General features: G+C 61.4%; 37 protein-coding genes and 2 riboswitches (2 of these 39 running past the window's edge). Of the genes, 27 read left to right on the top strand and 10 right to left on the bottom strand.

Translation table 11 applies throughout. The annotated features are described in order from the left end of the window. Window positions 1–6,210 carry the 3' portion of an NEL-type E3 ubiquitin ligase domain-containing protein gene (locus CRN80_RS25570; protein ID WP_098951804.1) on the top strand. It extends 963 nt beyond the left edge of the window, so only the last 6,210 of its 7,173 coding nucleotides appear in the window; the start codon falls outside the window, past its left edge; its stop codon occupies window positions 6,208–6,210. Window positions 6,211–6,332: 122 nt separating this feature from the next. Here CRN80_RS25570 and metH read toward each other — a convergent pair whose 3' ends face one another. Beyond that, window positions 6,333–10,043, bottom strand: a complete 3,711-nt coding sequence (gene metH / locus CRN80_RS25565) for a methionine synthase (protein WP_098951803.1) — start codon at window positions 10,041–10,043, stop codon at window positions 6,333–6,335. A 166-nt stretch (window positions 10,044–10,209) separates the two neighbouring features. On the opposite strand from metH, the gene CRN80_RS25560 reads away from it, so the two are divergent. Then, the gene (locus CRN80_RS25560) at window positions 10,210–12,501 is read left to right on the top strand and encodes a fatty acid cis/trans isomerase (protein ID WP_098951801.1); all 2,292 of its coding nucleotides are present in this window, start codon (window positions 10,210–10,212) and stop codon (window positions 12,499–12,501) included. Window positions 12,502–12,583: 82 nt separating this feature from the next. Beyond that, window positions 12,584–13,606, top strand: coding sequence for an acyltransferase (locus tag CRN80_RS25555; RefSeq protein ID WP_098952693.1), 1,023 nt, complete (start codon window positions 12,584–12,586; stop codon window positions 13,604–13,606). A gap of 9 nt (window positions 13,607–13,615) precedes the next feature. On the opposite strand, the gene CRN80_RS25550 is transcribed toward CRN80_RS25555, so the two are convergent. Then, window positions 13,616–17,974 (bottom strand): SET domain-containing protein-lysine N-methyltransferase, encoded by a 4,359-nt coding sequence (locus CRN80_RS25550; RefSeq protein WP_098951799.1) that lies wholly within the window; start codon window positions 17,972–17,974, stop codon window positions 13,616–13,618. Window positions 17,975–18,187: 213 nt separating this feature from the next. On the opposite strand from CRN80_RS25550, the gene nfuA reads away from it, so the two are divergent. Beyond that, complete coding sequence (nfuA, locus tag CRN80_RS25545; protein ID WP_032892187.1) at window positions 18,188–18,772, top strand: Fe-S biogenesis protein NfuA; 585 nt, start codon at window positions 18,188–18,190, stop codon at window positions 18,770–18,772. A gap of 832 nt (window positions 18,773–19,604) precedes the next feature. Here nfuA and cobM read toward each other — a convergent pair. The 4 genes from cobM to CRN80_RS25520 form a co-directional block, all read right to left on the bottom strand. Next, window positions 19,605–20,351, bottom strand: coding sequence for a precorrin-4 C(11)-methyltransferase (gene cobM, locus CRN80_RS25535; protein ID WP_069558666.1), 747 nt, complete (start codon window positions 20,349–20,351; stop codon window positions 19,605–19,607). Between the two features lie 70 nt (window positions 20,352–20,421). After that, on the bottom strand, window positions 20,422–20,814 hold the full coding sequence (locus CRN80_RS25530; RefSeq protein ID WP_003190731.1) for a cobalamin biosynthesis protein: 393 nt from the start codon (window positions 20,812–20,814) through the stop codon (window positions 20,422–20,424). Next, a complete protein-coding gene (locus CRN80_RS25525) occupies window positions 20,811–21,515 on the bottom strand; it encodes a CbtA family protein (protein ID WP_032892181.1) in 705 nt (234 codons plus the stop codon). Before CRN80_RS25525 ends, CRN80_RS25530 begins: the two co-directional genes overlap by 4 nt. 11 nt (window positions 21,516–21,526) lie before the next feature. Continuing rightward, complete coding sequence (locus CRN80_RS25520) at window positions 21,527–21,715, bottom strand: CbtB-domain containing protein (RefSeq protein ID WP_032892180.1); 189 nt, start codon at window positions 21,713–21,715, stop codon at window positions 21,527–21,529. A gap of 96 nt (window positions 21,716–21,811) precedes the next feature. Continuing rightward, window positions 21,812–22,025: riboswitch (cobalamin riboswitch) on the bottom strand. A 42-nt stretch (window positions 22,026–22,067) separates the two neighbouring features. After that, a riboswitch (cobalamin riboswitch) is annotated at window positions 22,068–22,268 on the top strand. A 92-nt stretch (window positions 22,269–22,360) separates the two neighbouring features. Here CRN80_RS25520 and cobW point away from each other — a divergent pair. The 5 genes from cobW to CRN80_RS25495 all read left to right on the top strand — a co-directional run bounded on the left by cobW (window position 22,361) and on the right by CRN80_RS25495 (window position 31,112). Continuing rightward, window positions 22,361–23,422: a cobalamin biosynthesis protein CobW gene (gene cobW, locus CRN80_RS25515; protein ID WP_047710668.1), complete on the top strand. Its 1,062-nt coding sequence runs from the start codon at window positions 22,361–22,363 to the stop codon at window positions 23,420–23,422. 2 nt (window positions 23,423–23,424) lie between these two features. Continuing rightward, the gene (cobN, locus tag CRN80_RS25510) at window positions 23,425–27,186 is read left to right on the top strand and encodes a cobaltochelatase subunit CobN (RefSeq protein ID WP_098951796.1); all 3,762 of its coding nucleotides are present in this window, start codon (window positions 23,425–23,427) and stop codon (window positions 27,184–27,186) included. Window positions 27,187–27,311: 125 nt separating this feature from the next. After that, window positions 27,312–28,316: an ATP-binding protein gene (locus CRN80_RS25505; RefSeq protein ID WP_098951795.1), complete on the top strand. Its 1,005-nt coding sequence runs from the start codon at window positions 27,312–27,314 to the stop codon at window positions 28,314–28,316. A 53-nt stretch (window positions 28,317–28,369) separates the two neighbouring features. Further along, window positions 28,370–28,972, top strand: coding sequence for a VWA domain-containing protein (locus tag CRN80_RS25500; RefSeq protein WP_098951793.1), 603 nt, complete (start codon window positions 28,370–28,372; stop codon window positions 28,970–28,972). An 838-nt stretch (window positions 28,973–29,810) separates the two neighbouring features. Then, window positions 29,811–31,112, top strand: coding sequence for an IS4 family transposase (locus CRN80_RS25495; protein ID WP_098952559.1), 1,302 nt, complete (start codon window positions 29,811–29,813; stop codon window positions 31,110–31,112). Between the two features lie 257 nt (window positions 31,113–31,369). Here CRN80_RS25495 and CRN80_RS25490 read toward each other — a convergent pair whose 3' ends face one another. Next, a complete protein-coding gene (locus tag CRN80_RS25490; RefSeq protein ID WP_098951791.1) occupies window positions 31,370–32,317 on the bottom strand; it encodes a DUF1853 family protein in 948 nt (315 codons plus the stop codon). Between the two features lie 144 nt (window positions 32,318–32,461). On the opposite strand from CRN80_RS25490, the gene CRN80_RS25485 reads away from it, so the two are divergent. Genes CRN80_RS25485 through pepN form a run of 6 tightly spaced genes read left to right on the top strand, consistent with a single transcriptional unit; the run spans window position 32,462 to window position 38,962 of the window. Continuing rightward, window positions 32,462–33,352, top strand: a complete 891-nt coding sequence (locus tag CRN80_RS25485; protein ID WP_003190745.1) for an NAD(+) kinase — start codon at window positions 32,462–32,464, stop codon at window positions 33,350–33,352. Then, complete coding sequence (locus CRN80_RS25480; protein ID WP_169918605.1) at window positions 33,349–34,323, top strand: metallophosphoesterase; 975 nt, start codon at window positions 33,349–33,351, stop codon at window positions 34,321–34,323. Before CRN80_RS25485 ends, CRN80_RS25480 begins: the two co-directional genes overlap by 4 nt. After that, window positions 34,320–35,189 (top strand): rhomboid family intramembrane serine protease, encoded by an 870-nt coding sequence (locus CRN80_RS25475; RefSeq protein ID WP_032892173.1) that lies wholly within the window; start codon window positions 34,320–34,322, stop codon window positions 35,187–35,189. Before CRN80_RS25480 ends, CRN80_RS25475 begins: the two co-directional genes overlap by 4 nt. Window positions 35,190–35,203: 14 nt before the next feature. Next, on the top strand, window positions 35,204–35,464 hold the full coding sequence (locus CRN80_RS25470) for a YeaC family protein (protein ID WP_017138108.1): 261 nt from the start codon (window positions 35,204–35,206) through the stop codon (window positions 35,462–35,464). Next, window positions 35,461–36,291: a DUF2797 domain-containing protein gene (locus CRN80_RS25465; RefSeq protein WP_078467406.1), complete on the top strand. Its 831-nt coding sequence runs from the start codon at window positions 35,461–35,463 to the stop codon at window positions 36,289–36,291. Before CRN80_RS25470 ends, CRN80_RS25465 begins: the two co-directional genes overlap by 4 nt. A gap of 13 nt (window positions 36,292–36,304) precedes the next feature. Further along, a complete protein-coding gene (pepN, locus tag CRN80_RS25460; protein WP_098951788.1) occupies window positions 36,305–38,962 on the top strand; it encodes an aminopeptidase N in 2,658 nt (885 codons plus the stop codon). A gap of 137 nt (window positions 38,963–39,099) precedes the next feature. Here the strand turns inward: pepN and CRN80_RS25455 are convergent, their stop codons facing one another. The 3 genes from CRN80_RS25455 to CRN80_RS25445 are packed head-to-tail and all read right to left on the bottom strand — an operon-like array spanning window position 39,100 to window position 42,383. Then, window positions 39,100–39,942: a metal-dependent hydrolase gene (locus tag CRN80_RS25455; RefSeq protein WP_003190755.1), complete on the bottom strand. Its 843-nt coding sequence runs from the start codon at window positions 39,940–39,942 to the stop codon at window positions 39,100–39,102. Window positions 39,943–39,957: 15 nt separating this feature from the next. Beyond that, window positions 39,958–40,848: an SDR family oxidoreductase gene (locus CRN80_RS25450; protein WP_098951786.1), complete on the bottom strand. Its 891-nt coding sequence runs from the start codon at window positions 40,846–40,848 to the stop codon at window positions 39,958–39,960. Next, window positions 40,845–42,383, bottom strand: coding sequence for an NAD(P)/FAD-dependent oxidoreductase (locus CRN80_RS25445; RefSeq protein WP_098951784.1), 1,539 nt, complete (start codon window positions 42,381–42,383; stop codon window positions 40,845–40,847). The genes CRN80_RS25450 and CRN80_RS25445 overlap by 4 nt, the downstream gene beginning before the upstream one ends. A gap of 288 nt (window positions 42,384–42,671) precedes the next feature. On the opposite strand from CRN80_RS25445, the gene CRN80_RS25440 reads away from it, so the two are divergent. From CRN80_RS25440 to CRN80_RS31015, 12 genes are all read left to right on the top strand, one after another. Then, complete coding sequence (locus tag CRN80_RS25440; RefSeq protein ID WP_098951782.1) at window positions 42,672–43,670, top strand: alpha/beta fold hydrolase; 999 nt, start codon at window positions 42,672–42,674, stop codon at window positions 43,668–43,670. A 295-nt stretch (window positions 43,671–43,965) separates the two neighbouring features. Continuing rightward, window positions 43,966–45,246, top strand: a complete 1,281-nt coding sequence (locus CRN80_RS25435; protein WP_098951781.1) for an alkane 1-monooxygenase — start codon at window positions 43,966–43,968, stop codon at window positions 45,244–45,246. A 125-nt stretch (window positions 45,247–45,371) separates the two neighbouring features. Next, on the top strand, window positions 45,372–45,866 hold the full coding sequence (gene praA, locus CRN80_RS25430; RefSeq protein ID WP_098951779.1) for an alkane oxidation protein activator PraA: 495 nt from the start codon (window positions 45,372–45,374) through the stop codon (window positions 45,864–45,866). A 134-nt stretch (window positions 45,867–46,000) separates the two neighbouring features. After that, a complete protein-coding gene (gene praB / locus CRN80_RS25425) occupies window positions 46,001–46,495 on the top strand; it encodes an alkane oxidation protein activator PraB (RefSeq protein ID WP_098951777.1) in 495 nt (164 codons plus the stop codon). 132 nt (window positions 46,496–46,627) lie between these two features. Further along, window positions 46,628–48,085, top strand: coding sequence for an outer membrane protein transport protein (locus CRN80_RS25420; protein WP_098951775.1), 1,458 nt, complete (start codon window positions 46,628–46,630; stop codon window positions 48,083–48,085). A gap of 262 nt (window positions 48,086–48,347) precedes the next feature. Continuing rightward, window positions 48,348–50,858 carry an acyl-CoA dehydrogenase gene (locus tag CRN80_RS25415; protein WP_098951774.1) on the top strand — a complete coding sequence of 837 codons (2,511 nt, stop codon included), beginning with the start codon at window positions 48,348–48,350 and terminating at the stop codon, window positions 50,856–50,858. 210 nt (window positions 50,859–51,068) lie between these two features. Next, the gene (locus tag CRN80_RS25410) at window positions 51,069–52,412 is read left to right on the top strand and encodes a 3-oxoacyl-ACP reductase (RefSeq protein ID WP_098951772.1); all 1,344 of its coding nucleotides are present in this window, start codon (window positions 51,069–51,071) and stop codon (window positions 52,410–52,412) included. A 3-nt stretch (window positions 52,413–52,415) separates the two neighbouring features. After that, window positions 52,416–53,306, top strand: a complete 891-nt coding sequence (locus tag CRN80_RS25405) for a MaoC/PaaZ C-terminal domain-containing protein (RefSeq protein WP_098951771.1) — start codon at window positions 52,416–52,418, stop codon at window positions 53,304–53,306. After that, a complete protein-coding gene (locus tag CRN80_RS25400) occupies window positions 53,303–54,601 on the top strand; it encodes an acetyl-CoA C-acetyltransferase (protein ID WP_098951769.1) in 1,299 nt (432 codons plus the stop codon). Before CRN80_RS25405 ends, CRN80_RS25400 begins: the two co-directional genes overlap by 4 nt. Before the next feature lie 31 nt (window positions 54,602–54,632). Continuing rightward, window positions 54,633–56,336 carry an AMP-binding protein gene (locus CRN80_RS25395; protein WP_098951768.1) on the top strand — a complete coding sequence of 568 codons (1,704 nt, stop codon included), beginning with the start codon at window positions 54,633–54,635 and terminating at the stop codon, window positions 56,334–56,336. 708 nt (window positions 56,337–57,044) lie between these two features. After that, window positions 57,045–57,263 carry a hypothetical protein gene (locus CRN80_RS25390; RefSeq protein ID WP_032892153.1) on the top strand — a complete coding sequence of 73 codons (219 nt, stop codon included), beginning with the start codon at window positions 57,045–57,047 and terminating at the stop codon, window positions 57,261–57,263. 229 nt (window positions 57,264–57,492) lie between these two features. After that, window positions 57,493–57,671 carry the start of a hypothetical protein gene (locus tag CRN80_RS31015; RefSeq protein WP_138183577.1) on the top strand. It continues 235 nt past the right edge of the window, so the window shows 179 of its 414 coding nt (coding positions 1–179); the start codon lies at window positions 57,493–57,495; the stop codon falls past the right edge of the window.

Below are 57,671 nucleotides of genomic sequence, written 5' to 3'. Positions count from 1 at the left end.
CGCCTGTTTACCGAGCGCGATGCCGACAAGCGCGCCGACCCTGCGCCGACGCCGTACCAGGCATTCTTCAGTCGGTTCGTGCCCTATGCAAAGCGGGCTTACTACTTCAGCCAGTTCACCCAGAAGGCCGCCGACTCCCCGACGGACATCTGGCGCTCGCCATGGAAGAAACTCCTGGACTTCACCACGCCGCAGTTCATCACGGGCATCAAGGAGTTGCCACCCCAAGCGCCTGCCAAACTGGAACCCAACAACGACCCCTATCTGGCGCCGTCTACACGCACCCGAGCCGGCAAGGGCATCTGGGCGGCGAACATCGACCCCTGGAAGTATTTCTATGAGCAACATCGTGAACAGTTGATCGCCGACGCCCGCGCCCACGCGGTACCCACCGCTGAGGTGGATGCCAAGGCGCGTGACGCCAAGCTCGCACACCTGCTGGAAATCGGCATGCTTGGGCTGAACATCGCCTCGATGTTCGTGCCGGTACTCGGCGAGGTGATGATGGGGGTGATGGCTGGGCAGTTGCTCTATGAGACGTTGGAAGGCGCGGTAGAGTGGGGCGAAGGGGACTTGCAAGCGGCCAAGGCGCACTTGGTGGACGTCGCCGAAAACCTCGCGCAGATTGCGATCATGGCCGGCGTGGGCGCTGCGGTCAGTTGGCGGGCAGCCAAGGCGGAGCCTGTGATCGAAACGCTCAATGAGGTGACGCTGCCCGATGGTCGCACCCGGCTGTGGCGAGCCAGCCTGGACCGTTATGCCAGCCCGGTGGTGCTGGAGAACACGCTGAGTCCCAATGCCCTGGGCCAGTATGTGAAAGACGGCAAGACCTATGTCCGCCTCGGCGCCCAGGCTTACGAGCAAACGTACGACACGTCGCTGCGCAAATGGCGGATCAAGCACCCCAGCGATCCCCAGGCTTACCAGCCGATCCTTGAGCATAACGGCCACGGGGCCTGGCAACACACGTTGGAGCGCCCGCTGGAATGGGACCGCCTCACGCTGTTACGGCGTATCGGGCATGCCACCGAAGGCTTCACTGACGAGGCATTGCTCAAGCTGGCGGATATCAGCGGTGTCAGCGACAACACCCTGCGCAAAGTGCACGTTGAGCGCACGGTCGCGCCGCCCGAGCTGTTGGAAGCGATGCGCTTGTTCAAGGCCGACACCGCCGCCGCTGACGTGATCGAGCAACTGGAGGGCAGCAAACCCATTGATGAGCTGTACCTGTATGCACTGCCCTTGATTGTGGAAATGCCCAGGTGGCCCCAGGGTCGCGCGCTGGAAGTCATCGACGGCCCGGCGTTGACGGCCAAACCGGTCAAATATGGCGCCGGGCGTTCGCGCATTGGCGCGACCATCAAGGTCAGCCGTGAGCATATCCTGGGCGGCGAACTGCCCGAGCGTATCCTGCAGGCCCTGGATGAGTCCGAGCGCGTGAAGCTGCTCGGCGCCGAGGCGGCGCGGGTGAGCGAGGCGCGCACGCTGGAATTCAGCAAGCAACTGGCCGACTATGCTCGCCAGCGCAAACCGGCGATTTTTGACAGTATCTACACCGGCACCGAAGCAGTAGACCCACGTGTGCGCCGGCTGCAGCGTAATTGCCCCGGGCTCAGTGAATCGGCGGCGCACGCCGTGCTCGAACACGCCCAGGCGGACGAGCTGGCAGCGTTCGACAGCGCAACGCGCGTGCCCTTGAACATGTTGGAGGAAGCACGCTGGTACGCCCGCCAAGGGCGCCTGGTACGTGCCTATGCCGGCTTGCGCCGCGAAGCCATTGCCACGGCGGACACGCGCCGGCTGGCGCTGCATACCTTGCAGACATTGCCGGGCTGGCCGTCGACGCTACGCCTGCAAGTGCGTGATGGCCGTGTCGACGGTGCGTTGCTAGACAGCATCGGGCCTGAGACTGCGAGCGAGAAAAAGTACCTGGTCAAACAGGGGCCTGCCTACCAAGCCTTCGATGAGCGCGGTGAAGCCCTCAATAGCCTGCCCAGCCATGGCGATAATTTTTTCGCCTCGCTGATGCATGCCTTGCCTGATGATGCACGCCAGAGTCTGGGCGTGCCGCAGGTGAGCCAGCACGCTGCGCTGCAGGCAAAAATCATCGAACAGGCCGATGCCTATCGCATGCAAGCCGTAGAGTGGCTGGAACCCAAGACCCGCTGGTTCAAACCCCCTGTGCGCATCAACGGCGTACTTAAGGGCTATTACGCCAGTGGGCGCGCGCCGGACCATCGTCAAGCGGTTATCCGCGAAGTCCGCAGGATCTACCCGGATTTGACCGACGCCCAAGTCGATGACTTTATCCTTGAGCTGCGGCAGGCGGGCAACGACGTTCGGGCGATTGCGGACCGACTCAGGGCGTTGTTTGAAGAAAACCGCCAGATGCAGGCAACACTGGATGACTGGATCAGTCGCGCAGCGCCCGCCGAGCGCCATTACCACCTGTTGGCCGCCCAGGCCCTCAAGCGCAGTTGGCGCCAGGCCGTGCTGGCCGGCAAGGTGGCCGGTGCCGAGGTCTTGTCGCTGAACCTGGATACGCCGCTACCGCCCCTGACCGCGAACTTTTCCCATGTGCGCGAGTTGAACGTCAGTGGTGCCGCCTTGCATGACGGCAATATCGACGAATTTCTGCGCTATTTTCCCAGTCTTGAAAGCCTGTCCATCGAAGCCACCCAAGGCTTGCGCGCTGAGCGCGTGCCACGTCCGTTGTTGACCAACGTGCCGTTCTCGCTGGTGCGCCTGGAAGGCCTCAAGCACTTGAAGCTGACCTTCAGGGCGTCGGAGCTGGCGGAGCAGTTTCCCGCCAGGCTGGCAACATTGACCGGCCTTGAGCGCTTGGAGATCGGCTACTTTGGCTATCAGAGCGCACGCCTCGACAGCCTGGACCTTACACCGCTGAACCAGCTCAAAACGTTGAAAGTCGTTGCGCCCAATGTGACGTTGCACTGGCCGGCCTATGTCCAGCAACTGGCATTGCTGGAGCGCCTGGACCTGGCGCAAACCAAAGTGCTCAAACTTCCGGACAGCCTTTACACCGGGTATGAGCGGCTGTGGCGCGGGCTGTCGCTGGACTGGTCGCAATTGAGCTATGAAGCATTCAAGCCGGCCTACGAACACGTCAAGAATTACGCCGGCACCGCTGGTCCGCACCTGGTGAATCTGGATGAAATGGTCAGAGGTTTCGCCCAGGGAGAACTGACGTTGCTGATGGGCGAAAAGACGGTCGCCGAGCGAGTGACCAACGCGCTCATGAGCACCTGGAAGACCCCGCAAACACGCATGAATGCGCTCCAGGCGCTGCGCGAAGAACACCTGGGTATCTTCAAACAGTTTTATCAGCCGTCCACGTTGCTGGGCATCAGGCACAAGTTTCGCGTAGCGCACTGGGAGGCGGGGTATAACGCGCGCATCCTGACGGCGCTTGAGAAAAGCTGGAGCTGGGCCGTGCGTAAGCGCTACGGGGTCAAGCTCGACGATGAGCTCAGCGGGCAGGTCGATACGTTTGATGGTTCGGTGTTCGAACTGCCAGCCTTTGACCTGCCTACCGCTGCCGAGTTGAGCAGCGATAAAATTGACGAGTTGCCGGTGTTGCCAGCCGGTACGTTTTCCCATGTGAAAACGCTCAAGCTGAGCTGGCTCGAGGATGTGCCCGCCGACCAGCTCAAAGGCTTTGTCCACGCGTTTGGCGGGGTAGAGCAACTGGAATTGCGCTACAGCCACCTCAGCGACGTGCCTGTCGCCGCCGACGTGCTGCCTTCCCTGACCCACCTGAACCTGTCCGATAACCATATCGTGGTGACCCCAGCGGTGCAGGCTCAATTTGATGGAATGAAGAATCTGCAGGTGTTGAACCTGCAGTACAACCGGCTGGGGCGTTTGAATGTCAGCGCGATGACGAATCTGACCGCCTTGAATCTGCGCGAAACGCTGTTACAGGCATGGCCGACCGGTGCCGAAAACCTTACGCAGTTAGCCTGCCTGGACATACGTGACAACGCGTTGACGAGTGTGGCCCCAGGCGCCCTGAGCCACGCGGATATGCTGTTGCGTACTGAACTGGCGGGTAACCCGCTGAGTACGCAAGGTGAGGCAGCATTGACGGCGGCGCGTAACCGCATCGAGCGGCAGAGGGGGCTGCCAGAAGGCGCATTGAGCCGTTTTGCCCTGGCTCAAGAGCCCTGGCCATTTCCGCCCCCGGAGACGGCTGCGTCGTTGTCCCGGTATTTATTGCCTTGGCGGGAGCTACCTGAAGACCCTGGGTACCCCCTCAGCTTCGTCGTGCGCTTGCGCCGTGTGAATGCCATGTTGAACGATGAGCAAGGAGCGGCAAGGATCGAGCAGTTGCGCCAAGCCGGTATGAGTGACGCGCAACTCGATACGCTGCTCAGTCAATGGCAGCGGACCTTTGAGGCACTCACGCGAACCTTGAATGGCTGGGTATTCAGTCGGGAAATACGGATTGCCGATGGCGACACCGTCGCGTTCACCCGTACGCGAGCGGCAGAGTCTATCCGCTTTTCCTGGCAGCAAGGCGTGACGGCGGGACGCACCGGGCAGGTGGGGGACACATTGAGCCTGAGGGCGCTGAGGACCGGCGATCTGCCCGCGCTGAACCTGGCCTTTGACCATATCCGCACGCTCGATTTAACCGGCGTCCGGCTGACGGCCCAAGGCAGTAACGAATTTCTGGGCGCCTTCACGCGGGCAAACCGCCTGATACTCAGCGGTAACCAACTGTCAGCGCTGCCTGATGCGGTTGCAGGCATGACGCAACTTGAACGGCTGGAACTGGCCACCAACCTGTTCACAGAGGCACCCGCTCTGCCCACCCAGGCGGGCGCCGAACGCTTGCGCTGGCTGGACATGAGCCACAACGACCTGGAGGCGTTCGATGCCAGCGCGTTCAGTCGCCTTGAGACGCTGGACCTGAGCTACAACAGCCTGTCGACATGGCCTGAAGGGGTCTTGGCCGCCCCGCACCTGACCCGCTTGGACCTGAGCGGCAATGTGTTAACCAGCTTACCGCCCGGCCTGCTCAGTGGCGCCCATGATGCGTTGGTGGCGGGTACCGACTTGTCGGGCAACCACACCTTGACGCTTGCTACCCGGGAGGAACTGTACCAGTACGCCAAAATGCACCAACTGACCAATTTGATGGGGTTTCACCGCGTAGAGCTTGATGCCTGGCATCAACACTTCGACGCCGGTTCCGACAGCGATTCGGACTCCGGTTCCGACCCCGATTCCGATGACTCGGACGGCGATTCCGGTGGCGATCCGGGCGCTGCCGTCGAGCCAGTGGAGGCGGTGCCCGAGCTGCAGCGCACGGTGGCCAATGCCTCGCTGGAGCCCTGGCTGGAAGGTTCCAACCCTGGGCAGATAACACAGCGCACGGCGCTGTGGGTGCTGCTGGCGCACGCCCCTGACCATGACCGGTTTTTCTGGTTGATATCGAGCCTGCGCCTGACTTCGGAGTTCAACTTCAACCGCGCCAGCCTGACGCAGCGCGTGTGGGATGTGATCGAGGCCGCCACCACAAATGCCGAGTTGCGCAGCCTGTTGTTCGTCGAGGCTGAAACCCACGGCACCTGTATTGACGGGCGTATCCTCACCTTCAGTCAGATGGAGGTGCGGGTATTCGAGTACCGAGCCCTGCACGGCATCCCGCTGCAAAGGCCTGATCTTCGAGGGCGAGCGCTGCTGGATTTATCGCGGCAGTTGTTCCGGCTCGACCGGGTCGATCAACTGGCCGAAGCGTCGGCCACAGGCCTGGACCGGGCCGAGGAGCGCTTGAGGTATCGCATCGGCTTGACCCGTGGCTGGCCCGACGGTTTGGAACTGCCGGGGCAACCGGAGTACATGGCCTATGGCCGTCCGCTCGAGGGCACACGGCGCGCGCAGATCCAGGCCAGCATCCTCGCCCAGGAAGGCTCCGATGAGTTCATCGAGTACCTGGTCGCTCAGGATCATTGGGCTCGGTACCTGCAAGAGCGCTACCCCGAACAGTTCGATGCGCTGAACAAGGAGCTTGCGCAGAAGTACGAAGCACTGGAGGACGAGCACGCCGAGCGCGCCGATGCCCAGAGCCTGCGCCGTTACGAAGAAGCGCTGAATCAGCTGGAGGTGGAGCGGGCGACCGCGCGTAACCTGAAGTTGATGCAGTTGTCGCGCATGGAGATACAACGCCTGGCCAGCATTCGCTGAGGACTAATGTGGGAGCGGGCTTGCTCGCGAATGCGGTGTTTCAGTCAACTTATCAGTGACTGACACTCTGCTTTCGCGAGCAAGCCCGCTCCCACACTTTGACCGAGTTCGGCCTCGCTCTGTCAGTTGTCGTAACCCAGGTTCGGCGCCAGCCAGCGCTCGGTCACGGCCAGGTCCTGGCCTTTGCGTGCGGTGTAGCTGGTGACCTGGTCCTTGTCGACCTTGCCCACGGCGAAGTATTGCGCCTGGGGGTGGGCGAAGTACCAGCCACTGACCGCCGCCGCCGGGAACATCGCGTAGTGCTCGGTAAGGAACACTCCGCTGCGCCCGGCCTGCATTTCGCGGGCCTCTGGGTCGAGCAACTGGAACAACTGGGCCTTCTCGGTGTGGTCCGGGCACGCCGGGTAGCCGGGGGCAGGGCGGATGCCGCTGTATTGCTCTTTGATCAGCGCCTCGTTGTCCAGTTGCTCGTCCTTGGCGTAACCCCAATGCTCTTTACGCACCTGCTGATGCAGCCATTCGGCGCAGGCTTCGGCCAGGCGGTCGGCCAGGGCCTTGACCATGATCGAGTTGTAGTCGTCGCCCGCGTCCTGGTAGGCCTTGGCGACTTCTTCGGCGCCGATGCCGGCGGTGGTGATAAAGCCACCGATGTAGTCGGTCACGCCGCTGTCTTTGGGCGCGACGAAGTCAGCCAGGGAGAAGTTCGGCTTGCCGTCGGTCTTGATGATCTGCTGGCGCAGGTGATGCAACCGGGCAATCGGCTGGCCGTCGTCGCCGTAGACTTCCAGGTCATCGTCCTGCACCTGGTTGGTCGGCCAGAAACCGAACACGGCGCGGGCGCTGATGAGTTTTTCGTCGATCAGCTTCTTGAGCATGGCCCGGGCGTCTTCGTACAGCGCGGTGGCGGCTTCACCCACCACTTCATCGGTGAGGATGCGCGGGAATTTGCCGGCCAGGTCCCAGGAGATAAAGAACGGTGTCCAGTCGATGTACTCGGCCAACACGTTGAGGTCGATATTGTCCAGCACCTTGGCGCCGGTAAAGGTCGGCTCCACCGGCGTGTAGCCGCTCCAGTCAAACTGCGGCTTCTTGGCAATGGCGGCGGCGTAGCTCAAGCGCTCGGTACGCGCGCTGCGGTTGGAGGTGCGCTCACGCACGTCGATGTATTCCAGGCGGGTTTTCTCGACGAAACCGGCCTTCAGTTCCTTGGACAGCAACTGCGTGGCCACGCCCACGGCGCGGGAGGCGTCGGTGACGTAGATCACCGCGTCATTGCTGTACTTGGGCTCGATCTTCACCGCCGTGTGCGCCTTGGAGGTGGTGGCGCCACCGATCATCAGCGGCAGGTGGAAGTCCTGGCGCTGCATCTCGCGGGCCACGTGCACCATTTCGTCCAAGGATGGCGTGATCAGGCCGGACAGGCCAATGATGTCGCATTTCTGCTCCTTGGCCACCTGCAGGATCTTCTCCGCCGGCACCATCACGCCCAGGTCGACGATGTCATAGCCGTTGCAACCGAGCACCACGCCGACGATGTTCTTGCCGATGTCGTGCACGTCGCCCTTGACCGTGGCCATGAGGATCTTGCCCTTGGCTTCTGGCTTGTCGCCTTTTTCCAGCTCGATGAACGGGATCAAGTGCGCCACCGCCTGCTTCATCACGCGGGCGGATTTCACCACCTGGGGCAGGAACATTTTACCGGCGCCAAACAGGTCGCCGACGATGTTCATGCCCGACATCAGCGGGCCTTCGATCACTTCGATCGGGCGCGCAAACGACAGGCGCGATTCTTCGGTGTCTTCGACAATGTGCGTGGTGATGCCCTTGACCAGCGCATGTTCCAGGCGCTTGTTGACCTCCCAGCCACGCCATTCCTCGGTTTCGGCTTCCTTGACGCTGCCGTCGCCCTTGTACTTGTCGGCAATCGCCAGCAGGGCGTCGGTGCCGTCCGGCGTGCGGTTGAGCACCACGTCTTCCACGGCGTCACGCAGCTCGGCCGGGATTTGGTCGTAGATCTCCAGTTGGCCGGCGTTGACGATGCCCATGGTCAGGCCCGCGCGGATCGCATGCAGCAGGAACACCGAGTGGATTGCCTCGCGCACCGGGTTGTTGCCACGGAACGAGAACGATACGTTGGACACGCCACCGGAGGTCAGCGCATACGGCAGCTCGTCACGGATATAGGCACAGGCGTTGATGAAGTCGACGGCGTAGTTGTTGTGCTCTTCGATACCGGTGGCGACCGCGAAGATGTTCGGGTCGAAGATGATGTCTTCCGGTGGGAAGCCGACTTCATTGACCAGAATGTCGTAGGAGCGTTTGCAGATTTCTTTCTTGCGCGCCTCGGTGTCGGCCTGGCCGGCTTCGTCGAAGGCCATCACCACCACCGCCGCGCCGTAGCGCTTACACAGCTTGGCGTGGTGAATGAACTGCTCCACGCCTTCCTTCATGCTGATGGAGTTGACGATGCCCTTGCCCTGGATGCACTTGAGGCCGGCTTCGATCACTTCCCACTTGGAGGAGTCGATCATGATCGGCACGCGGGAGATGTCTGGCTCGCCGGCGATCAGATTAAGGAAGGTCACCATGGCCTTCTTCGAATCCAACATGCCTTCGTCCATGTTGATGTCGATCACCTGGGCGCCGGCTTCCACCTGCTGCAGGGCAACTTCCAGGGCTTCGGTGTAGTTGTCTTCACGGATCAGGCGGGCGAACTTGGCCGAGCCGGTAATGTTGGTGCGCTCGCCGACGTTGACGAACAACGAACTGCGGTCGATGGTGAACGGCTCCAGGCCCGACAGGCGGCAGGCCTTGGGAATCTCCGGGATCGGGCGCGGTGCATAACCGGCCACGGCCTTGGCGATGGCTTCGATATGCCCAGGCGTAGTGCCGCAGCAACCGCCGACGATGTTCAGAAAGCCGCTTTGGGCGAACTCTTCGATGACCTTGGCGGTTTCTGACGGCAGTTCATCGTACTCGCCGAATTCGTTGGGCAGGCCGGCGTTCGGGTGCGCCGACACATGGGTGTTGGCCTTGTTCGACAACTCTTCCAGGTAGGGACGCAGTTCGCTGGCGCCCAGGGCGCAGTTCAAGCCCACCGAGATCGGCTTGGCGTGGGCCACTGAGTTCCAGAACGCTTCGGTGGTCTGGCCTGACAGGGTACGGCCGGAGGCGTCGGTGATGGTGCCGGAAATCATGATCGGCAGCTCGATACCGAGGGCTTCGAACACGCCTTGCACGGCGAATATCGCGGCCTTGGCGTTGAGGGTGTCGAAGATGGTTTCGATCAGGATCAGGTCGGCGCCGCCTTCGATCAGGCCCTGGGTGGCCTCGGTGTAGTTTTCCACCAGTTCATCGAAGGTCACGTTGCGGTAGCCGGGGTTGTTCACGTCTGGCGACAGCGAGCAGGTGCGGCTGGTCGGGCCCAGTACGCCGGCCACGAAGCGCGGCTTGGCCGGGTTTTCGTGGGTCTTGGCGTCGGCCACTTTGCGCGCCAGGCGTGCGCCTTCCACGTTCAGTTCATAGGCCAGTTCTTCCATGCCATAGTCGGCCATGGAGATGCGTGTGGCGTTGAAGGTGTTGGTTTCCAGAATGTCGGCGCCGGCGTCCAGGTAGGCCTTCTCGATGCCGCCAATCACGTCGGGGCGGGTGAGCACCAGCAGGTCGTTGTTGCCCTTGACGTCGCTCGGCCAATCGGCGAAGCGTTTGCCACGGTAGTCCTGCTCCTCGAGCTTATAGCTCTGGATCATCGTGCCCATGCCACCGTCCAGGATCAGGATACGTTCCTTGAGGGCGTGGTGAAGGGCTTGCAGACGAACGCTTCGGTCGGACATGGGACTACTCTGGTCAGGCATTTCGGAGGGCGTGAATCATAACAAACCTGCGGGCTTTTGGAGCATGTAGAGGTTTTGCATGAATATCGCTCATGTTGCTGGGGTGCATGGCCCGGTAGAATCACGCCACTTCAAACACCGCACGCCTTGAATCGGGACCGGATACATGTCACTTCGTTTAATCGTCAGCGCCGTCCTGGCCTTGATAGCCAGCAGCGCTCAGGCGGAAGGTCCCGCTTCGGCGATTTCCTACACCCGCGACATCCAACCGATCTTTACTGAAAAGTGCGTGGCCTGCCATGCCTGCTATGACTCCGCCTGCCAGCTCAACCTGGGCAGTGCCGAAGGCGCAGCGCGGGGCGCAAGCAAAATGCCGGTGTACGACGGCGAGCGCAGCCAAGCCACGCCCACCACCCGTTTGTTTTATGACGCTTTCGGCAAACAGGCGTGGCAGCAGAAGGGCTTCTATTCGGTACTGGACGCCCAGGGCAGCCAGGCTGCGTTGATGGCGCGCATGCTGGAGCTGGGGCACAACGCACCGTTGGCGCCCAATGCCAAGCTGCCCGACAACATTGTGCTGGGGCTCAACCGCGAGAACATGTGCGCGACGCCCGGCGAGTTCACTGCCTATGCCGGTGCTCACCCCAAGGAAGGCATGCCGCTGGCCGTCACCGGCCTGACCGACCAGCAATACCAGACCCTGCAACGCTGGCTGGCCTCCGGCGCGCCGATTGACGAGCAAGGCCTGGCACCGAGCGCCAGGGAAGCGTTGCAAGTGCAGCAGTGGGAAAACCTGTTCAACCAGCCGGGCGCCCGTGAAAGCCTGGTGGCGCGCTGGCTGTTCGAGCATTTGTTCCTGGCGCATATCTACTTCGAGAACGGCGAGCCGGGGCATTACTTCCAGTGGGTGCGATCGCGTACGCCCAGTGGCCAGCCGATTGACCTGATCGCCACCCGTCGCCCCAACGACGACCCAGGCACCCAGGTGTATTACCGCCTGTGGCCGGTGCAGGGTGTGATCGTGCATAAAACCCACATCACTTATCCGTTCAGTGCCCAGAAGATGGCGCGGATCAAGGCGCTGTTCTACGGCGGCGACTGGCAGGTCACAGCCTTGCCAGGCTACGGCCCTGGCAGCCGTGCCAACCCGTTCGCGACATTCGAAGCGATCCCGGCCAAAGCGCGTTACCAATTCATGCTCGATAACGCCGAGTACTTCGTGCGTACCTTCATTCGCGGGCCGGTGTGCCGTGGGCAGATCGCCACGGACGTGATCCGCGATAACTTCTGGACGCTGTTCCAGGACCCCGACCACGACCTGTACATCACCGATGCGCGTTATCGCGGCCAGGCCACGCCGTTGCTGGCCATGCCTGGGCAGAATGACGACGTGGGCAGCGTGCTGAGCCTGTGGCTGGCGTATCGCGACAAGCGCAACCAGTACGAAGCCCTGCGCCGCGACAACTACGCAGACCTGCCGGCGCCGAGCTGGTCGACATTGTGGGCGGGCAATGACAACGCCTTGCTGAGTATTTTCCGCCATTTCGACAGCGCCTCGGTGACCAAGGGCCTGATTGGCGAGGTCCCGCAAACGATGTGGTTGTTCGACTATCCGCTGCTGGAGCGCACCTATTACCAGTTGGCGGTGAATTTTGATGTGTTCGGCAACGTCTCGCACCAGGCCCAGACCCGGCTGTATTTCGACCTGATCCGTAACGGCGCCGAGCAGAACTTCCTGCGCTTGATGCCAGCGGATACCCGCGAAGACTTCATGGACGACTGGTACCAGAACAGCGGCAAGCTCAAGCTGTGGCTGGACTACGAGGCAATTGACGATGACAAGGCCAGTGGTTTGCACCTGAGCGAGAAGGACCCCAAGCGTGACTTCGCCAACCAGTTGCTGACCCGCTACGGCCATTTGAACGCAAGCCCCGACCCGATCAACCGCTGCAGCGGCGCGTTTTGCTCCCGCGACGGCATCGACCCGGCCTTGCAGGATGCCGAGCAAGCGCTGAGCCGCCTGACCTCGCGCCCGGCGGCGGGGCTCAAGGTGATCGAGCAATTGCCCGAAGCCACCATGCTGCGCATCGAAACCGCCAGCGGCAAGCGCGAGGTCTACAGCCTGCTGCGCAACCGTGCCCACAGTAACGTGGCGTTCCTGCTGGGTGAGGCGTATCGCTATCAGCCGGGCCTGGACACAGTGACGATCTACCCAGGCGTGCTCAGCAGCTACCCGAACTTCATGTTCAATATCCCGGCCCGGCAAGTGCCTGAGTTTGTCGCGCAAATGGAGCAAGCCAAGGACGCCAAGAGCTTCGAGAAAATCGTCGATCGCTGGGGTGTACGTCGCAGTCACCCGCTGTTCTGGCAGTACTTCCATGACTTGTCGCGGTATATCCACGAAACCACGCCGGTGGAAGAGGGCGTATTGGACATGAACCGCTACGAGAACCTATAACTACCGCTATTGATCCGGTCATTTCTCCATGCGGGGGCTGAAGCAGTCGGATATCTACCTACGGATTGGAAAGGGGATGCCGATGTTGATTTCAGTGCAGTTGCTACGCGCGTTGGCGGCATGGCTGGTTGTGGGGCACCACGTTATGCAGCTGTTTTTCAACTTCGAGGTCCACAACGCGTTGGAGGACCTGTTAGTCGAAAAGGGCGGCGCTGGCGTGGATGTGTTCTTCGTCATCAGCGGCTTGGTGATTTTCCTCGCAACTGCCGATAAAGCGCTGACACCTTGGCGTTTCATGCTGATGCGCGTAGCCAGGATTGCGCCGGCCTATTGGTTCTATACCGTACTGTTGGCCGTGCTGGCGGCGGCCATGCCTTCGATGTTTGCAGACGTTGAGCTCGAACTCGGCCATATACTCCTTTCAATGCTCTTTATCCCAGCGCAAAACCCCGCGGGCTATGGCGTCTATCCCTTGCTGGACGTGGGCTGGACGCTGAATTTCGAGATGCTGTTCTACTGTCTGTTTGCGGCTGCCTTGTTAGTGGGGCAAGCCTATCGGCTATGGGTGGTGGCGTTGTTGCTGTATCTGCTGTGTTACGTCATTGGCCCCGCCTTCGATTTGGCCGATGGGTTTTACCGTAATGACATTGTCCTGGAGTTTCTCATGGGCGTGGCGATCGGCATGCTGTATCGCCGCGGCCTGTGCCGGGCCAGGCCGTGGTTGGCGTTGCTGGGGATCATGGCGGCACTGGCGGCGATCTATCACGGCGCGGATGTCCCCCGTGCGTTGGAATGGGGCCTGCCCAGCGCTGTGCTGGTGATCAGTTGTGTGGCGCTGGAGCCGTATTTGCGCGGCTCGCGCGTTATAAAAATGCTGGGGGATTGTTCCTACTCGGTGTACCTGCTTCATGTCCTGGTGCTGTGCGCGGGGCGCTGGGCCATCGAGCAACGTGGGGTAGACCCCTACACCATGGTGCCTGTGTGTATCGTCATCATTGCGCTGGGCGCATTCGCCAGCTACCACGTGTTGGAGAGGGGCACGCACCGCAGGCTCAAACGCTGGTTTGGCATTGATGACGCGATACCCTCTCGGCAAGCTCATTAGGGCTGAGTTTCAGGGCCTCATGTACTTCCAGTAGGCTTTCCCGTAATCCATCAGCAACTCGGTCCCGGCAGGGATATCTCGCCAAGCGATTAAAAACACCATGTACTTGCCTACATACAGGGCGCCGACATTTTCAATGCCGACATCGGGCAGGTTCGGCACCTTGACCGCATTGATCAGGCTCAGCGTACTGCTGTTGCCGTGGCCGCTGATGGTCGCGCCTTGGGTGTTGGTCTGGAATAAATACGTACCGACGGCCGCCTCGCCTTTTTCGAGAATCTCGGCATTGATCGAGGCTTGATCCCGATGCAGCTTGCCGGTGTACGGCCCAAGGACATCGAAGCGCTTTATATCGGTCTTGGCCACCACCGACAGGCCTCGCTCCGGGCCATTTGCCAGTTTCTTGACCTCCAACAGCCGATCAAGGCGGCGATGATGGCTGCCCTCCTTGGAGATCCATTCTCGGATACTTTTGGTCGCAGCTTCTTTGACTTCGACGTGTTGCAGGCCAGTGAACTCGTCAAAAAAACGGTTGGCGTCGGTAATCTCGATGGTGTGCAGCGGGCCTTCAAGCTCGAGGGTCAAGCTGCGCCTGACGTCGGTCGGATCTTGCAAAATTGCCGCGTTGTTGTTGATTTTATGATCAAAAGAGCCTGTGATCGAGGTTGACCGGCGCCGCGTGGGTGGGGTGTTGTCTTCCAGGCGCGGGCGTTTTGAACTGCCTGCTGTAGGGGGCGGTGCAGGCCGTTTCCTGGCGACCGGCTGGTCCAGCGGGCTTCTTTGTCCGAACAGCCACATCTCCCGACCGGCGCGGGTCATGCTGCCATTGTCATTGACGTAACTGCGCCATATCACCGGGTTGAGGTTTTTGGCTTCGACAAACGAGAGCATCGAGACCCGTGAATTGGCAGCGTTGTAGTGTGTGTTCCAGGCTTTCAAGTGCTCGGGCGTCAGCACATCGAAGTCGCCGCCGCTGGCATACTTGGCCAGCACTTTGCCTGCCGCCCGGTAGCTGCCGTCCAGGTTTACATGCTCGGCAAAGTCCACCGGGTCAAGGTTGTGATCGGCGGCGAAGCCTTCAAGGGTAAGGCTGTTGCGCTCACGTTGGGATACCTTGCTCCAGCGCTCCAGGTGGTCGTAGGTCACGCTGGAACGGGCGGTTCCCACACGGTCGAGCATCTGTTGGCCTCTGCGCGTCAGGGTGTTGCGGCTGTTGACGAACTGGCGAAATGCAGTGGGGTTCAGGTTGTAAGTGCTGACGAAGGTGTCCATGGTTTTTTTCAGGGCCTCTTCGCTGGCCTCGGTCCATTTCAACAGTATCGATGGCGTTACCACGTTGGGTGCATCCGGCGCGCCGCCTGCCAGTTTGATCTGGCTTGAGTACCAGTGACCGGGCTCGACCGAGGACAACGTGATCGATAAGTCGCGGTTGGTCTTTGGATTGACCAGTACGATCGAAAAGCTGTTGTCGGCGCCTGCGGCGGTCTCCTGAATAAACCCGTAGGAATTGTCGCGTACCTGGTACACCGCGATCTTGCCCTTATCATCGATATTGCAGATGAACTTTTGATTGTAGTCCGCTCGGGAGAAGAGGCCGCGAGCGTCGGGCGTCAGACCCCTGATCAACTCGGGGTCGACCGCGTATCGACGGATCAACGGGCTGCTGTTGCTGATGACTGTGATCGGCTCTCGATAACGCGGCCCGAAGGCGGTATTTGAGGCGGCGTCGATCAGGCGATAATCGGGGGCGTCGAGGCTGCCGACGTTACGCATCGGGATATTGGCAAAACCGTCGACAGTAAACAGTCGATCGCCAGCCAGCAGCGGCTTCCAACTGTCAGGATCGACCGAACGCATGTGCCTGGCGGCGATTGTCCCATCGCGCAGTAGGGCGATGCCCCGTTTCGTCTGGCGCATCAGTTTGTGACCCAACTTGAGCATGCCCATGCGCGCCAGCCTGAGCAGGCTGGGCAGGGCGGCCAGGGGGTTGAATTCCTGGAGGGTGGCAATCACCAGTTTTCCCGTGAGTTTCGCCAGTTTCGGCATCGCCAGGCGCAGCCCGGTTTTGCCCGCCTGGATGAGCAGGCGGGTAGAGCCGGCCACATACCGACCCACCGGCAATGCGAAAGCCACGATGTCGATGAACAAGCTGGCGACGCCGGATTTGATGCGCTGGGGATCGCCGGAGGCGATGTCTTCGATACCGGCCCAGAACGGGACAAATATCTTGCCCCAGAACGCCAAATCTTCGAGTACCTCTGCGCCGATGTCCACTTCGCGTGTGTCTTTGCGGGTTTTTTCCAGCAGGGCTTCTTCGTCGCAAAAAAACAGCTCGCGGGCGATCATGCTCGCCAGCGCTTCACTGCGTGGCGCATACAGCGTGTTGGGCGCGAACGATGAGGGGCGCGATGTGTGCGAATCGATGCCAGGCAATGTTTCGCCGACTTGTTCAACGATCATCTCGGCCTTTTTGCCGCGCCTGGGCGCTTTGTTCTCGCGGTAGGCCTCGCGATCAAAGGGCACTTCGGTGGCCAATCTGTATTTGCACCAACTCATGGCGTCACGCAGTTCGACCACTTTGCCATTGAGCGGCAGGGTATCGATATCGCCACGTCGGCGAATCACGCCGGCGAGGGGGAACACCTCGACGTAGAGGGCGCTGAAAGGATCGCGAGCCTTGACGATGCGCAGAATAAAACCCGTGCGGTAGCGAACGGCATCGGCCTTGCGTTTGGTTTCATATTCGATGGGCACCTTGTTCAGGGCCTCTCTCAATGAGTACACCGTGATTTCGTCCCGGTCCACATCCAGGGTCCAGCTACCCAGATGGGCAAGCAGGGACTGGATCAGTACCTTATAGGCGTTTCTCGGGCGCTCAAGGGCTTCACGGAAGGCTTTGTCGTACTCCGCGTCCGACGCCGAGCGCCAACGGCTGGGCAGATGGAGCGCAAGGTTCTGGACCGCGTTGAACACCTCATACTCATGCTGTTCCAGCGCGGTGACGGCCTGAGCGAGCTCCTCGCGGGAGTGGCCCGACTTTCGGCTGGCAATCAGGCCGTTGGCCTGCGCCCATTGCACGGTAGGGCCCAGCTTGGCCGCCGCGACCAGAGCCTGTTGTTTGACGTCATCGCCGCTGGCACGAAAATGCTCCGCCGTCAGGTTGAGCAGTTGCTCGAAGCTCATGTGGCGCGATGAGCCGGGCGCAAGTGTTTCGGCCAGCAGAAAACCGCTTCTGAAGTTGACCCAGGTACTGGCGGCGGCGTAGGGCAGGTCATCGGGAATATCGGCCACCCATACTTCGCTGGCGACATTGGCCTTGACCACGCACATGGCCAGTTGCGCCGCGTCAGTGCTGATCGACAAGGTGTGGTGATACTGGCTGATCAGGTCTTGGCGGACCGACTTGTAAGACGCCCCAGGCGTGATGAATAACTTCAATTCGTTATCCAACGTCGAGCGTGGGTTGGGGATGATCGTCAGCCAAAGTGCGCGCCACAGCAACTTCACCAGCACCGGTTGTGGGCAGGTTTGCGCCTTTTGGCTGCCGTACCAGTCCAGCGCCTTGGCGATACGCTCGGCCAGCGCTAGGTTGCTCGGACTGTTGAGAATCTGCTCAAGCAAGACCGTCGGCGTGGTGCTGAGCATGGCCTGCTGTGATGAGGAAAAGGTCGGCGGCAGCACGCATTGGAACAGTGATTTACGGGTGTGTGTCTGGATCTCTTGGATAACAGACTTGATCTTTTTGTCAGCAGGCGCATCCAGTAAATGCTGCAGATCGCTGATGCTGCCTTCGTGGCCGAGTTTTTTCAGGGCGCAGTGTTCCTGCAAGCCATAAAGAACCGATTTCCACTGTTCGCCGGTTTTTGGATGGGACGGGAGGATGGCGTAATACTTGAGCACCAGGTCGAACCGTACCGAACCGTCACTTTTAAGACCATTACCCACACGCCGGTTGATATCCAGCAACACATCGACGTCGATGTACCAATAGGTGGGCACATGGCGCAGAATCACCGAACGGTCGGCGATGCTGAACGTTTCGGGAGGGTCGGGTACCGGCGAGCGGGCGCTGCTGAGTAGGGTGGAGAGCAGATCGTAAAGAAAGTCCCGGCCTAGCAGAGAATTATCCGGTTCAGGCTTGTCCCGCAGGAACTGCTGAAAGTCTTCATCGGCCTCCAGTTTTGCCAGGACCCGAAAGGCTTCCTTGCACTCGCGATTCAGCTCGGACTGCGGGGGAGGGTAGTAGTACACCTCGGCGGCGGTTACTGAACGTGAAATGTGCGCCGTCACGAACTCAATCAGATGGTCCAGGTGCGCTTGCTGTTCAGGCAAGCCGTTGAAATAGAAACTCTGCAACGCGTTGTTCATGCAATCCTCACAATCCTTGGTCGAAGAGGATTCACTATATTCAGCGCGGTTTTGCAGGTGGCCTACATAGGTAGGCATAGGTTTTCGCAGAAACCGGTAGGAGCGCCAGCGGGTTCGGTCAGCAGGATCAGGTCTTTCCCGACAAAAACACTCGGACTTTGTACCTGGGTAATAATTTGGCGTAAACTGCGGGCAAGCCTGTGAGGAGTTTCCATGACTGCCATAACCATTACCGACGCCGCCCACGATTACCTGGCTGACCTGCTGTCCAAGCAGAACACCCCAGGTATCGGCATCCGCGTCTTTATCACCCAGCCTGGCACCCAGTACGCCGAGACCTGCATTGCCTACTGCAAGCCTGGCGAAGAGAAGCCTGAAGACACCGCCCTGGGGCTCAAGAGCTTCACCGCCTACATCGACGCGTTCAGCGAAGCCTTCCTTGACGACGCCGTGGTCGACTACGCCACCGACCGTATGGGCGGCCAGTTGACCATCAAGGCGCCCAACGCCAAGGTGCCGAACGTCAATGCCGACAGCCCGGTCAATGAGCGCATCAACTACTACCTGCAAACCGAGATCAACCCTGGGCTGGCCAGCCACGGCGGCCAGGTGAGCCTGATCGACGTGGTGGAGGACGGTATCGCCGTGTTGAAGTTCGGCGGCGGCTGCCAGGGCTGTGGCCAGGCGGACGTTACGTTGAAGGAAGGTATCGAACGCACACTGCTCGAGCGCATTCCTGAGCTCAAGGGCGTACGTGACGTGACCGACCACACGCAGAAAGAAAACGCCTACTACTGAGTAAGGTGTTCACTGCGAACATAAAAAAACGGCGCCCCGTGAGCGCCGTTTTTTATGCTTAAAATTCAGTCAGTTATAAGATACATCTAACAAAATAGATCAAGTGTGGGAGCTGGCTTGCCTGCGATAGCCTTAGGTCTCTAAACAACTTCGCAAGTTTGTAGCAGCCGACACTAACCACGATGCGAAGCGAGCCGCTCTTGATCTTGATCTGCTTGTGATCTTGATCTGCTTGTGATCTTGATCTGCTTGTGATCTTGATCTGCTTGTGATCTTGATCTGCTTGTGATCTTGATCTCAGGCGCCCCGTTAAACCACGCTGGCCGGAATTCGACAGGGATTTGGGGGGTAAACCGGCAGGGATGCCGGTTTAGCCGCCCCGCGCCATGGATGGCGCGTGGCGGCGGCCCCCCAAATCACTGGCGGATTACGGGCACACCGAGCCTAGGCGAGGTGCCGAGTGGTGGGGCAAGAGCGTTTTGCTTACTTTTGCGCTTTTCAAAAGTGAGCCGCCGTCAGGGCGGAACCCTAAGTGGCCGTTACCGCAGCAATGGATATGTACCCAATCCAACTGTGTTGACTGCCAGGCCGCATTCGCGAGCAAGCCCGCTCCCACAGTTTGATCGCGGTGCGTCAGGTAGATAAGCATCGGCTGTCAGGCCGTCATCGCAGGCAAGCCCGCTCCCACAGTTGGATTTCGGAGCGTCCGGTGGATATGCACTGACTGTCGGATCGTCACGGGAGCAAGCTCCCTCGCCACAGGTTCAGCGCCGCACCAGCGCTGTATAGCTAACTACGCTGCGATGGCTCTAACCGCGTTAAGTGTGTTTCTTCAGGGCCGATAGAGGTGCGCATGCCCTGCGCGGTACAGCGACGACTCACTGAAACTGTCACTGGCCAACACCCGGCCCACCACGATCAATGCCGTACGCCGAAACCCCTTGGCCGCGACTTTCTCGGCAATGTCACTCAGCGTACCCACCACCCACTCCTGGTCCGGCCAGGTCGCCCTGTGCACCACGGCAATCGGGCAGTCCGCGCCATAGTGCGGCAGCAGTTCGGCGACGATCTTTTCCAAGTGATTGACCCCCAGATGAATCGCCATGGTGGTGCCATGCCGCGCCAGGCTGTCGAAGTCTTCACCGGGGGGCATGCTGGTTTTATCGGCGTAACGGGTCAGGATCACGCTCTGGGCGATGTCCGGCAGGGTCAGTTCGGTCTCCAGCAAGGCCGCGCACGCCGCGACAGCCGTCACTCCTGGAATGATCTGGAACGGGATGCCCAGCTCACGCAAATGGCGGATTTGTTCGCCAATCGCCCCATACAAGCTGGGGTCGCCGGAGTGCACCCGCGCCACATCCTGGCCTTGGGCATGGGCCGTCTTGATCAGCTCGATGATTTGCTCCAGGTGCAGTTCGGCGCTGTTGACCACCTGGAGCGCCTGGTGACCTTCCAGTACGGCGGCGGGCACCAGCGAGCCGGCGTAGATGATCACCGGGCAACTGCGAATCAGCCGCTGGCCCTTAACGGTGATCAATTCCGGGTCGCCGGGGCCGGCGCCGATAAAGTAGACGGTCATGGAGAAGTCCTGTTGAAAAACGGGCGAGCATGAAGATTGCTCATGATCGAAAGCGGCAATTATCGGGATTTTACCCTGCGCAGGCCAATGCAAGGGTGGCCTGTGCGCTTTTCTGGCGAGTGATCAGCAGGCGCGCGGGGCCATTGGACAGGTGCTCGGCCAGGGCCAGGGCGGCGCTTTCGGCCACGCCGTAACAGCCGGTGTGGGCAAAAGCCAGCGCAGAGCGATGGCTCAGCCGATGCTCATAGCCCACCAGTTGTTCGGCACTCAAGCACTGCAAGGGCAGGTTCAACCGCTGGGCCAGGGCCAGCAGGCCAGGCTCATCGCGTTTGCGGTCAATGCTTGCCAGCGCAGTCACGCGTGAGCGCTCAATGCCGGCCTCGGCCAGGGCGCTGTCCAGCAACGCCAGCAGGCTGTGAACCTCACAGCCCCGCTGGCAGCCAAGCCCGACAACCAGAATCATGCCGAGTATTGGTCGTCGCGATTGCGGCGAAACAACCAGGCGCTGATCAGGCCCAGGGCCAACCAGAAGGCCACGTTGGTCAATTGCGAGGCGATCTTGAACTGCGCTTCGAGCGCCTCCGGAGCCAGCATCGAATGCACCTCAGGTTGCGGCGCGCCGATGAAGTGGGGCACGGCAAGGATCGCCAGCCCAAGGCCTTTCAATAGCCAATTGCGGCCGAATACGATCAGCGCCAGGCCGGCGGCGGTCGATGCTGCAGTGCCGATCCACCAGGTCTGGCGCAGCGTCAGGTCAGCGGCCGCGGTACCGGGCAGTTCCGGGGGCAGGCCCAGGGTGGGCGCCAGTACAAAGGTCGCGTAGCCGGCCAGGCCCCAGAGCAGGCCTTGGGCGGTGCGGGTCGGCGCGCGCAGCGTGTAGAGGCCGGCGAGCATCAGCGCAAAGCCTACTGCCACTACCAGGTTGCCGCCGGTGGTGGACAGCACGCGCTGCCAGCCATCTTCCGGCTCCCAGGCTTGGGCGTCGTGGGTGTGGGCTGCGGCGCCAGCGGCGTGCTCATGCGCCACTTCGGCGGCTGGCGGGGCTTTTTCATAGCTTTCCGCCTGCAGAATCAGCGGTGCCACCCAGAAACTTTGCAGCAGGGTCAGCAGCAGGGCCGCCAACAGCCCGGTGAAACCTGCGGTTTGCGCAATACGCTTGATCATGTCGGCAGCTCTCAATGGCACGGGAACGCGGCGCTGTGGCGGGTATCGTGGGCGGCGTTGTGCACCGCCTCGATATGCGAAAACCCGGCGAAATACACCAGGCACGCGCCCAGGATTGACGCGCCGATGGCGGCGGTCAGGCGTTGGCTGAGGGTGGCGGTGCTAGTGGCGGAGTGCGAAGTGCTGCTGATGATCGACATGGCGCGTCCCTTTCAGGTGTCAGGGTGAAACGAGCGCATAGAAGACCCCACGCGCCAGGCACGCAGGGTTCGAACAGCGCCCGCCCACCGCGGGTTTGTTATCTGATTTTTTCGGGCCGGTCTCCGGGCTTGCGAGGGGTGGCTCTTGAAAGAGGCCTCCTGAAAGCGTCGCCTTCCCATGCAAACGCACAGTGGCCATGACGCTTCGCTCGCTTACCGTTGCGGGGGCAGCACCGGACTGGTCATAGGTCTATGACGCACCGGTTTCCCGTTTCACCCTGTGAAGGGCACCCGAAACAAGAGGTGTAGGAGAGCATGGGCCGGGGACGGTAGTCAAATGCTGCAAGCCCCTGTAGCCTTGCACCCTCGAGGTTCTTCGGCCCAGGCCGAAGCTAAGAAGGGAACGCGGTTCAAGCCGCGGCTGCCCCCGCAACTGTGAAGGGTTCAGTTGACTGCCACGCCACTGCCGATAGGGCGGGAAGGCGCAGTCAGCGTTGGTCGCAAGACCTGCACACCCCAAGCCAGGAGACCTGCCTCGCGACTGATTTTCCAATTCAACCGGGCGGGGTGATCCGGTGACGAAATCCGCTGCTGCGCGCCGCCGCAGGGCCTGTCGTCCCGTATGCCCGCCCCAAAGGGCATCCGATGAAAACACTGGCCAAACTTCCCGTCACCATCGTTACCGGCTTCCTCGGCTCGGGCAAAACCACGTTGTTGCGCCATATGCTCGACAACGCCCAGGGCCGTCGCATTGCGGTGATCGTCAACGAGTTCGGCGAGCTGGGCATTGACGGTGAAATCCTCAAGCAGTGTTCTATCGGTTGCACCGAAGAAGAAGCCAATGGCCGCGTCTACGAGCTGGCCAACGGTTGCCTGTGCTGCACCGTGCAGGAAGAGTTCTTCCCGGTGATGCGTGAACTGGTCGCCCGTCGCGGTGACCTGGACCATATCCTCATCGAAACCTCAGGCCTGGCCCTGCCCAAGCCATTGGTGCAAGCCTTCCAGTGGCCGGAAATCCGCAGCGCCTGCACCGTTGACGCGGTGATCACCGTGGTCGACAGCCCGGCCGTGGCTGCCGGCACCTTTGCCGCCTTCCCGGACCAGGTCGACGCCCAGCGCAAACTTGACCCCAACCTGGACCACGAATCGCCGTTGCACGAGCTGTTCGCCGACCAGTTGGCCAGCGCCGACCTGGTGATTCTCAACAAAACCGACCTGATCAGTGCCGAAGACCTGGCCCGTGTGCGCCTGGAAGTCGCCGAAGAATTGCCGCCCGCGGTGAAGATCATCGAAGCCAGCAGCGGTCGCCTGCCTCTGGACGTGCTGATCGGCCTGGGCGCCGGTTCCGAGGAGCATATCGACGGGCGTCACAGCCATCACGACCATCACCACGAAGGTGAAGACGACCACGATCACGATGCCTTCGATTCCATCTCCATCGACTTGCCCCAAGCCGACGAAGCGCTGTTGCTCGACGCTCTGACCCAGTTGGTGGTGCAGCACGGCATCCTGCGTGTGAAAGGGTTCGCCGCGATCCCCAACAAACCGATGCGTCTGCTGATCCAGGGCGTGGGCACGCGCTTTGACAAGCACTTCGACCGTGCCTGGGGCGCTGACGAAGCACGCACCACGCGCCTGGTGCTGATCGGCCAGGAACTGGACGCCGCCGGCCTTGAAGCGCAATTGCGCGCCGCCCTCAGCGTTTAACCATGCACCTGCTCAGGACCCAACCCGGTGGTTTCGTCGCGGACGACAATATTGCCGACCTTGGCCAGACCCCCGCTGAACTGGTGATCCTGTGCAGCGGCGATTCCAGCCTGGCGCTGCTCGCCGAAGCCGCCCAGCAATTGCCCGAGGACTACCCCAGCCTGCGCCTGGCCAACCCGATGCAGGTGCAGAACCATGCCTCGGTCGACCTGTACGTCGACGAGGTATTGCGCCACGCCAAGGTCATCCTGCTGTCATTGCACGGCGGCATCGGCTATTGGCGCTACGGTATCGAGCGCCTGGTGGAGTTGGCCGAGCGCGGCGTCACCCTGATCCTGGTGCCGGGTGACGACCGCCCGGACCCGGAACTCAGCGGCCTGAGCAGCGTTGCTGTCGAACACCGCGAGCGCCTGTGGCACTTCCTGCGCCAAGGTGGCCTGGGCAATGCCCTGGATTTTTACCACTGCCTGGCCAGTACCCACCTGGGCCGCGACTATGCCTGGGCCGAGCCGCAAGCGCTGCCACGCACGGCGATCTATCACCCGCACACCGCCAATGCCCGCCTCAATGACTGGCAGGCCGATTGGCACGCTGACTGGCCCGTGGCTGCGGTGCTGTTCTACCGCTCCCATTTACAGGCGGCCAATACCGGTTTTATCGATGTGTTCTGCCAGCGCTTACAAGCGGCGGGCCTCAACCCGTTGCCGATTGCGGTGGCCAGTTTGAAAGAGCCCGGCTGCCTCACGGTGGTCGAGGACCTGCTGGATGGCGTGCAAGCCGCGGTGATTCTGAACACCACCGGCTTTGCCCAATCGAGCCCGGAAGCTCCGCATTTGCGCCCGTTTCGCCGCAATATCCCGGTGATCCAGGCGATCTGCGCCCAGGACAACCAACCCGGCTGGCAGGCCAGTGAACAGGGCCTGGGGCCCCGCGACCTGGCGATGCACATTGCCTTGCCGGAGCTGGACGGGCGCATCATCAGCCGGCCGATCAGTTTCAAGGACCTGGCCTGGCGCAGCGAGCGCAGCCAGTCGGACGTGGTGTGCTACCGCGCAGCGCCCGAGCGCATGGATTTTGTTGCTGAGCTGGCACGCCGCTGGGTCGAGTTGGCGCGGGTGCCCAATGCACAGAAACGGATTGCGTTGATCCTGGCCAACTACCCGACCCGCGACGGTCGCATCGGCAACGGCGTGGGCCTGGACACCCCGGCGGCGGCGCTGAATATCCTGCGCGCCTTGCAAACTGAAGGCTACCCGGTGGCGGAGCGGCTGCCCGAGAGCGGCACCGCGCTGATCCATGAACTGCTCGGCGGCGTCACCAACGACCTCGACAGCCTAGACCTGCGCCCCTGCCATCAAAGCCTGGGCCTTGTGGAATACCAGGCGATGTTTGATCGCTTGCCGGCCTCCAATCGCCAGGCCGTGCTGGAGCGTTGGGGTGCCCCGCAAAACGATCCGATGTGCCGCGATGGCCGCATGATGATCGCTGGCCTGCGCCTGGGCCTGACCTTTGTCGGCATCCAGCCGGCCCGGGGTTACCAGGTGGATGCCAGCGCCGTGTACCACGACCCGGACCTGGTTCCGCCCCATGGCTACCTGGCGTTCTATTTCTGGCTGCGCCATACCTACGGCGCCCACGGCGTGATCCATGTGGGCAAGCACGGCAACCTGGAATGGCTGCCCGGCAAAGGTGTGGGCCTGTCGGAGCATTGCTGGCCGGATGCACTGCTGGGGCCGTTGCCGAATATCTACCCGTTTATCGTCAACGACCCGGGTGAGGGCGCCCAGGCCAAGCGGCGCACCCAGGCGGTGATCATCGACCACTTGATGCCGCCGCTGACCCGCGCCGAAACCTACGGCCCGCTGCGTGACCTTGAGTTGCTGGCCGACGAATATTACGAAGCGCAATTGCTCGACCCGCGCCGTGCCCTGGAGCTGCAAAAAGACATCCTCAAGCTGGTGCGCGAAACCCGTATCGACCAGGAGTTGGAATTGGGCAGTGAGGCGGACGTGGCGGTGTGGCTGCCGCGCCTGGATACCTACCTGTGCGACTTGAAGGAATCGCAGATCCGCGATGGCCTGCATATTTTTGGCGAGTCGCCCGAGGGCCGCTTGCGTATCGACACCTTGCTGGCGCTGTTGCGCATTCCCCGTGGCGATGGCCGGGGCCCGCAGTCGAGCCTGCTGCGGGTGTTGGCCAAGGCGTTCGAGCTGGGGTTTGATCCGCTCGATTGCGCATTGGCCGAGCCCTGGACGGGGCGGCGCCCGTTTGTGTTGCAGAAGATTGACGATCAGCTGTGGCGCACCGCCGGGGATACCCGTGAACGTCTGGAGTTGTACGCAGCGCGCTTGATCGAGCAGGCATTGGAAGGGCCCATCGAGCAGTTGGAAGAGCCCGGCTGGCACGAGGTGAAGTCGGTGATCGAAAGCCTGCGCATTGTCGTCGCGCCCCGCCTGGATGCCTGCGGCCCCGCAGAGATGCGTGGTTTGCTCGATGCCTTGAGTGGGCGCTTTGTCCCGGCGGGGCCCAGTGGCGCGCCGAGTCGCGGGCGGCTCGATGTGCTGCCGACGGGGCGTAACTTCTTTACCGTGGACGTGCGCAACCTGCCAACCACCACGGCCTGGCGCATCGGGTTCCAGTCGGCCAACCTGATTCTTGAGCGGCACCTGCAAGACCACGGCGACCACCTGCGTCAGCTGGGCCTGTCGGTGTGGGGCACCGCCACCATGCGCACCGGCGGTGACGATATTGCCCAGGCCATGGCGCTGATGGGCGTGCGCCCGGTATGGGCCACCGGCAGCCAGCGGGTGGACGACTTTGAAATACTGCCGATCAGCCTTCTGGACCGCCCGCGTGTGGACGTGACCCTGCGCGTGTCCGGGTTCTTCCGCGATGCGTTTGCCAACCTGATCCGCCTGTTCGATGCGGCGGTGCAGGCAGTGGCGGCCCTGGATGAACCCGACGACATGAACCCGCTGGCCGCCAAGGTGCGCAGCGAACGCCAAGCGTTGCTTGAGTCGGGCCTGGATGAAGCTGCAGCGGCCAAGCAGGCCGGCTGGCGCATCTTTGGCGCCAAGCCGGGCGCCTATGGCGCAGGCGTGCAGGGCGCGATTGACGGGCGCTTGTGGCAGAGCCGCGAGGACTTGGCCGAGGTCTACCTGAACTGGGGCGGTTACGCCTACGGTGGCTCCGATGAAGGCACCGCAGCCCGCGAGCAATTTGCCCAGCGTTTGAGCCAGGTGCAGGCGGTGTTGCAGAACCAGGACAATCGGGAGCACGACTTGCTCGACTCCAACGACTACTACCAATTCCAGGGCGGCATGCTGGCCGCCGTGGAAACCCTGAGCGGTGACAAGGCCGCCAGCTACCATGGCGACCATAGCCAGCCTGACTTGCCGAAAATCCGCACCTTGAAGGAAGAGCTCAACCGGGTGATTCGTTCCCGTGCGGCCAACCCCAAGTGGATCGAAGGCGTGAAGCGCCATGGCTATAAAGGCGCGTTTGAAATGGCCGCGACCGTGGACAACCTGTTCGCCTTCGACGCCACCACCGCGCTGATTGACGACCACCAATACGCCTTGCTCGCCGATGCCTACCTGCTGGACCCTGACACCCGTGCCTTTGTGCAACAGCACAACCCCGATGCCCTGCGCGACATGACCGAACGCATGCTCGAAGCCCAACAACGTGGCTTGTGGCAGGCACCGGGGGCGTACCGCGAAGCCTTGGAAAACCTGTTGCTGGACATAGAAGAAGACAGCTGAGTGATCGTTCCCACGCTCCGCGTGGGAATGCAGCCCGTGACGCTCTGCGTCACAAAAACGGACGCCGAGCGTCCAGCGAAGCGTTCCCACGCGGGAGCGTTGGAACGAGCTATTAAGAGTTGACTATGACTGATACTCCCCATTTCCCGCTGTCCGCCGTGGTCGGCGCTGATGACTTGAAGCTGGCGCTGTGCCTGGCCGCCATCGACCCGAAGATCGGCGGCGTGCTGATCGAAGGGCCACGGGGCATGGCCAAGTCCACTCTGGCCCGTGGGCTGGCGGACCTGCTGGCCAGCGGGCAGTTTGTGACCTTGCCCCTGGGCGCGACCGAAGAACGCCTGGTCGGCACCCTGGACCTGGACGCTGCACTGGGCGAAGGCCGCGCACAATTCTCCCCCGGCGTGTTGGCCAAGGCCGATGGCGGCGTGTTGTACGTGGATGAAGTCAACCTGCTGGCCGACCACTTGGTGGACTTGCTGTTGGACGTGGCCGCCAGCGGCACCAACCTGATCGAGCGCGACGGGATTTCCCATCGCCATGCGGCGCGCTTTGTGCTGATCGGCACCATGAACCCGGAGGAGGGCGATCTGCGCCCGCAGTTGCTCGACCGCTTCGGCTTCAACGTGGCGTTGAGCGGGCAGACCTTGCCCGCCGAGCGTGGGCAGATCATCCGTCGCCGCCTGGATTTCGACACCGACCCGTCGGCGTTCTGCACGCAGTGGGCGCCAGCCCAAGCCGCCTTGCGTGAGCGTTGCACCCAGGCGCGGGCACGGCTCGACAGCATCGCCCTGGATGACCAGGCGTTGGCCCTCATCACCGAGCGCTGCTTTGCCGCAGGGGTCGACGGCTTGCGCGCCGACCTGGTCTGGTTGCGTGGTGCCCGTGCCCATGCGGCGTGGCGTGGTGCGGCCGCTATCGAGCAGGACGATATCGATGCGGTGGCAGAATTTGCCTTGCGCCATCGTCGTCAACAACAGACTCCGCCAGGCGCGCCGCCCGAGCCGAGTGACGGGCCGTCGCCTTCCCCCTCTGACACCTCGCCCGGCCAAGGCCAATGGGGCGATATGCCCGCACCTGCCTTGCCCACGGGCGCACGCCGCGATGTACCCACCTGGCCAAAAAAGCCCTAGGCATCCGCCCCCGACCTGACGCGGGGGCGGATGCCCGGCCCCACGCGGGGCGGTTGAACAGCGGCCGGCAGGGCAAAGCCCGCAGCGCACAGCGCGGGGCGATCAATTGGCCGGGCACGTTGCTCGGTGGTCGGCCGCAATGCCGTGCGGACCTGCTGTTGCATCTGCGTAGCCGGTCAGCCCCTGAGCTGTGGCTGGTGATTGTCGATGCCTCGGCGTCCACGCGGCGCCATCGGGCGTTGACCGACGCCAAGGGGTTGTTGGCTCAGTTGTTTGACGATGCTTATCGGCAACGGGCGCGCATGGCGTTGCTCACGGCTAGCGGGCAGTCACCGAAGTGGCAAGTGCAGGGCTTGAAGGCGGCGAAAGGCTTGGCCGAGTGGTTGGCGCAGTTGGGTGCGGGCGGCGGCACGCCATTGCTGGCTGCGCTGACAGAGGCGGGGCATTGGTTGGCGGCACGGCGCAAGCGCTATCCCGCCGAGCAGCAGAAGTTGCTGGTGGTGACCGATGGACGACTCAAGGCGATGGGCGCGCTGCCGCGATTGGAGTGCCCAGGCGTATTGATTGATATCGAGCGCGGGCCGATCAGGTTGGGGCGGGCTGAAGAATTGGCGGTTGGGTTGCAGTTGGATTATCAGCACATCGATAAGCTGTAGTGCCTAGGCTAGCGCTTTCGCAGGCAAGCCATCTCCCACATGGGGTAGGCGCTGCGGCCCATTCTGTAGGAGCGAGCTTGCTCGCGAAAACGTCAACGATAACCCGTGTTTGCTGAATGAACGCGGCGCCAGCGAGTTTTTCGCGAGCAAGCTCGCTCCTACAAAAGGCAAGCCAGCGGCGCGGTCAAACTGTGGGAGCTGGCTTGCCTGCGATGAGGCCCAACACACACACCACCTATCCGGAATCGGCGCTGCGGCCAATTCTGTAGGAGCGAGCTTGCTCGCGAAAACGTCAACGATAACCCGTGTTTGCTGAATGAACGCGGCGCCAGTGAGTTTTTCGCGAGCAAGCTCGCTCCTACAAAAGGCAAGCCAGCGGCGCGGTCAAAATGTGGGAGGCTTGCCTGCGATGAGCATAGGTATCTACACAACTTTGTAGCCTGTAGCAGCCGACGGTAACTACGATGCGAAGCGAGCCGCTCTTGATCTTGATCTGCTTTTGATCTTAGGCGCCCCGTTAAACCACGCTGGCCGAACGCAGGCTTGAATTCGGGGGTAACCCGGCAGGACGCCGGGTTAGCCGTCCTGGGCCAAGGATGGCCCATGACGGCGGCCCACGGATTCAAGCCTGCGTTCGGGCACACCGAGCCTAAGCGAGGTGCCGAGTGGTGGGGCAAGAGCCTTTTGCTTACTTTTGGGCTCTTTTCAAAAGTGAGCCGCTGTCAGAGCCATCCCTTTCAAGGTCTTCGGTAAAATCCCCTGAAATTTCATTCAGGGATCCCAAACGATGTGGGCCGATGTTCTAGCGCGTTTCGAGAAAAAAGCACCTGCCAGCGTCATGGCCAAATTGGCGCTGGAGCAAGCTATTGCCCCTGAGTGGGTCGATCAGGTCTTCGAAGAACATCGGCAACGGCAGTATTCTCGTGAACTACTGTTCTCGACCATAATCAAGCTGATGTCCCTTGTTTCATTGGGCTTGAAGCCATCCCTGCACGCCGCCGCGCGGCAACTGGAAGATCTCCCTGTCAGCTTGGCGGCGCTCTACGACAAAATCAGTCGTACTGAACCCGCGCTATTGCGCGCTCTGGTCACCGGTAGTGCGCAACGACTGACTCCAACCATCAAAGAACTGGGTTGCACGACGATGCTGCCGGACTGGCAGGTTCGCGTGGTAGATGGCAATCACCTGGCATCCACTGAGAAGCGTCTGGGGGCTTTACGCCAGGAGCGAGGTGCGGCTCGTCCCGGTTTTTCGGTAGTGGTCTACGATCCTGATCTCGATCAGGTCATCGACCTTCAGGCATGTGAGGATGCCTACGCCAGCGAGCGCGTTTGCGTGTTGCCTCTGTTGGCTAATGCTGAACCGGGCCAGGTGTGGCTGGCTGACCGACTCTACTGCACGCTTCCGGTAATGGAAGCTTGTGAGCAGGTCCAGACGTCCTTTGTCATTCGCCAGCAAGCCAAACATCCACGCCTGATTCAAGAGGGTGAGTGGCAAGAACCCGTGCCTGTGGAAACAGGCTCTGTGCGTGAGCAGATCATCCAGGTCAGAGGCGGTTACCAATGTCGGCGCGTCGAACTGACGCTTCATTCGCCAACAGACTCGGGTGACAGCAGCTTGATGTTCTGGAGCAACTTGCCTGAAAGCGTCAGCGCTGAGCAGATCGCGCAACTCTATCGCCGCCGCTGGAGCATTGAAGGTATGTTCCAGCGACTGGAAGCGATCCTGGAAAGTGAAATCGAAACTCTCGGCAGCCCAAAGGCTGCTTTGCTCGGGTTCACTACGGCAGTGTTGGCCTACAACGTCCTGGCCGTACTCAAGCGAAGCGTGGAGCAAGCCCATCGGGAGACCCAGCCTGATGGCTGGGAAGCCTCGATCTATCACTTGGCGGTCCAGGTCAGGAGTGGTTATGAGGGAATGCAGATTGCACTTCCCTCGGAATATCTTCCCGCCATCCCTGTGGAAAAGTTGGCCCAGCGTTTGTTGGAGCTGGCCAGAAACATCCAACCCAAACAAGTTGCGAAAAGTCCCCGCGGCCCCAAGGTGCCTAAACCCAAGACATGGGTGCAAGGCAAGGCGGTGAATGCGCATGTTTCAACGGACAGGGTAATCAAGGCTGCCAAAACGAAAAGACCTTGAAAGGGCTGGCTGTCAGAGCGGAACCCTAGGTGGCCGTTACCGCAGGAATGGATATGTACACCATCCAACTGTGTTGACTGTCAGGCCGTCTTCGCAGGCAAGCCAGCTCCCACATTTGGATCGCGTTGCGTCAGTTAGAACAGCGTCGGCTATCCGGTCGTCACGGGAGCAAGCTCCCTAGCCACAGGTCCAGCGTCGCACCACCGTTGTGTAGATACCTATGCTGCCAAGAGGCCCTCAAACACACCACACCTGTATCAGCCTGTCCCCGGCACATTCGGCCAAAGATCGGCCACCAGAAACAACCGCTCGGCTTCTTCCCACTCCTCACCGTTGGGCACCATGCGCACCAGCAACTGCGCCGGGGCCATTGGGTCCAGGTCTGCCAGCCAACCTTGCATCTGCACCTCACTCCACACCTCATCGGCCGGGTAATGCGCGGGCGCCAGCCAGGCATGCCGGGGCAGGGGTTGCCAGCGGCCCGCTGGGCGAGTGCTGACAAAGCCCGCCCAATCGCGCTGATGCAACCAGCGCCCACGCAGGTGCTGCGGGTGAGCGCCGAGGGGGGAGTGCGCCGCGCCGGGCCAGGGGTAGAGCAGATAGCCGCCGAGCCACAAATGCGCATCGAACTGTTGGATATCCAACGCCGCCAAGGCCTCGCGGCTTTCTGCCCGCGCGGAGATCGGCAATTGATGCTGGGTCAGGTGTGCCAGCTTGCGGTCCAGCCGGTCATGGCAGCCAGGCCCCAGCCATTGCGCGGCGTCCTGGCCATTGCCGTCCTGCGGGCCCAGGTAGAGTTTGATCGCCAGCTCCAGGTGGTGCACCCCATCGCGGTCGCGCACCAGCATGTCCAGCTCGCCCAGGGTGTGCCCGGCACGGCGGATCGGCAGGTTGGCGGCCAGCAACTCCACGCCCGGCGCATGCTGCACCGCAAATTGCCACAAGCGTTCGTAATACAGGCCCAGGCGCCGGGTGCGTGACAGGCTCAGCCACTGCTGCAACGCGCTGCTGTCCTGGTCCAGCTGGCGCAACCAGGCTTCGAGCTGGTGAGGGGCCTTCACCCAGTCACTGCCGGCCAGCGGGTGGCGCTGGGGCCAAGGCGTCTGCGCCAGCATCGGAGGCGCGAGCATCACCCACGCCAGGTCGCGCACCTCGGGGTGGCGCAGTTGGCGGGGCAGGGTGTGCAAGTCGGGGAATGGCGTCATGTTCCGAGCATAGCCTTTTCAGCGTGCGCAAGGTGCCTGAGAACCATTGTCATCAAGGCGTGGCGGCGACAAAGGATTTTGCCTGAGGCGGCCTTTCGCCCATAATCGCTCTTTTTGCCTCACCCCAGATTCCGCAGGAGCCCCATGGAGCACTTTCGCAATATCGGCATTATCGGTCGCCTGGGCAGTACCCAGGTGTTGGACACCGTCCGCCGGCTGAAGAAGTTTCTGCTCGAGCGCCACCTGCATGTGATCCTCGAAGACACCATCGCTGAAATCCTCCCCGGCCACGGCCTGCAAACTTCGTCGCGCAAGATGCTTGGCGAGGTGTGCGACATGGTCATCGTGGTCGGCGGCGATGGCAGCCTGCTCGGCGCTGCCCGGGCGCTGGCGCGGCATAATGTGCCGGTGCTGGGGATCAACCGCGGCAGCCTGGGGTTCCTCACCGACATCCGCCCCGACGAGCTGGAAGTCGAAGTGGCCAAGGTGCTCGACGGCCATTACCTGGTAGAGAACCGCTTCCTGTTGCAAGCCGAAGTGCGCCGCCACGGCGAGGCGATCGGCCAGGGCGATGCCCTCAACGACGTGGTGCTGCACCCCGGCAAGTCCACGCGCATGATCGAATTCGAGCTGTACATCGACGGCCAGTTCGTGTGCAGCCAGAAGGCCGACGGCCTGATCGTCGCCACGCCCACCGGTTCCACTGCCTACGCGCTGTCGGCCGGCGGCCCGATCATGCACCCCAAGCTCGATGCCATTGTGATCGTGCCGATGTACCCCCATATGTTGTCCAGTCGGCCAATTGTGGTCGATGGCAACAGTGAGCTGAAAATCGTGGTGTCCAAAGACATGCAAATCTACCCGCAAGTCTCCTGCGACGGGCAGAACCATTTCACCTGCGCCCCCGGTGACACCATCACCGTGAGCAAGAAGGCACAGAAGTTGCGCTTGATCCACCCGCTGGATCACAACTACTACGAAGTGTGCCGCACCAAGTTGGGCTGGGGCAGCCGCTTGGGAGGTGGAGGCGACTGATGCTCGATCCCGCGCGTAGCTACGACCTGATTGGTGACGTGCACGGTTGCGCTCATACCCTTGAGCACTTGCTCGACCAATTGGGTTACCACAAGCAGGGCGGCACCTGGCGCCATCCGTCACGCATGGCCGTGTTCCTGGGCGATATCATCGACCGTGGCCCACGCATCCGCGAGGCGCTGCATATCGTCCACGATATGACCGAGGCCGGCCAGGCGCTGTGCATCATGGGCAACCACGAGTTCAATGCGCTGGGCTGGACCACGCCGGCCCCGCCGGGCAGCGGCAAGCAGTTTGTGCGTGAGCATAACCCGCGCCACGCCCGCTTGATCCACGAGACCCTGACCCAGTTCGAACACCACCCGGCCGATTGGCACGACTTCCTCGGCTGGTTCTACGACATGCCGCTCTTTGTCGACGCCGGGCGTTTTCGCGTGGTGCACGCGTGCTGGGATGAAGGCTTCATCCAGCCGTTGCGCGCCACCTTCCCGGACGGCTGCATCGACCAACACTTCCTGCAAGCCGCCGCCGTACCGGGCAGTTTCGCCTGCAATGCGTTCGACCGTCTGTTGCGCGGCACCGATATGCGCCTGCCCGACGGCCTGACGTTGACCGGTGGCGATGGCCTGACGCGTTCGTTCTTTCGCACCAAGTTCTGGGAAGACGACCCCAAGACCTACGGCGACATCGTGTTCCAGCCCGACGCTTTGCCGGAGCCGGTGGCGCGTACGCCATTGTCGTCCACACAAAAGAATTCCCTGCTGCGCTACGGCGTCGATGAACCGCTGTTGTTCGTCGGCCACTACTGGCGCAGCGGCAAACCGGCGCCGATCCGCCCGAACCTGGCCTGCCTGGACTACAGCGCCGTGCTCTACGGCAAGCTGGTGGCGTATCGACTCGACCAGGAAACCCAACTGGATCCGCATAAATTCGTATGGGTCGACGTTGAGCGACCAGAGGCCATCCCATGAGTACCGTAGCTGTATTGCGCTTGCCCCTGAGCGTCGACCTGGGCGGCTTCGTCAAGTTGCTGCACCGCATGCAGGTGCCGCACCGCGTCAGCGAGGAGGCGGGTGAACAGGTGCTGTGGGTGCCCGAGGCCATCAGTGACGACGTGCGCGTGTTGTATCAACGTTTCCCCGCTGGCGACCCGGACCAGCAACTGGACATTCCCGAGCAGGCGCCCGTTGCGCGGCCAGGTTTTGTCCAGCAGGTGCGCCACAGCCCGGTCACCGCGCTGGTGCTGTTGGCCAGTCTCATCGTCGCTGCCGTGACCTTGCTGGGTGAAAACCTGCAAACCATGGCCTGGCTGACCTTCCTGCCGTTCCGCGTGCTGGGCGAGTACATCCAGTTCACGCCGCTGGCCGACACCCTGGCCTCGGGGCAGTGGTGGCGCCTGGTCACGCCGATGCTGATCCACTTCGGCATCCTGCATCTGGCCATGAACGGCATGTGGTACTGGGAGCTGGGCCGGCGCATTGAAGCGCGCCAGGGCGGTATCAACCTGCTGGGCCTGACCCTGTTGTTCAGCCTGGCCTCCAACTACGCGCAATACGCCTACGGTGGCCCCGGTTTGTTTGGCGGCTTGTCCGGCGTGTTGTACGGCCTGCTCGGGCACTGCTGGATCTTTCAATTATTGTCGCCCAACCCGGCCTATCGCCTGCCCCGTGGGGTGCTGGTGATGATGCTGGTGTGGTTGCTGCTCTGCCTGTCGGGGCTGGTCTCGATGATCGGTTTCGGCGAAATCGCCAACGCGGCCCATGTGGGCGGGTTGGTCATCGGTTGCTTGACGGGTTTGCTCGGCGGTTTGTACAACCGTCGCAAAGCGTCTCTTTGATAAGGAAGAGCCTTATGTCCTCTTTTGCTGAAATGATCGAAAACATCACCCCGGACATCTACGAGAGCCTCAAGCTCGCCGTAGAGATCGGCAAATGGTCCGATGGCCGCAAGCTCACCGCCGAGCAGCGCGAGCTGTCGTTGCAAGCGGTGATCGCCTGGGAAATCCAGAACCTGCCCGAAGAGCAACGCACCGGCTATATGGGCCCGCAGGAATGCGCATCGAAATCGGCACCGGTGCCGAACATCCTGTTCAAGTCGGATGCGATCCATTGATTGAAATTGGTCGCGGTGCAGTCAGCAAAATGTCGGCGCAACTCGGTGAGCCGACCGTTCAATACGCCTTTCGCTTAGGAAACACCGAGGTGCCGGTCAATCCACTGATCGGCACCCATGTACGCCTGGAGTACCTGGGCGCGATTCATTGCAGCCATTGCGGGCGCAAGACCAAGACCAGCTTCAGCCAGGGCTATTGCTACCCCTGCATGACCAAGCTGGCCCAGTGTGACTTGTGCATCATGAGCCCCGAACGTTGCCATTACGACGCCGGCACCTGCCGCGATCCGGGCTGGGGCGAGACATTCTGCATGACCGACCACGTGGTGTACCTGGCCAACTCGTCGGGGATCAAGGTCGGTATTACGCGGGCTACGCAGTTGCCCACCCGTTGGCTGGACCAGGGCGCCAGCCAGGCGCTGCCGATCATGCGCGTGGCGACGCGCCAGCAATCGGGCTTCGTCGAAGACCTGTTTCGCAGCCAGGTGGCCGACAAGACCAACTGGCGCGCCTTGCTCAAGGGCGATGCGCAATCGGTGGACCTCAAGCAGGTGCGTGACGAGCTGTTCGCCTCTTGCGCCGAGGGCTTGCTGGGTTTGCAGGAACGCTTTGGGCTGCAAGCCATCCAAACCATTGCCGACATCGAGCCGATTGAAATCCGCTACCCGGTCGAGCAGTATCCGACCAAGATCGTCAGCTTCAACCTGGACAAGAACCCGATTGCCGAAGGCACGCTGCTGGGGATCAAGGGCCAATACCTGATCTTCGACACCGGCGTCATCAACATTCGTAAATACACGGCCTACCAGCTCGCCGTGCATCAGTAGAAGGATCCCCAGCATGCGCACCGAACAACCGAAGATGATTTACCTTAAGGACTATCAGGCGCCGGACTACCTGATCGACGAGACGCACCTGACCTTCGAGTTGTTCGAGGACCACAGCCTGGTCCACGCGCAGCTGGTGATGCGCCGCAACCCCGAGCGTGGCACCGGCCTGCCACCGCTGGTGCTCGATGGCCAGCAGCTTGAGTTGCTGAGCGTCACCCTCGCGGATCAGGAACTGACCGCCGCCGATTACCAGCTGACCGACAGCCACCTGACCCTGCATCCCCAGCGTGAAACCTTCACCCTGGACACCACGGTCAAGATCCACCCGGAAACCAACACCGCCCTGGAAGGCTTGTACAAATCCAGCGGTATGTTCTGCACCCAGTGCGAGGCCGAAGGTTTCCGCAAGATCACCTATTACCTCGACCGCCCGGATGTGATGAGCGTGTTCACCACCACGGTGATCGCCGAGCAACACAGCTACCCGGTGCTGTTGTCCAACGGCAACCCGATCGCCAGCGGCCCTGGTGAAGACGGCCGGCACTGGGCGACCTGGGAAGATCCGTTCAAGAAGCCGGCGTACCTGTTTGCGCTGGTGGCCGGTGACCTGTGGTGCGTTGAAGACAGCTTCACCACCATGACCAACCGCGAAGTCGCGCTGCGCATCTATGTCGAGCCGGAAAATATCGACAAGTGCCAGCACGCCATGACCAGCCTGAAAAAATCCATGCGCTGGGACGAAGAGACCTACGGCCGCGAGTACGACCTGGACATCTTCATGATCGTCGCGGTCAACGACTTCAACATGGGCGCCATGGAAAACAAGGGCCTCAACATCTTCAACTCCAGCGCCGTGCTGGCCCGCGCCGAAACGGCCACCGATGCCGCTCACCAGCGCGTCGAGGCCATCGTTGCCCACGAATACTTCCACAACTGGTCGGGCAACCGCGTCACCTGCCGCGACTGGTTCCAGCTGTCGCTCAAGGAAGGCTTCACCGTGTTCCGTGACTCGGGTTTCTCTGCCGACATGAACTCGGCCACGGTCAAGTGCATCCAGGACGTGGCGTACTTGCGTACCCATCAGTTCGCTGAAGATGCCGGCCCCATAGCCCACGCCGTGCGCCCGGACAGCTTTATCGAGATCTCCAACTTCTACACCCTGACCGTCTATGAAAAGGGCTCGGAAGTGGTCGGCATGATCCACACCTTGCTCGGCGCCGAGGGCTTTCGCAAAGGCAGCGACCTGTATTTCGAACGCCATGACGGCCAGGCCGTGACCTGCGACGACTTCATCAAGGCCATGGAAGACGCCAATGGGGCCGACCTCAGCCAGTTCAAACGCTGGTACAGCCAGGCCGGCACCCCACGTCTGGCGGTGAGCGAAGCCTACGATGCGGCGGCCAAGACCTACAGCCTGACCTTCCGCCAGAGCTGCCCGCCGACTCCGGACAAGGTCGAAAAACTGCCCTTTGTGATCCCGGTTGAGCTGGGCTTGCTGGACGGGCAGGGCGCCGGTATTGCCTTGCGCCTGGCCGGTGAAGCAGCGGCGGGCGACACTTCGCGGGTAATCTCGGTGACCGAAGCGGAGCAGACGTTTACCTTCGTCGACATCGCTGAAAAACCCTTGCCTTCGTTGCTGCGGGGTTTCTCGGCGCCGGTGAAGCTCAGCTTCCCCTACAGCCGCGATCAACTGATGTTCCTGATGCAGCACGACAGCGACGGTTTCAACCGCTGGGATGCCGGCCAGCAATTGGCCGTGCAGGTGTTGCAGGAGCTGATCGGCCAGCATCAGGCCGGCCAGCCGCTCAAACTTGATCAACGCCTGATCGACGCGTTGCGCACGGTGTTGAGCGATGAAAGCCTGGACCAGGCCATGGTCGCCGAAATGCTTTCGCTGCCGAGTGAAGCCTACCTCACAGAAATCAGCGAAGTGGCGGATGTGGATGCCATCCACGCTGCCCGCGAGTTTGCCCGCAAGCAACTGGCCGATAACCTGTTCGAAGGGTTGTGGTTGCGCTACCAGGCCAACCGCGAACTGTCCAAGCAAACGCCTTACGTGGCAGAGGCAGAGCACTTCGCCCGGCGTGCCCTGCAGAACATCGCGCTGTCGTACTTGATGCTCAGCGGCAAGCCGGAAGTATTGGCGGCCACCCTGGATCAGTTCGACACCAGCGATAACATGACCGAACGCCTGACCGCGTTGGCGGTGCTGGTGAACTCGCCGTTCGAAGCAGAGAAAGCCCAGGCCTTGGCGGTGTTTGCCGAGAACTTCAAGGACAACCCGCTGGTCATGGATCAATGGTTCAGCGTACAGGCCGGCAGCACCTTGCCGGGCGGGCTGGCGCGGGTCAAGGCGTTGATGCAGCACCCGGCGTTCACCATCAAGAACCCCAACAAGGTGCGCGCGCTGGTGGGCGCCTTTGCCGGGCAGAACCTGATCAACTTCCATGCGGCGGATGGCTCGGGCTACCGCTTCTTGGCGGACCTGGTGATCCAGCTCAATACCTTGAACCCGCAGATCGCCTCGCGCCAACTGGCGCCGTTGACCCGCTGGCGTAAATACGACAGCGCACGGCAGGCGCTGATGAAAGCGGAGCTGGAACGCATCCTGGGCGCGGGTGAGCTGTCCAGCGATGTGTTTGAGGTGGTCAGCAAGAGCCTGGCGTAAACCTCATTGCTTTATGTAGGAGCGAGCTTGCTCGCGAGAAACTCACAGGCGCCGCGTTCATTCAGGAAGCACGCGTCATCGTTGACGTTTTTCGCGAGCAAGCTCGCTCCTACAGACGGCAGGATTAATCCCTGACACTAGGCCGACTCATAACTTCGGCGTGTACGCTCTATCTCTTCGACCAACCGGTCAATGCCCGCCAACCGCGCCCGGTTGTCATGATCCCAGGGATGAAAGCCCGGCTTGAAATAATGCAGCCACGGCCGGAACATCCGTGGAAACACCCCTTTGGGTCCATACAAGAATTTAACCATGCGCCACAGCCCCTTCAGCGTGCCACCCGAAGTGCGGTCGGCAATCAACAGGCGCACGTGAAAATCCAGCACCACCACCCAGAACAGCACGCTGGTGGTCAGCATGGTGCCAGTGCGCAGCAGGTAACGCGCAGGCCCTGGCTTGATCACGGTGTTCCACACATCGAACGCCACGGCTTTATGTTCGGTCTCTTCCAGTGCGTGCCAGTACCACATCTGCTGGTAACCCTTGAGTGAGTCGCCAAAGCGCGACGGGTCGCTCAGCAGGATTTCCGCGAGCATCGCGGTGTAGTGTTCCAAGGCGATGGTCACCGCCAGGTTGAACGACGGCGGCAGGTGTTTTTTCTGCAGGTCGAGGAAGAACTTCAAGCGTCGGTCGAGGGTGTGCGCTGGTAGGCCGGCGGCTTGCAGCAAATCGTTGTAGGCCACGTGCTCGCGGCTGTGCATGGCCTCCTGGCCGATAAACCCCTGGATCTCTTTTTTCAGTTCGGCATCGTCGATCTGCCCACGGTAGTGGCGCACGCTGTCCATGAAGAACAGCTCGCCCTGGGGAAACAGCAACGACAAGGCATTGAAGAAATGGCTGACCACAGGCCCTTGTTCGTGCCAGTTCTTGATGCGCTCGGCAGGCAAGGCAAAACGGATATCGCGACGGATCGGCAACATGCTGCGTGCTCCTGTTCAGAGTCGGGGCTCGTCGTTGGTTTCAAACACTGGCGTGCGCGGCTTGGGCGCCATGCGTTTGCTGGCAAACACCACCAGCGCCTGATAGGCCGCCGGCAGGCAACGGGCGAGCAGGTCGAGGAAATAGGCATCGCGGCCAATCAGCACGCGGCGCTTGTTTTTGCGTACGCCTTGCAGGATCACGTTGGCGGCCTGGTCGGCGTCGGTGATGAAGAGCTTTTCGAAATCGGCGCGGGCTTGTTGCTCGCTGTGGATGAGAAAACCGGTCATGTTCGCGTCGATGCGGCTGCTGCGGCAGATATCGGTACGAATGCCACCGGGGTGTACACAGGTAGCCGACACGCCGCAGCGTTGCAGGTCGAGTTCCTGGCGCAAGGCTTCGGTGAAACCGCGCACGGCGAACTTGGTGGCGTTGTAGCCGCTCATGCCCGGCTGGGCGAACAGGCCGAACACGCTGGACGTATTGATGATATGCCCGTCGCCGCTGGCCTTGAGGTACGGCAGGAATGCCTTGGTGCCATGCACCACTCCCCAGAAGTTGATGCCGACGATCCATTCCAGGTCGGCGTAATCCACCCCTTCGACGGTGCTCGACAGCGCCACCCCGGCATTGTTGAAGACCAGGTTGACCTGGCCGTGCTCGGCCGCGCAGCGCGCTGCCCACGCCTGCATGGCTTGGCGGTCGGAGACGTCCAGCACCTGGGTGGTGACGGTAACCGGCGACAAAGTCGAGGCGCGGATCAGGTCCTGGGTCTGTTCCAGGCCCTGGCTGTTTTTGTCTGCCAGCGCCAGGTGGCACCCTTCCCGGGCCAGGGCCAAGGCCAGTGCGCGGCCCATGCCGGAAGCCGCGCCCGTGATCGCCGCGACGCGGCCGTTGAATGACTTCATGACAGGCTGCCTTCTGTGGTGGAGTGGGGCGTTGCAACCGCACGCGGGAGGGCGGGCGCCGGCGCCTGGCTGACGCTGTAGTCCTTGAGGGCAAAATGCCGGGTGACCTGTTTGAAGCGCCAGGTCGAGCCGGGCCACAGCGTGGTGTTCTTGCCGGTGCGCGGGTCGAGGTACCAGCTCTGGCAGCCGCCGGTGTTCCAGATGGTGCGCTTGAGCTTGTCCTGCAACTGCTGGTTGTAGGCGTGCTCCACGGCAGGTTTGACCTCCACCGTGGTGATGCGCTGGCGCTGCATGTGTTTCAGGGCATCGAGGATGTACGCCACCTGGGCCTCAATCATCAGGATCATCGAGTTATGCCCCAGGCCGGTGTTGGGGCCGACGATCAAAAACAGGTTCGGGTAGCCCGGCACGGTGGTGCCTTTATAGGCATGGGCGCCATCGCGCCAGGTGTCCATCAGGTCGATGCCGTCACGGCCGATGATGCAGCCACGGGGCAACGGGTCGCTGGCCTGGAAACCGGTGCCGAAGATCAGGCAATCGGCGGGGTGCTTGATGCCGTCGGCGGTGATCACGCCGTCGGCTTCGATGCGCAGCACGCTGTCGGTGACCACCTCGACATTGCTGCGCGAGAGCGCCGGGTAGTAATCGTTGGAGATCAGCACGCGCTTGCAGCCGATGGTGTAGTCCGGCGTCAGGGTTTTGCGCAGGGAAGGGCGGGCCACCTGTTTGCGCAGGTGACGCAGGGCGATTTTCTGCACCATTTTCATCAGGCGCGGATGCAGGGCAAAGCCCACCACGCGGCCTTCCAGTGCCCAGTAAAGCGCAGCGCGCACCAGCTTTTGGGTGAGCGGTACGTGCTTGAACAGCCAGCGTTCGGCGGCGGTAATCGGGCGGTCGGGCTTGGGCATGATCCACGGCGGTGTGCGCTGGAACAGGTCCAGGTGCGCTACCTGCGGGGCGATCTGTGGCACGAACTGGATAGCGCTGGCACCGGTGCCGATCACCGCCACGCGCTTGCCCTTCAAGGCGTACTCGTGATCCCACTGCTGGGAGTGGAAACGCTTGCCCTTGAAGCTGTTCAGCCCTGGGATATCCGGCATGGCCGGGCGCGACAAGCCCCCCATGCCCGACACCAGCACCCGTGCGCTGACCTGGCGGCCGTCGCTGAAGGTCAGCTGCCAGCGCTGCTGTTGTTCATCAAACACCGCACGTTGCAGGCCCATGCCGAAGCGCAGGTAGGGCGCCAGCTCGAAGCGCTTGGCGCAGTCTTCCAGATAGGCGCGAATCTCGGGTTGCGCCGCGAACTGCCGCGTCCAGCTCGGGTTGGGCGCGAAGGAAAACGAATACACGTGGGACTGCACGTCGCAGGCGCAACCTGGGTAGTGGTTGTCGCGCCACGTACCGCCGAGGGTCTGGGCCTGTTCGGCGATAAAGAAGTCGGTGAGCCCGGCTTCCTTGAGTTTGATCGCCATGCACAGGCCCGCGAATCCGGAGCCAATGATGGCGATGTCGATTGAGTCACGGGGGGCATTCATAGGGCTGCCTCGTCAATAAAACGCTTGGGCATCGGATGTGCTCCTGTTTTTTGTTTTGTCTTTTAGATAGAACACCATTGCAAAGGAAAATTGAATTATTTATTTTAAAAAAGATTTTAAATAATCTACCTGAAAAATTCGCCTACGCTAGGGCCTTGTTGCGCATGAGCGATTTGTCCGACGGACGAACGTGGAATGCATGAAGTTCAGGTCCAGGGTGTGGACGATGGCTGAGGCCAGGCCAATTCCGGTCGGGTCGCCAGCAGCAGGGAAGCAGAGGACCGAGCTATGGCTGTGGAGTGGGTTGTCGCTGCGGGTGTGCTGGTGGGCGCCAGCGCGGCGTTATGGGGCTTGAGTGCCTGGATGACGCGGCGCATTGAAGCGACCGTGCCGATCAACGGGCGCTTCGTCGAGGTGGATGGCGAGCGCTTTCATTATGTCGAAGAGGGCAAGGGCCCGCCGCTGGTGATGATCCACGGGCTGATGGGCAGCAGTCGCAACCTGACCTATGCCTTGTCCGGCCAGTTGCGTGAGCACTTTCGGGTTATCAGCCTCGACCGGCCGGGCTCAGGCTATTCCACCCGGCACAGCGGCACGCCGGCAGACTTGCCAGCCCAGGCGCGACAAATCGCGGCTTTCATCAAGACGCTGGACCTGGACAAACCGCTAGTGCTTGGGCACTCCCTGGGCGGCGCGATTGCCCTGGCGCTGGCCCTCGACCATCCCCATGCGGTATCCGGGTTGGTGCTGGTTGCGCCCTTGACTCACCCCCAACGCATGCTGCCGCTGGTGTTCCTGTCTCTGGCCGTGCGCCCGGCCTGGCTGCGGCGCTGGGTGGCCCACACCTTGACCCTGCCCATCGGCCTGCTGACCAAAGACTCGGTGGTGAAGGGCGTATTCGCCCCCGATCCTGCGCCGCCAGACTTCGCCAGCCGTGGCGGCGGTTTGCTGGGCATGCGACCCGACAATTTCTACGCCGCGTCCACCGAGATCAACCAGGTCAACGACCACCTGCCGGAGATGGTCAAGCGTTACCCCCAACTGACCCTGCCCATCGGCCTGATCTACGGTGGGCAAGACAAGGTGCTCGACTTCCAGAAACACGGCCAGGCCCTGGCCAGCAAGGTGCCAGGGCTGAAAATGCAGGTGATCGAAGGCCGCGGGCATATGTTGCCGATCACCGCCACCGAGCGCGTGGCGGCGCTGGTGGAGCAGGTGGCCAAGCGGGTTCGACCCGGTGAAAACGTCAGGCAGTTACAGCCATCTGTAGCCTTGGCGAGCAAATAACGGCGCCACTCGACTGCGGTTCATTAGCGTTGATGCCTGCCCTGAATACCTGACCCAATGGCTGAAAAGAGACTGATCGGTCACGGTAAAAAGGGCTGGAGAAACTAGTTGACGACCTAACGATTCCGCGCTATTTATTTAAAAAAATTATTTCAATGTGTAATTTGAAATTATTTTTGAAATGCCTAAGAGCGAATAAAATAATGAAAAAAACGCCTTTTATCGCATGCATGATTTCTCGCAGCAGTCAGCGCACCGCTGCCGCATTGCCTACCGTATGTGTACGGAGGCTGCCATGAACCAGACGCTGGCAGCGGCGACCGTGTGGGCCGACGGCAAACGCCACCTGTGGTGGCTCGGCATCATGCCGCTGGCCACTCCCTTACTCTCCGGCGCCCTTGCCATCACCACAGGCGTGCAACAACTGTGGTGGGTGGGCGTACTGGTGATCTTCGGCTTGATCCCGCTGATTGACGGCCTGCTCGGCGAAGACGTCAGCAACCCGCCCGAATCTGCGGTCAGCCACCTTGAATCCCAACGCTACTACCGCTGGATCGTCTACACCGGCGTGCTGTTTGTGATTTCCTCCGTGGTCATCACCGGTTGGCTCGCTGCTGGCGGTATCGACTGGATCATCAACGGCGGCCTGTTGCACGCCACGGCCAGCCTGGAACCCTCGAACTGGCTGGCCAAGACCGCTGCATTCATCACCGCGCGCACCGAACTGCACGGCGAAATCAGCTGGTTGACCTATGTGGGCATGGCCATGTCCACCGGTGCCGCCACCGGCATTGCCATCAATACCGCCCATGAGTTGGGGCACAAACCCAAGCCCCTGGAAGTGTTCCTGGCCAAGGTCACCTTGGCTCCGACCTTCTATGGGCACTTCTATACCGAACATAACCGTGGCCATCACGTCCGGGTCGCCACGCCGGAAGACCCGGCCAGCTCGCGCCTCGGTGAAAGTTTCTGGGCTTTCCTGCCGCGTTCGGTGTGGTTCAGCGCCGTGTCGGCCTGGAACCTGGAGCGCGAACGCCTGCGCAAACTCGGCCTGCCGGCCCTGCACTGGAAAAACGCCGTGCTCAGCGCCTGGATGTACAGCGTGGTGTTGTGGGGCGCGATGATTGCCTGGCTGGGGGCGGCGGTGATTCCGTTCCTGATTATCCAGGGCATCTACGGGTTCTCGTTGCTGGAAGTGGTGAACTACGTCGAGCATTACGGCCTCAAGCGCCAGAAGTTGCCCAATGGCCGTTATGAACGCTGCTCGCCGCGTCACTCGTGGAACAGTAATCGGATTGTCACCAATATCTTCCTGTTCCAGTTGCAACGGCACTCCGATCACCATGCCAACCCCACGCGCAGTTATCAGTCGCTGCGTCACTTTGATGAGTCACCGCAACTTCCGTATGGCTACGCCAGCATGATTGTCTGGGCGTATGTGCCGTACTTGTGGCGGCGGCGCATGGACCATCGCGTACTGAATCACTATGCCGGTGATATCAACTTGACCAATCTTCAACCGTCAAAACGCTTGAAGTACCTGGAAAAGTACAGCGGCAGTGCCAAGCCGTTTTGAGATGAAGTAAGCCCTCAGGGTGTACTCGGGATCTGTGTATCGCGCAGGTTCTGATCGCCCGGAGTATTGAGTGCAAGAACCTGGTTTGACCCTACAACAATAATTTCAAGGGAAGGACGTACACCATGCAAAGTTCTGCCAAGTTCACCGCCCACATCCTGTTAGCGGCCATCGGCCTGATTGTGTATCACCAGGCCCAGGCTGCGCGTATCGAACCCGCTGGCAGTGCCTTCACCGCCCAGGGGCCTATCAGCTTCTCCAAAGGCAAGCTCATCAGTGCCGATTGCACCATCAAGGTGGCCGGCAAGGTTGCAGCCGATGGTTCGTCGGTGAATGTGGACAAAGTCGAGTTCGACGGTGGCCTCAAGTGCAGCCGTGTCGAAGCCATCAACTTGCCCTGGGTGTTAATCGCCAAAGACACAAAAAGCGGCTCCATGTCGAAGATCAGCGTGGATGTGCATGCCTTTGGCCTGGGCGGCAAGTGCGGGCCTTCGACGGCCGACGGTACCTGGGATAACGCCACCGGCAAGTTGGAAGCCAGCGATGTGGCGATTGGCGAAGACTGCAAGATCAAGACGGTGTCGATCAAGATGCCGCCCAACTTCAAAGTTGTCGAATAACACGCTCCGACTGTTGTAGCGGTACATGCATTGAAATTTGGCTGGAAAGGGAAGTTCTGCAGTTTCACCGTGACCTCTCGATCATGGCCATTACCCCTGGCGAAATGAATCGCCATAACATGTGAGGAAAAACAATGAAAAGCTTGAAAACTCTCGTGTCGCTCTCTGCCTTGGCTGTTTGCATGGGTGCTGCTTCCATGGCCAATGCCTACAGCATCACGCCGGTTAATTCGAACTTTACGGCGCCTGGCACTATTTCGGTGAAGTCACCGTCGTCCTATCAGGCCACCGTTAACTGCACCGCCAACTTTACCGGCAACGTCGACGCCACTGGGGTGGCCAAGATCACCGGGGTGACGGTGAGCGGTAGCGGCCTTTGCGCATTGCCAAAAATCACTGGGTTGCCATGGACATTGACCGCCACCGGCCCAGCGGCAGGTTCGGTCGCCAATGTCGGCTATACCATCGCCTCTTCGGTCCTGTACCCAGCCTCTAACTGTGGCCCATCGACCATCACCGTGGGCTACAGCGGTGGGGTGCTGACGGCGGCCAACCAAGGGCTCAGCGGCACCTGCACCGTGGTGAGCCTGAGCGTGACCCCAAGCCCAACCTTCACCATCGTGCCTTGATGGCCGGTCGGAACACTGGGTTGATCACCTGCTGAAAGACTGGCGCCTTTACCGGGCGCCAGTTCAGGCAGTGCCGGGCAGCAAGACGAACGGGCGAGGCCGGTTCACAGGGATAACAAAAAGGAGTGCCGCATGAATAATAAGAAACAACACGTGCAGGTTTTGCTGGGGCTGGCGTTGATGGGAGGGGTAACCGCCTTCATCGCGCCTGCACAGGCTGGCGGTTTTTCAACCCCGACCTACGGCGCACCTGGTTGGGGCAGGGCGTTTGCCGGCGGCTCGTTGTTCAAGAACGACCCGAGCTCGGCTTACAACAACCCGGCCGCCATGGCGTTTGTCGAACACAATGTTGCGCAATTCACGGTCGACTATGCGCGCATCAAGATCAAGTACAAGGGCAGTGCCTCGGATTACGCCGGCAACCCGATTTCCAGTACGCCGTTGGACGAGAATGGTTTTCCCGATGGCGCCGCAACCACTGTCAATAACAACGACGGTGGCCAGGGCGGCTTCACGGCCTGGCTGCCCACCGGCTTCATGGTAATGCCCTTGGGCGACCGGTTTGCCTTCGGCTTGAGCCAAGTGGTGCCACAGGGCATGCGCTCCACCTGGAATGAAGACTCCAAACTGCGCGACTTTGCCGTGGATACCAAAATCGAAACCGTCGGGCTGACGGGCTCGCTGTCGTTTAAAGTCAACGACCAGTTCTCCGTTGGGGGCGGCATGATCGTGCAGCACAGCAAGGGCTTCGTCAGCCAGAACGTCGACCTGTTGTCCGCTGCGGCAGTGTCGGACTCCGAGCTTGGCGGGATCAACTTCCCCTCAGACGTGGGCCATGCGCTGATGCGGGTCAAGGTCGACAATATTTCCACTGGCTGGTTTGCAGGCGTGGTGTGGAAACCCACCGAGCGCGACACCCTTGGCCTGAATTACCACGCCAAGATCAAAAACAAGATGACGGGTAAGTACAACCTGTACGCCGACCAGTTTTCCTACAACCTCATGACCCAACCCAGCCCATTCGGGGGCAACGGTACGTTGGTCAACACCGCCTACCCTGGCCTGGAATTGGCCCCCAACGGTGCGCATGCAAAGGTTCAACTGGATATTCCTGCCACGGCGGGCCTGGATTGGGTGCATCAGTTCAACGATCGCCTGACCCTGGGTGCCAGCGTCACGTGGACCGAATGGTCGTCGTTCAAGGACCTGACCCTCGACTCCGGCGACATGCGCATTGTCTCTATTCCCTACAACTACAAAAACACCTGGATGTACTCCCTGGGTGGTGACTACCGTGCGACCGATGAACTGACCTTGCGTGCCGGCGTGGCTATCGACCAGACGCCCACACGTAACTCCACCCGCGATCCACGCATCCCCGATGGCGACCGTACGTTCCTTTCGCTGGGGGCTGGCTACGATGTGAAGGCGGTCAAGGGCCTGAGCCTGGATGTGGCCTATTCCCATCAGTTCGTGCAGAAGGTCAATCTCAAGACCAAAAACATCGACCGGCTGGGCGGCGCAAGCCTGGATGGCAAGGCCGAGTCTTCGGGTGATGTGGTCAGTTTGTCGGCGACTTATGCGTTCTGACGGGGCCTGAGGACGATGGCGGAGGGCGGCAAGCGCATCTTGCAGCCTTCCTCCGAGGTGCGTCCTTCTACATAGCTGTGATGTGTGTCGGTGATAACAGGCTGAGGCATTCAGCCGTGTTTTTTTTGGCTTATTGATTAAATAAAAATTTCAAAACAAAATTTGAATTTGATCTTTGAAGTTTGTAGTGTGGTTTTCAGCCGCAGTTCATATCGAGCTGCCCACGCGTTTGCCACGCCCCGAATCAAGTAGAGGTATCCCCATGCTTATCTGGTTATTGGTGGGTCTCGCCGCGGCGATTGCCCTGGCGTATCGACAAGCCGCCGCCACCTTGTGGCTGGGCGCTGGCCTGGTCTGGTTGGCGGCGGGTTACCTGTTCAACGTGGTGGCCGTGCCGGGCATTACCCTGGCGGCGGTGCTGGTGGTGCTGCCCGCCGTGGTGCTGGCGGTCAAACCGCTGCGCCGCAAGCTGCTGACCGCCAAGGCCCTGGGCCTGTTTCGTACAATCATGCCGGCGATGTCCGACACCGAGCGGGCGGCCATCGAGTCCGGCACCGTGTGGTGGGACGCCGAGCTGTTCAGCGGCAAGCCCAACTGGCAGCGCCTGCTGCATGCCGCACCGGCCAGCCTGAGCGCCGAGGAGCAAGCCTTCCTCGACAACGAAGTCGAAACCCTGTGCGACATCGCCAACGACTGGGAAACCACGCAAGTCTGGCAGGACATGTCCCCCGAAGGCTGGCAGTACACCAAGGAGGCCGGGTTCCTCGGCATGATCATTCCCAAGCAGTACGGCGGCAAAGGCTTCTCCCACTACGCCCATTCCCAAGTAGTGATGAAGCTGTCGACACGCTGCTCGGCGGCAGCGATTTCGGTGATGGTCCCCAACTCCCTCGGCCCGGCCGAGCTGTTGTTGCATTACGGCACCGACGCCCAGCGCAACTACTACCTGCCGCGCCTGGCACGCGGTGAAGACATCCCGTGTTTCGCCTTGACCAGCCCGTATGCCGGCTCCGATGCCGGCGCGATCCCCGACCTGGGCATCGTCTGCAAAGGCATGCATGAGGGCGAGGAAGTACTGGGTTTCAAAGTGACCTGGGACAAGCGTTACATCACCCTCGGCCCGATTGCCACGGTGCTGGGCCTGGCGTTCCGCGCCGAAGACCCGCAGGGCCTGCTTGGCGCGCCAGGTTCCCTGGGCATTACCTGTGCGTTGATCCCCACCTCCCATCCAGGCGTAAACAGCGGCCGGCGTCACTGGCCGTTGAATGCGGTCTTCCAGAACGGCCCAACCACCGGGAAGGATGTGTTCATTCCCTTGGAGTGGGTGATCGGTGGTCGCAAACAAATCGGCAACGGCTGGCGCATGTTGATGGAATGCCTGGCGGCAGGCCGGGCGATTTCCCTGCCATCGGCCAACGTCGGCCTGGGTAAAGTGGCAGTGCGCGGTACCACCGCCTATGCGGCGATGCGCAAGCAATTCGGCCTGCCCATCGGCAAGTTCGAAGGTGTGCAGGCGCCATTGGCGCGTATGGCCGGGCATCTGTATGCGTGTGATGCGGTGCGCAAGGTGTCGGTGGCGTCCCTGGATGCTGGCGAGAAACCCTCGGTGATCTCGGCCATTGCCAAGTACCACGTCACCGAGCGGGCGCGGATCATCGTCAACGACGGCATGGACATCGTCGCCGGCAAAGGCATCTGCATGGGCCCCAATAACTTCCTCGCCCGTGCCTACCAGCAAAGCCCCATCGCCATTACGGTGGAAGGCGCGAACATCATGACTCGCTGCCTGATCATCTTTGGCCAGGGCTTGATTCGTTGCCATCCCTACGTGTTCCGCGAGATGGAAGCGGCGCACAACCCCGACCGACGCAAGGCTTTGGAAGACTTCGACAGCGCGATGTTCGGCCATGTGAGTTTTGTCGTGGCCAACGCCGTACGCGCAGCGGTGCATGCTCTGACCGGCGGGCGCCTGATTTCGGCGCCGGCCAAGACCGACCCGGCGCTGGCGGCCTACTACCGCCAGGCCAATCGGCTGTCGGTGGTGCTGGCGCTGATCTCGGATATTTCCATGGGCGTGCTGGGCGGCGCCCTCAAGCGCAAGGAAAGTATCACCGGGCGCCTGGGGGATATCCTGTCGCAGCTGTACATCCTGTCTTGCGTGCTCAAGCGCTTCGAGGATGACGGCAGGCCCCAGGCGGACTTGCCGCTGGTGCACTGGGCGGCCCAGGACGCGTTGTTGCGCGCCCATGAAGCCTTGGCCGAAGTGCTCGACAACTACCCGTCAAAACCCGCTGCGGCGGTGGTGCGCACGTTGAGTTTTCCGTTTGGCATCCCGCTGCGCAAGCCGTCGGACCGCCTGTTGGCGCAGGTGGCGGAGGTGGTGCAGACCCCTGGCGAAACCCGCGACCGTTTGCTGGCCAATTCCTACATCCCGCGTCCGGAAGTCGACAAGCTGGCCTACGGCGAATTGGGTTTCCGTTTGCTGCCCCAAGTGGAGCTGATCGAGGCGCGGCTAAAACCCGCCATCAAGCAAGGCCTGCTCGGCCCGCTGCCGATTGCCGCCACGGCCTTTACCGATTGGCGCGTCAAGGCGCGGGCGCTGGACTTGATCAGCGACGACGAAGACGCCTTGCTGGCGCGCTATGTGGAGTACGCCGACCACGGTATCCAGGTGGATGACTTCCCCCAGGACTTTGGTTTGCTGGAGGCCCTGCAGCAGCGCAAGCAGGCGCTCGAGCCGGTGGCCAAACGGCGCAGCGTCCCGGTCAATTAATAGAAACCCGGCCCCCACGTGGGAACTGGATTGCCCTAACTGTAGGAGCGAGCTTGCTCGCGAAAAACTCACAGGCGCCGCGTTCATTCAGGCAGCCCGCGTTATCGTTGACGTTTTTCGCGAGCAAGCTCGCTCCTACAGAGGGCAATCCAGTTCCCCACATTTGATCGGGTTTACCAGCCAAGAACTGTGTTGTGAGTGGAACCCTCTATGAGTGACAGCTACCTTTCGTTCGTCAATTCCCCCTGGGGTCGGCGCCTGGCCCAGGCCGTTGGCTTGCCGCAACCCTTGGCATTGCAACGGCATCGCAGCGGCCAGGTTGGCCTGGCTAACCCGGTGATCATCGCCGGGGCAGGGCGCCTGGTGGCCTCGGTGCAGCGCATCTTCAGCGCCACCGACACCGTCGCCGCGACCCCGGCGACGCTCAAGGCGCCGTCCACGGTCAAGGTGCAAGGCGCGGTGTTCGACGCCAGCGGCGTGGCCGACCTGCAACAGCTGGATGAGCTCTACCTGTTCTTTCACAGCAATGCCAAACGCCTCGGCCAGCATGGCCGGGTGGTGGTACTCGGCACGGCCCCCGAGCATTGTAACGACTTGCCCCAGGCCATCGCCCAACGCGCCCTTGAGGGCTTGGTGCGGTCGCTGGCCAAGGAGCTGCGCCGCGCGATCACCGTGCAATTGCTGTACGTGGCGCCGGGCGCCGAAGACGCGCTGGACAGCAGCCTGGGGTTTTTCCTGTCGCGTCGTTCCGCCTATGTCTCGGGGCAGGTGGTGCGCCTGGAAAAACCGGTCGATGGCCACGCCGCCGTCAACTGGGACAAACCCTTTGCTGGCGAACGCGCCCTGGTCACCGGCGCCTCCCGTGGCATCGGCCTGGCAATTGCCCAGGTGCTGGCGCGCGACGGTGCCCATGTGGTGTGCGTCGACGTGCCCCAGGCCCAGCAAGCCTTGCAACAGGCGGCGACCAGCGTAGGCGGTTCGGCGTTGCCCCTGGATATCACCGCCGCTGACACCGCCGCGCTGTTGCAAACCCACGTCAGCCAATACGGCGCCTTTGATGTGGTGGTGCACAACGCCGGGATCACCCGCGACAAGACCATCGCCAAAATGACCGAGGCCGCCTGGCGCAGTGTCCTGGCGGTCAATCTCGAAGCACCGTTGCAGCTCAGTGAGGCCTTGCTCGACAGCCAGGGCTTGAACCCCGGCGGGCGCATTGTGTGCGTGTCGTCAATTTCGGGTATCGCCGGCAACCTGGGGCAAAGCAACTACGCCACATCCAAAGCCGGGGTGATCGGCCTGGTGCAAGGCCTGGCGCCGCGTGCGGCAGCCCGGCAGGTCACGGTGAACGCGGTGGCGCCCGGCTTTATCGAAACCCAGATGACCGCCAAGATCCCGCTGATGATCCGCGAAGCGGGGCGGCGCATGAATTCGTTGTCCCAGGGCGGGCAACCCATCGACGTGGCCGAGACCATCGCCTGGCTGGCCCATCCGGCGTCGGGCGGGGTCAATGGCCAGGTGGTGCGGGTGTGCGGCCAAAGCCTGTTGGGAGCTTGACCGATGGACTACGTGACGCAGATCATCGACCCACCGCCGTCGCGCACGCAGTTGTTGCTCGACGGCCTGCGCGCCTTGCGCAAACCCAAGCCCGACGGTGCGCCGCCATTGCCCACCGCACGCCTGGTGCGCAGCGCGGTGGAACTTTCGCCGGCCGGTATCGCCGCTTACGCACGGGCGTGTGGCTTTCGTCGCGAGCAGGGCGTGCCATTGTCCTATCCCCATGTGCTGGCGTTCCCACTGCACCTGATGCTGCTGACCCGGCCGAGCTTCCCGTACCCGGCCAGTGGCATGGTGCACCTGGCCAATCGCATTCGTCAGCACCAGCGCCTGCACGAGGGCCAGGCGCTGCGCCTGGAGGTGTATTGCGAGCGCTGGGTGGCCCATCCGAAAGGGCAGGCCTTGAGCATCGCCACTCGGGCCTACAGCCAGGAAACCCTGGTGTGGGAAAGCGACAGTCTGTACTTGCGCCGTGATGTCAGCAATCCGGTGGGTGAAGCCTGGAATGACCCTTTGCCGCTGCAGGAAGATGGCTTGTTACGCACCCAACGTTGGGTGCTGCCCGCCGACCTGGGGCGACGCTTTGCCAAGGTCTCGGGGGATTTCAACCCCATTCACACCTCAATCATCGGTGCCAAACTCTTCGGCTTTCGTCGCGCCATCGCCCATGGCATGTGGACCCTGGGCCGCGCATTGGCAGCGCAACAGCCACCCGGTGGCCTGGACCAGGCCGAGGCCCATTGCGACTTCAAATTGCCGATCTTCCTGCCCGGCCAGGTCGCCCTGTGGAGCCACCCCGTGACCGGCCCACGGCGCGAGTTCGAAGTGCGCAATTTCGCCGGGGACAAGCCCCATATGCGCGGGCTATTCATTTGCAAAGAGAGCCAGCAATGAGTGACTACAGCTTTACCCCAGCCCCGACCCGCCGCGTGGCGATTATCGGCGGCAACCGTATTCCCTTTGCGCGCTCCAACACGGTGTATGCCCACGACAGTAACCAGGACCTGCTGGTCGCCGCCCTGCAAGGGTTGGTCGATCGCTACAACCTGCATGGCCAGCGTTTGGGCGAGTTTGCCGCCGGGGCGGTGATCAAGCATTCGCGGGATTTCAACCTGGCCCGCGAGGCGCTGTTGTCCACCACCTTGTCCGCGCAAACGCCGGCCTATGATGTGCAACAAGCCTGCGGCACAGGGCTTGAAGCCGCGCTGCTGGTGGCGAATAAAATCGCCCTCGGCCAGATCGAAGTGGGCGTTGCCGGTGGCGCCGACACCACTTCCGACGCGCCCATTGGCATCAACGAATCCTTGCGCCATACCTTGCTTGCGGCCAATCGCGCCAAACGCCTGGGCGACAAGCTCAAAACCTTGTTGAAAGTACGCCCCTCGATGCTGTTCAAACCGTTGCTGCCGCGCAATGGCGAGCCGCGCACCGGGCTGTCCATGGGCGAGCACTGCGAAGACATGGCCAAGCGTTGGCAGATCAAGCGCCTGGCCCAGGACGAGCTGACCCTCACCAGCCACCAGCGCCTGGATGCGGCTTATAAACGCGGCTTCTTCGACGACCTGATCAGCCCCCATCGCGGCTTGGCCCGTGACAACAACCTGCGTGCCGATATCAGCCTGGAAAAGCTCGCAGGCTTGTCGCCGGCCTTCGACCGCCAGAACGGTACGCTTACCGCCGGCAACTCCACGCCCCTGACCGATGGCGCCTCGGTGGTGCTGCTGGCCAGTGAAGAATGGGCCGCCGCCAATGGCTGGCCGGTGTTGGCCTACTTGCGCACCGGCGAAACGGCTGCGGTGAATTTTGTCGACGGCACCGAGGGCCTGCTGATGGCGCCGGCTTACGCCGTGCCACGCATGCTTGCACGTGAAGGCTTGAGCTTTGCCGACTTTGATTTCTTCGAGATCCACGAAGCGTTCGCCGCCCAGGTACTGTGCACGCTCAAGGCTTGGGAAGACCCACAGTATTGCCGCGAGCGACTCGGCTTGAGCGCTCCCCTGGGCGCCATCGACCGGGCCAAGATGAACGTCAACGGCGGCTCACTGGGCTGCGGCCATCCCTTTGCGGCCACCGGTGGCCGCCAACTGGCGGCGCTGGCCAAGGCCATCCACGAACGCGGTGGCGGTCGCGGCCTGATCTCGATCTGCGCGGCGGGTGGGTTGGGCATCACCGCCATCGTCGAAAAGTAGCGCTATCAAACACAACAATAAGGACACTGCGATGAACGCTATCAGCCTGGAACACACCGAACGCATTTGGTTGAACACTTACCTGCCCGGCGTGCCGGCGGACATTGAGGCCGGGATCGAGGATTACCCGTCGCTGCGCGAAGTGTTCCTGGAGCACCTGGAAAAATTCCGTGAGCGGGTCGCCTACGTCAGCATCGGCACGGAAATGACCTATGCCGATTGGCGCACCCAGGGCATTGCCTTTGCCGCCTGGCTGCAGGGCCAGGGCGTGAAGAAGGGCGATCGCGTGGCCCTGATGATGCCCAACTGCTTGCAGTATCCGATCTGCCTGCTGGGCACGATCCTGGCCGGGGCGGTGGTGGTCAACGTCAACCCGTTGTACACCGCCCACGAACTCAAGCACCTGCTCAAGGACAGTGGCGCCGAAACCGTGGTGATCTTCGAAAATTTCGCGCATACCCTGGAAAAAGCCATGGTGGGCAGCAGCGTCAAGCGTGTGGTGGTCGCGGCCATTGGCGACTTGCTGGGTACCTTCAAGGGCGCGGCGATGAACTTCATTCTGCGCAGCGTGCAGAAGCAAGTGCCGGCCTTCACGCTGCCCGGCTCGCTGCGTTTCAACCAGGTGCTCAAACAGGGCAGGGCCATGCACCATTTGCCGGTCAGCCTGGGCCGCGAAGAACTGGCCTTTTTGCAATACACCGGCGGCACCACCGGCGATGCCAAGGGCGTGATGCTCAGCCATCGCAATATCATTGCCAACCTGCTGCAAGCCAAGGCCTGGGTCGGTGACCAGTTAAACCTGCACAAGCAGGAAACCAACGTGACCTTGCTGCCGCTGTACCACATCTTCTCCCTGACGGTGAACTGCCTGATGTTCATGTGCCTGGGTGGGCGCAATATCCTTATCGCCAACCCTCGGGACGTGAAGCGCGTGCAGATGATCCTGCGCAAGGAACGCTTCAATGGCATTGCCGGGGTGAACACGCTGTTCAATGGCTTGCTGGAAAACAAGGCGTTCTGTGCACGGGACTTTTCCGACCTGCGCCTGGTGATTGCTGGCGGCATGGCCACTCATACCGCCGTGGCCAAGCGCTGGAAGGAAGTGACCGGGCTACCGATTATCGAAGGCTACGGGCTGACCGAGTGCTCGCCCGTGGTGAGCATCAGCCCCATTGATATTTCGCGCATGCGCGAGATGGAATTCACCGGCAGCATTGGCGTGCCGTTGCCCTCGACCTGGGTGCGCTTTGTACGCGAAGACGGCGAACTGGCGAATATCGGCGAGCAGGGCGAGTTGCAAGTACGCGGCCCGCAAGTGATGCAGGGCTACTGGCAACGGCCGAAGGAAACCGCCGAGGTGCTGGATGCCCAGGGCTGGCTGTCTACCGGTGATATCGGCGTGATGGACGCACGCGGGTATATCCGCCTGGTGGACCGCAAGAAAGACATGATCCTGGTCTCGGGTTTCAACGTGTACCCCAATGAAATCGAGGACGTGGTGGCCATGCACCCTGGCGTTGCCGAAGTGGCGGCGATCGGTGTGGAAGATGCCGTGAGTGGGGAGAAGGTCAAAATCATCGTGGTGCGCAAGGATCCGACCCTGACCCAGGAGCAGATTCTTGCGCATTGCCGGGAATACCTGACGGGGTACAAGGTGCCAAAGTATGTGGAGTTTCGCACCACGGAATTGCCCAAGACAACGGTGGGCAAAGTACTTCGTCGGGCGCTGCGTTGATCTAAAGTGACGGAGACCCAAGAGTGGGGGGGATACCGCACCCTTAAACGCAAGCAGCGCAAGGTACGTGTCGACAATGGGAGGTTGTTCGATAGCTAACTGTATGCTGAGTTTGATGAGAGGATTTTTGAGGTGCTGGTGTTTTAAGTTATTAAGGTTATAACTAATGGGTATAGATGTCTGCAGGGTTTCACAGGTGTATTTAGAATGAAAGGTCTCTTAACTTAGGTGGCAGGGATGTTGCGGTTAACACTGCAATCGTGCCCTGAGGCACACTTAATGGAGATTCTTAAATGGTGAGCAAAAAATCGTCGGCCTTATTGCTTTCTGGCGCATTGTTTGGTGGTGTAATGGCTTCAACTTACGTGCGCGCAGAGACGCAGGTTTATAATCAACCTGGTACCCATTACTTCACCGCCCCACTAGGAGTTACAGTAAAAGTCACTGTGATCGGCGGTGGCGGCGGGGGTGGGGGCGGTGGGGGCGCTCTTGACCGGCTTTTGGTGAGAAGTCGTGGCGCTGGTGGCGGTGGGGGGGGCGCAGGTGGTGGTCTAGTGTGTTCGGTATCCACCGCGTCAAATCCAACCTTCACCATTACTGTCGGTAGCGGCGGCGCCGAGGGTAGCGCAGGAAAGAAAGGCAGTCACACCCAGCTCGGCACATCGGGTGGTAATGGAGGGGACGGCGCAAAAAGCATAGTTAATACAAATGACGGTGTTTATTCCGCTGATGGGGGCTCTGGTGGAGGCGGCGGCGGCGATGGTGGGCTTACAACCGCTAAACCTGGACATGGCGGAAACGGAGGCGCTGCCCACCTCCCGGAGAATCAAGGAAACAACTGTTCTACGTTTAAGATTGGGGGCGTTGGCGAAAGCGGAGGCCTTTACGGTGGCTCAGAAACTCCTGGCAATGGCGGAGACAGTTTAGGTCTGTGCAGCAACGCGGGTAAAGGTGGTAAAGGCGGCGTTGGCGGTATCGCTAACTCAAGCAGCCAGACTGGATATTCCGGCTCTCCAGGGCTCAAGGGGGGAGATGGCTGTGTCATTCTCGAATATTGACTTTCCCTTAACCGTTTTCATCAATATCGAGGCTGTAAAGAATGATTGTGGGTTCTTTATAGCCCCTGCGTATATCGTTTAAAAAAGGAAGGTATATTATGGCTCTTACTTTGGTTAATGTTTATGTGCTCCTGCGGCATGGGAAAACTATCCCAGGCCCAACACCTAATGATCCGGCCTATGGAAAGCAATACAAAACTTGGATTGATACCAGCACGACTACCGGGAAAGATCTCGCATTGATCATTGCTGGTTTGTGTGGGGCTCAGCCATTAAA

This window comes from Pseudomonas sp. FDAARGOS_380 (assembly GCF_002591235.1).
Lineage (GTDB): Bacteria > Pseudomonadota > Gammaproteobacteria > Pseudomonadales > Pseudomonadaceae > Aquipseudomonas > Aquipseudomonas salmasensis.
Note: the sequence above shows the minus strand (reverse complement) of the source record. Positions and strands in the feature narration are given on the sequence as shown.

Bases quoted from the DNA above. Each gene is read 5' to 3' on its own strand.
- CRN80_RS25440 (WP_098951782.1), top strand. From the start codon at position 42,672: ATGGCTGTGGAGTGGGTTGTCGCTGCGGGTGTGCTGGTGGGCGCCAGC.
- CRN80_RS25450 (WP_098951786.1), bottom strand. From the start codon at position 40,848: ATGAAGTCATTCAACGGCCGCGTCGCGGCGATCACGGGCGCGGCTTCC.
- praA (WP_098951779.1), top strand. From the start codon at position 45,372: ATGCAAAGTTCTGCCAAGTTCACCGCCCACATCCTGTTAGCGGCCATC.
- cobW (WP_047710668.1), top strand. From the start codon at position 22,361: ATGAAAACACTGGCCAAACTTCCCGTCACCATCGTTACCGGCTTCCTC.
- CRN80_RS25475 (WP_032892173.1), top strand. From the start codon at position 34,320: ATGAGTACCGTAGCTGTATTGCGCTTGCCCCTGAGCGTCGACCTGGGC.
- CRN80_RS25415 (WP_098951774.1), top strand. From the start codon at position 48,348: ATGCTTATCTGGTTATTGGTGGGTCTCGCCGCGGCGATTGCCCTGGCG.
- CRN80_RS25525 (WP_032892181.1), bottom strand. From the start codon at position 21,515: ATGATCAAGCGTATTGCGCAAACCGCAGGTTTCACCGGGCTGTTGGCG.
- CRN80_RS25505 (WP_098951795.1), top strand. From the start codon at position 27,312: ATGACTGATACTCCCCATTTCCCGCTGTCCGCCGTGGTCGGCGCTGAT.
- nfuA (WP_032892187.1), top strand. From the start codon at position 18,188: ATGACTGCCATAACCATTACCGACGCCGCCCACGATTACCTGGCTGAC.
- cobN (WP_098951796.1), top strand. From the start codon at position 23,425: ATGCACCTGCTCAGGACCCAACCCGGTGGTTTCGTCGCGGACGACAAT.
- CRN80_RS25410 (WP_098951772.1), top strand. From the start codon at position 51,069: ATGAGTGACAGCTACCTTTCGTTCGTCAATTCCCCCTGGGGTCGGCGC.
- CRN80_RS25495 (WP_098952559.1), top strand. From the start codon at position 29,811: ATGGCCAAATTGGCGCTGGAGCAAGCTATTGCCCCTGAGTGGGTCGAT.
- praB (WP_098951777.1), top strand. From the start codon at position 46,001: ATGAAAAGCTTGAAAACTCTCGTGTCGCTCTCTGCCTTGGCTGTTTGC.
- CRN80_RS25390 (WP_032892153.1), top strand. From the start codon at position 57,045: ATGACGGTGTTTATTCCGCTGATGGGGGCTCTGGTGGAGGCGGCGGCG.
- CRN80_RS25400 (WP_098951769.1), top strand. From the start codon at position 53,303: ATGAGTGACTACAGCTTTACCCCAGCCCCGACCCGCCGCGTGGCGATT.
- CRN80_RS25420 (WP_098951775.1), top strand. From the start codon at position 46,628: ATGAATAATAAGAAACAACACGTGCAGGTTTTGCTGGGGCTGGCGTTG.
- CRN80_RS25395 (WP_098951768.1), top strand. From the start codon at position 54,633: ATGAACGCTATCAGCCTGGAACACACCGAACGCATTTGGTTGAACACT.
- pepN (WP_098951788.1), top strand. From the start codon at position 36,305: ATGCGCACCGAACAACCGAAGATGATTTACCTTAAGGACTATCAGGCG.
- CRN80_RS25550 (WP_098951799.1), bottom strand. From the start codon at position 17,974: ATGAACAACGCGTTGCAGAGTTTCTATTTCAACGGCTTGCCTGAACAG.
- CRN80_RS25445 (WP_098951784.1), bottom strand. From the start codon at position 42,383: ATGAATGCCCCCCGTGACTCAATCGACATCGCCATCATTGGCTCCGGA.
- CRN80_RS25405 (WP_098951771.1), top strand. From the start codon at position 52,416: ATGGACTACGTGACGCAGATCATCGACCCACCGCCGTCGCGCACGCAG.
- CRN80_RS25470 (WP_017138108.1), top strand. From the start codon at position 35,204: ATGTCCTCTTTTGCTGAAATGATCGAAAACATCACCCCGGACATCTAC.
- CRN80_RS25530 (WP_003190731.1), bottom strand. From the start codon at position 20,814: ATGATTCTGGTTGTCGGGCTTGGCTGCCAGCGGGGCTGTGAGGTTCAC.
- CRN80_RS25560 (WP_098951801.1), top strand. From the start codon at position 10,210: ATGTCACTTCGTTTAATCGTCAGCGCCGTCCTGGCCTTGATAGCCAGC.
- CRN80_RS25435 (WP_098951781.1), top strand. From the start codon at position 43,966: ATGAACCAGACGCTGGCAGCGGCGACCGTGTGGGCCGACGGCAAACGC.
- CRN80_RS25555 (WP_098952693.1), top strand. From the start codon at position 12,584: ATGTTGATTTCAGTGCAGTTGCTACGCGCGTTGGCGGCATGGCTGGTT.
- CRN80_RS25455 (WP_003190755.1), bottom strand. From the start codon at position 39,942: ATGTTGCCGATCCGTCGCGATATCCGTTTTGCCTTGCCTGCCGAGCGC.
- CRN80_RS25520 (WP_032892180.1), bottom strand. From the start codon at position 21,715: ATGTCGATCATCAGCAGCACTTCGCACTCCGCCACTAGCACCGCCACC.
- CRN80_RS25485 (WP_003190745.1), top strand. From the start codon at position 32,462: ATGGAGCACTTTCGCAATATCGGCATTATCGGTCGCCTGGGCAGTACC.
- cobM (WP_069558666.1), bottom strand. From the start codon at position 20,351: ATGACCGTCTACTTTATCGGCGCCGGCCCCGGCGACCCGGAATTGATC.
- metH (WP_098951803.1), bottom strand. From the start codon at position 10,043: ATGTCCGACCGAAGCGTTCGTCTGCAAGCCCTTCACCACGCCCTCAAG.
- CRN80_RS25490 (WP_098951791.1), bottom strand. From the start codon at position 32,317: ATGACGCCATTCCCCGACTTGCACACCCTGCCCCGCCAACTGCGCCAC.